Origin of the sequence: Variovorax flavidus (assembly GCF_030317145.1) — a bacterium.
Taxonomy (GTDB): domain Bacteria; phylum Pseudomonadota; class Gammaproteobacteria; order Burkholderiales; family Burkholderiaceae_C; genus Variovorax; species Variovorax flavidus.
Window position 1 is genome coordinate 1 of sequence record NZ_JASZYE010000016.1, and the last position, 55,891, is coordinate 55,891.

At 65.1% G+C, this 55,891-nt stretch carries 54 protein-coding genes (1 of these 54 cut by a window edge); 20 read left to right on the top strand and 34 right to left on the bottom strand.

Annotation, left to right across the window (positions count from 1 at the left end; genetic code table 11):
- Window positions 1–157: 157 nt before the first annotated feature.
- The 4 genes from QTH90_RS30270 to QTH90_RS30285 form a co-directional block, all read right to left on the bottom strand.
- Entirely contained in the window at window positions 158–643 is a 486-nt protein-coding gene (locus QTH90_RS30270) for a GNAT family N-acetyltransferase (protein ID WP_286668285.1), read from the bottom strand.
- Between the two features lie 1,040 nt (window positions 644–1,683).
- Window positions 1,684–2,352 (bottom strand): P-loop NTPase family protein, encoded by a 669-nt coding sequence (locus tag QTH90_RS30275; RefSeq protein ID WP_286668286.1) that lies wholly within the window; start codon window positions 2,350–2,352, stop codon window positions 1,684–1,686.
- A gap of 4 nt (window positions 2,353–2,356) precedes the next feature.
- A complete protein-coding gene (locus QTH90_RS30280) occupies window positions 2,357–3,190 on the bottom strand; it encodes a VOC family protein (RefSeq protein ID WP_286668287.1) in 834 nt (277 codons plus the stop codon).
- Between the two features lie 90 nt (window positions 3,191–3,280).
- Window positions 3,281–3,691, bottom strand: a complete 411-nt coding sequence (locus QTH90_RS30285; protein WP_286668288.1) for an Imm70 family immunity protein — start codon at window positions 3,689–3,691, stop codon at window positions 3,281–3,283.
- Window positions 3,692–3,992: 301 nt separating this feature from the next.
- On the opposite strand from QTH90_RS30285, the gene QTH90_RS30290 reads away from it, so the two are divergent.
- From QTH90_RS30290 to QTH90_RS30350, 13 genes are all read left to right on the top strand, one after another.
- The gene (locus tag QTH90_RS30290; RefSeq protein WP_286668289.1) at window positions 3,993–4,472 is read left to right on the top strand and encodes an RrF2 family transcriptional regulator; all 480 of its coding nucleotides are present in this window, start codon (window positions 3,993–3,995) and stop codon (window positions 4,470–4,472) included.
- A 46-nt stretch (window positions 4,473–4,518) separates the two neighbouring features.
- Entirely contained in the window at window positions 4,519–5,745 is a 1,227-nt protein-coding gene (locus QTH90_RS30295) for an MFS transporter (protein ID WP_286668290.1), read from the top strand.
- A 703-nt stretch (window positions 5,746–6,448) separates the two neighbouring features.
- Window positions 6,449–7,717 carry an urea ABC transporter substrate-binding protein gene (locus tag QTH90_RS30300; RefSeq protein WP_286668291.1) on the top strand — a complete coding sequence of 423 codons (1,269 nt, stop codon included), beginning with the start codon at window positions 6,449–6,451 and terminating at the stop codon, window positions 7,715–7,717.
- Between the two features lie 12 nt (window positions 7,718–7,729).
- Entirely contained in the window at window positions 7,730–8,596 is an 867-nt protein-coding gene (locus QTH90_RS30305) for a branched-chain amino acid ABC transporter permease (RefSeq protein WP_286668292.1), read from the top strand.
- 13 nt (window positions 8,597–8,609) lie between these two features.
- Window positions 8,610–10,481 (top strand): ABC transporter permease subunit, encoded by a 1,872-nt coding sequence (locus QTH90_RS30310; protein WP_286668293.1) that lies wholly within the window; start codon window positions 8,610–8,612, stop codon window positions 10,479–10,481.
- On the top strand, window positions 10,465–11,160 hold the full coding sequence (locus tag QTH90_RS30315) for an ABC transporter ATP-binding protein (protein ID WP_286668294.1): 696 nt from the start codon (window positions 10,465–10,467) through the stop codon (window positions 11,158–11,160). The genes QTH90_RS30310 and QTH90_RS30315 overlap by 17 nt, the downstream gene beginning before the upstream one ends.
- Window positions 11,161–11,220: 60 nt before the next feature.
- A complete protein-coding gene (locus QTH90_RS30320; protein WP_286668295.1) occupies window positions 11,221–12,231 on the top strand; it encodes an alpha/beta fold hydrolase in 1,011 nt (336 codons plus the stop codon).
- 2 nt (window positions 12,232–12,233) lie between these two features.
- Window positions 12,234–12,449: a hypothetical protein gene (locus QTH90_RS30325; protein WP_286668296.1), complete on the top strand. Its 216-nt coding sequence runs from the start codon at window positions 12,234–12,236 to the stop codon at window positions 12,447–12,449.
- Complete coding sequence (locus QTH90_RS30330; protein ID WP_286668297.1) at window positions 12,433–13,893, top strand: amidase; 1,461 nt, start codon at window positions 12,433–12,435, stop codon at window positions 13,891–13,893. Before QTH90_RS30325 ends, QTH90_RS30330 begins: the two co-directional genes overlap by 17 nt.
- Window positions 13,883–15,001: a transporter substrate-binding domain-containing protein gene (locus QTH90_RS30335; RefSeq protein ID WP_286668298.1), complete on the top strand. Its 1,119-nt coding sequence runs from the start codon at window positions 13,883–13,885 to the stop codon at window positions 14,999–15,001. The genes QTH90_RS30330 and QTH90_RS30335 overlap by 11 nt, the downstream gene beginning before the upstream one ends.
- Window positions 15,001–15,624 carry an ANTAR domain-containing response regulator gene (locus tag QTH90_RS30340; protein WP_286668299.1) on the top strand — a complete coding sequence of 208 codons (624 nt, stop codon included), beginning with the start codon at window positions 15,001–15,003 and terminating at the stop codon, window positions 15,622–15,624. Before QTH90_RS30335 ends, QTH90_RS30340 begins: the two co-directional genes overlap by 1 nt.
- Window positions 15,624–16,823 carry an amidase gene (locus QTH90_RS30345; protein ID WP_286668300.1) on the top strand — a complete coding sequence of 400 codons (1,200 nt, stop codon included), beginning with the start codon at window positions 15,624–15,626 and terminating at the stop codon, window positions 16,821–16,823. Before QTH90_RS30340 ends, QTH90_RS30345 begins: the two co-directional genes overlap by 1 nt.
- A 749-nt stretch (window positions 16,824–17,572) precedes the next feature.
- Window positions 17,573–19,873, top strand: a complete 2,301-nt coding sequence (locus QTH90_RS30350; protein ID WP_286668301.1) for a lactonase family protein — start codon at window positions 17,573–17,575, stop codon at window positions 19,871–19,873.
- A 751-nt stretch (window positions 19,874–20,624) separates the two neighbouring features.
- Here QTH90_RS30350 and QTH90_RS30355 read toward each other — a convergent pair.
- Genes QTH90_RS30355 through QTH90_RS30395 form a run of 9 tightly spaced genes read right to left on the bottom strand, consistent with a single transcriptional unit; the run spans window position 20,625 to window position 28,260 of the window.
- Window positions 20,625–21,200, bottom strand: coding sequence for a cupin domain-containing protein (locus QTH90_RS30355; protein WP_286668302.1), 576 nt, complete (start codon window positions 21,198–21,200; stop codon window positions 20,625–20,627).
- Between the two features lie 18 nt (window positions 21,201–21,218).
- Window positions 21,219–21,980, bottom strand: a complete 762-nt coding sequence (locus tag QTH90_RS30360; RefSeq protein WP_286668303.1) for an ABC transporter permease — start codon at window positions 21,978–21,980, stop codon at window positions 21,219–21,221.
- Window positions 21,977–22,741 carry an ABC transporter permease gene (locus QTH90_RS30365; protein WP_286668304.1) on the bottom strand — a complete coding sequence of 255 codons (765 nt, stop codon included), beginning with the start codon at window positions 22,739–22,741 and terminating at the stop codon, window positions 21,977–21,979. Before QTH90_RS30365 ends, QTH90_RS30360 begins: the two co-directional genes overlap by 4 nt.
- Window position 22,742: 1 nt before the next feature.
- Window positions 22,743–23,528 (bottom strand): ABC transporter ATP-binding protein, encoded by a 786-nt coding sequence (locus QTH90_RS30370; RefSeq protein ID WP_286668305.1) that lies wholly within the window; start codon window positions 23,526–23,528, stop codon window positions 22,743–22,745.
- On the bottom strand, window positions 23,525–24,484 hold the full coding sequence (locus QTH90_RS30375; RefSeq protein ID WP_286668306.1) for an ABC transporter substrate-binding protein: 960 nt from the start codon (window positions 24,482–24,484) through the stop codon (window positions 23,525–23,527). Before QTH90_RS30375 ends, QTH90_RS30370 begins: the two co-directional genes overlap by 4 nt.
- Before the next feature lie 20 nt (window positions 24,485–24,504).
- The gene (locus tag QTH90_RS30380) at window positions 24,505–25,446 is read right to left on the bottom strand and encodes an NAD-dependent epimerase/dehydratase family protein (RefSeq protein ID WP_286668307.1); all 942 of its coding nucleotides are present in this window, start codon (window positions 25,444–25,446) and stop codon (window positions 24,505–24,507) included.
- A 2-nt stretch (window positions 25,447–25,448) separates the two neighbouring features.
- Complete coding sequence (locus QTH90_RS30385; RefSeq protein WP_286668308.1) at window positions 25,449–26,234, bottom strand: cyclase family protein; 786 nt, start codon at window positions 26,232–26,234, stop codon at window positions 25,449–25,451.
- A 5-nt stretch (window positions 26,235–26,239) separates the two neighbouring features.
- On the bottom strand, window positions 26,240–27,226 hold the full coding sequence (locus QTH90_RS30390; protein WP_286668309.1) for a fumarylacetoacetate hydrolase family protein: 987 nt from the start codon (window positions 27,224–27,226) through the stop codon (window positions 26,240–26,242).
- Window positions 27,223–28,260 carry an SMP-30/gluconolactonase/LRE family protein gene (locus QTH90_RS30395; protein ID WP_286668310.1) on the bottom strand — a complete coding sequence of 346 codons (1,038 nt, stop codon included), beginning with the start codon at window positions 28,258–28,260 and terminating at the stop codon, window positions 27,223–27,225. The genes QTH90_RS30390 and QTH90_RS30395 overlap by 4 nt, the downstream gene beginning before the upstream one ends.
- A 72-nt stretch (window positions 28,261–28,332) precedes the next feature.
- Between QTH90_RS30395 and QTH90_RS30400 the strand changes: the two genes are divergently transcribed.
- Window positions 28,333–29,247, top strand: coding sequence for a LysR family transcriptional regulator (locus QTH90_RS30400; RefSeq protein ID WP_286668311.1), 915 nt, complete (start codon window positions 28,333–28,335; stop codon window positions 29,245–29,247).
- A gap of 2 nt (window positions 29,248–29,249) precedes the next feature.
- Here QTH90_RS30400 and QTH90_RS30405 read toward each other — a convergent pair whose 3' ends face one another.
- Window positions 29,250–30,221, bottom strand: a complete 972-nt coding sequence (locus tag QTH90_RS30405; RefSeq protein WP_286668313.1) for a Bug family tripartite tricarboxylate transporter substrate binding protein — start codon at window positions 30,219–30,221, stop codon at window positions 29,250–29,252.
- A 31-nt stretch (window positions 30,222–30,252) separates the two neighbouring features.
- The gene (locus QTH90_RS30410) at window positions 30,253–31,428 is read right to left on the bottom strand and encodes an alpha/beta hydrolase family protein (RefSeq protein WP_286668314.1); all 1,176 of its coding nucleotides are present in this window, start codon (window positions 31,426–31,428) and stop codon (window positions 30,253–30,255) included.
- A 177-nt stretch (window positions 31,429–31,605) separates the two neighbouring features.
- On the opposite strand from QTH90_RS30410, the gene QTH90_RS30415 reads away from it, so the two are divergent.
- From QTH90_RS30415 to QTH90_RS30430, 4 genes are all read left to right on the top strand, one after another.
- Window positions 31,606–33,369, top strand: coding sequence for a CocE/NonD family hydrolase (locus QTH90_RS30415; protein WP_353506654.1), 1,764 nt, complete (start codon window positions 31,606–31,608; stop codon window positions 33,367–33,369).
- Window positions 33,370–33,395: 26 nt separating this feature from the next.
- On the top strand, window positions 33,396–34,319 hold the full coding sequence (locus QTH90_RS30420; protein ID WP_286668315.1) for an ABC transporter substrate-binding protein: 924 nt from the start codon (window positions 33,396–33,398) through the stop codon (window positions 34,317–34,319).
- Between the two features lies 1 nt (window position 34,320).
- Window positions 34,321–35,421 (top strand): amidohydrolase family protein, encoded by a 1,101-nt coding sequence (locus tag QTH90_RS30425; RefSeq protein ID WP_286668317.1) that lies wholly within the window; start codon window positions 34,321–34,323, stop codon window positions 35,419–35,421.
- A 73-nt stretch (window positions 35,422–35,494) separates the two neighbouring features.
- A complete protein-coding gene (locus QTH90_RS30430) occupies window positions 35,495–36,406 on the top strand; it encodes a Bug family tripartite tricarboxylate transporter substrate binding protein (protein ID WP_286668318.1) in 912 nt (303 codons plus the stop codon).
- A gap of 239 nt (window positions 36,407–36,645) precedes the next feature.
- Here the strand turns inward: QTH90_RS30430 and QTH90_RS30435 are convergent, their stop codons facing one another.
- From QTH90_RS30435 to QTH90_RS30480, 10 genes are all read right to left on the bottom strand, one after another.
- Window positions 36,646–37,215 (bottom strand): MarR family winged helix-turn-helix transcriptional regulator, encoded by a 570-nt coding sequence (locus tag QTH90_RS30435; RefSeq protein WP_286668319.1) that lies wholly within the window; start codon window positions 37,213–37,215, stop codon window positions 36,646–36,648.
- Window positions 37,216–37,312: 97 nt separating this feature from the next.
- Window positions 37,313–38,509, bottom strand: coding sequence for a formaldehyde dehydrogenase, glutathione-independent (gene fdhA, locus QTH90_RS30440; RefSeq protein WP_286668320.1), 1,197 nt, complete (start codon window positions 38,507–38,509; stop codon window positions 37,313–37,315).
- Window positions 38,510–38,533: 24 nt separating this feature from the next.
- Window positions 38,534–39,631, bottom strand: coding sequence for a Rieske 2Fe-2S domain-containing protein (locus QTH90_RS30445; RefSeq protein ID WP_286668321.1), 1,098 nt, complete (start codon window positions 39,629–39,631; stop codon window positions 38,534–38,536).
- A gap of 30 nt (window positions 39,632–39,661) precedes the next feature.
- The gene (locus QTH90_RS30450) at window positions 39,662–40,618 is read right to left on the bottom strand and encodes a PDR/VanB family oxidoreductase (RefSeq protein WP_286668322.1); all 957 of its coding nucleotides are present in this window, start codon (window positions 40,616–40,618) and stop codon (window positions 39,662–39,664) included.
- On the bottom strand, window positions 40,615–41,124 hold the full coding sequence (locus QTH90_RS30455) for a MarR family winged helix-turn-helix transcriptional regulator (protein ID WP_286668323.1): 510 nt from the start codon (window positions 41,122–41,124) through the stop codon (window positions 40,615–40,617). The genes QTH90_RS30450 and QTH90_RS30455 overlap by 4 nt, the downstream gene beginning before the upstream one ends.
- Before the next feature lie 72 nt (window positions 41,125–41,196).
- On the bottom strand, window positions 41,197–41,910 hold the full coding sequence (locus QTH90_RS30460) for an ABC transporter ATP-binding protein (protein WP_286668324.1): 714 nt from the start codon (window positions 41,908–41,910) through the stop codon (window positions 41,197–41,199).
- Between the two features lies 1 nt (window position 41,911).
- Window positions 41,912–42,652, bottom strand: coding sequence for an ABC transporter ATP-binding protein (locus QTH90_RS30465; RefSeq protein WP_286668325.1), 741 nt, complete (start codon window positions 42,650–42,652; stop codon window positions 41,912–41,914).
- The gene (locus tag QTH90_RS30470) at window positions 42,649–43,641 is read right to left on the bottom strand and encodes a branched-chain amino acid ABC transporter permease (protein WP_286668326.1); all 993 of its coding nucleotides are present in this window, start codon (window positions 43,639–43,641) and stop codon (window positions 42,649–42,651) included. The genes QTH90_RS30465 and QTH90_RS30470 overlap by 4 nt, the downstream gene beginning before the upstream one ends.
- A gap of 5 nt (window positions 43,642–43,646) precedes the next feature.
- Complete coding sequence (locus tag QTH90_RS30475; RefSeq protein ID WP_286668327.1) at window positions 43,647–44,504, bottom strand: branched-chain amino acid ABC transporter permease; 858 nt, start codon at window positions 44,502–44,504, stop codon at window positions 43,647–43,649.
- Window positions 44,505–44,539: 35 nt separating this feature from the next.
- Entirely contained in the window at window positions 44,540–45,718 is a 1,179-nt protein-coding gene (locus tag QTH90_RS30480) for an ABC transporter substrate-binding protein (RefSeq protein WP_286668328.1), read from the bottom strand.
- A gap of 209 nt (window positions 45,719–45,927) precedes the next feature.
- On the opposite strand from QTH90_RS30480, the gene QTH90_RS30485 reads away from it, so the two are divergent.
- The gene (locus QTH90_RS30485) at window positions 45,928–46,191 is read left to right on the top strand and encodes a hypothetical protein (RefSeq protein WP_286668329.1); all 264 of its coding nucleotides are present in this window, start codon (window positions 45,928–45,930) and stop codon (window positions 46,189–46,191) included.
- Between the two features lie 246 nt (window positions 46,192–46,437).
- On the opposite strand, the gene QTH90_RS30490 is transcribed toward QTH90_RS30485, so the two are convergent.
- The 4 genes from QTH90_RS30490 to QTH90_RS30505 are packed head-to-tail and all read right to left on the bottom strand — an operon-like array spanning window position 46,438 to window position 49,952.
- A complete protein-coding gene (locus QTH90_RS30490; RefSeq protein WP_286668330.1) occupies window positions 46,438–47,415 on the bottom strand; it encodes a tripartite tricarboxylate transporter substrate binding protein in 978 nt (325 codons plus the stop codon).
- A 41-nt stretch (window positions 47,416–47,456) separates the two neighbouring features.
- Window positions 47,457–48,248 carry a class II aldolase/adducin family protein gene (locus QTH90_RS30495; protein ID WP_286668331.1) on the bottom strand — a complete coding sequence of 264 codons (792 nt, stop codon included), beginning with the start codon at window positions 48,246–48,248 and terminating at the stop codon, window positions 47,457–47,459.
- A 25-nt stretch (window positions 48,249–48,273) separates the two neighbouring features.
- Window positions 48,274–48,756 carry a MaoC family dehydratase gene (locus tag QTH90_RS30500; RefSeq protein WP_286616469.1) on the bottom strand — a complete coding sequence of 161 codons (483 nt, stop codon included), beginning with the start codon at window positions 48,754–48,756 and terminating at the stop codon, window positions 48,274–48,276.
- Window positions 48,753–49,952, bottom strand: a complete 1,200-nt coding sequence (locus tag QTH90_RS30505) for a CaiB/BaiF CoA transferase family protein (protein ID WP_286668332.1) — start codon at window positions 49,950–49,952, stop codon at window positions 48,753–48,755. Before QTH90_RS30505 ends, QTH90_RS30500 begins: the two co-directional genes overlap by 4 nt.
- Before the next feature lie 117 nt (window positions 49,953–50,069).
- On the opposite strand from QTH90_RS30505, the gene QTH90_RS30510 reads away from it, so the two are divergent.
- Window positions 50,070–50,999, top strand: coding sequence for a LysR family transcriptional regulator (locus QTH90_RS30510; RefSeq protein ID WP_286668333.1), 930 nt, complete (start codon window positions 50,070–50,072; stop codon window positions 50,997–50,999).
- Window positions 51,000–51,020: 21 nt separating this feature from the next.
- Here the strand turns inward: QTH90_RS30510 and QTH90_RS30515 are convergent, their stop codons facing one another.
- The 5 genes from QTH90_RS30515 to dgoD form a co-directional block, all read right to left on the bottom strand.
- Window positions 51,021–52,058 (bottom strand): L-idonate 5-dehydrogenase, encoded by a 1,038-nt coding sequence (locus tag QTH90_RS30515; protein WP_286668334.1) that lies wholly within the window; start codon window positions 52,056–52,058, stop codon window positions 51,021–51,023.
- Between the two features lie 9 nt (window positions 52,059–52,067).
- Window positions 52,068–53,348: a TRAP transporter large permease gene (locus QTH90_RS30520; protein WP_286668335.1), complete on the bottom strand. Its 1,281-nt coding sequence runs from the start codon at window positions 53,346–53,348 to the stop codon at window positions 52,068–52,070.
- On the bottom strand, window positions 53,345–53,932 hold the full coding sequence (locus QTH90_RS30525) for a TRAP transporter small permease (protein ID WP_286668336.1): 588 nt from the start codon (window positions 53,930–53,932) through the stop codon (window positions 53,345–53,347). Before QTH90_RS30525 ends, QTH90_RS30520 begins: the two co-directional genes overlap by 4 nt.
- A 91-nt stretch (window positions 53,933–54,023) precedes the next feature.
- Window positions 54,024–55,052, bottom strand: a complete 1,029-nt coding sequence (locus tag QTH90_RS30530; RefSeq protein ID WP_286668337.1) for a TRAP transporter substrate-binding protein — start codon at window positions 55,050–55,052, stop codon at window positions 54,024–54,026.
- A 52-nt stretch (window positions 55,053–55,104) separates the two neighbouring features.
- Window positions 55,105–55,891, bottom strand: the 3' portion of a protein-coding gene (gene dgoD / locus QTH90_RS30535; protein ID WP_286668338.1) for a galactonate dehydratase. It continues 362 nt past the right edge of the window; only the last 787 of its 1,149 coding nucleotides appear in the window; its start codon lies off the right edge, out of view — the gene reads right to left on this strand; the stop codon is at window positions 55,105–55,107.

Here is a 55,891-nt window from a genome sequence, read left to right on the forward strand (position 1 = left end):
GCGCCTTCTGGCTGTCCGTGTAGTAGGTCCGCGTTCGATACTTCATCTGCAACATCCTTCTGCCTACGGCAGTTTTCAGTGTGTTGCATCGACCGGTTGAATCCGCAGCCCGAAGCGGAATCTCGCCTTGCTCCGAAGCAGCCATTGAACTTGACTGCTAGAAGCGCTGATACATCACAAGCGCGTCGGTGTACCCCTGCGCTGGATGAAGAAAGGCCTCGGGAATCCGGCCGACTATCTGGAACCCCATACGCTGCCAGAGCGCGACCGCTCTATGGTTGCTTGCAAGCACAAAATTGAATTGCATCGCTCGGTACCCTGCAGCGCGTGCCTCTTCGAGCGAATGCGCGCACATCGCGCTTCCTACGCCGCGACCATAGGCATGGGTCGCGGTCATGTAGCCGCAGTTCGAGACGTGCGCACCGCCCCCTTTCCGATTGGGGTGCAGGACATAGGTCCCGACGAGTTCGCCGTCGTCCTGGGCGACGTAGCAGACGTTGGCAGGTGCAAGCCAGGCACGAAGCGCCTCGTCACGCGCGGTGTCCCGCGGAAAATCGTATGTATCGCCAGCACGAATGACCGGTTCGAGAATCGCCCAGAGGCCATCCTCATCGCCTGAAACCGCTTTTCTTATCTGAAGCATCGAAAGTTTTCTCCTCGGCCGAGAATCTTAAGCTCTTATCAACAGTGTCATCACCATAGCGGCGCCCACTGGCTGGCAGTAGCCTGTCGGCTACCAAGCCCTTCAGGTGCACACGTCACATTCGCGCCACTCTGAAGCGGTCGCTCAAAAGCCTTTCCACGGAGAGAGGCGGTGCCGTAGGCGACTTGCGAAAACTTGCACCGTTCGACGCCGCGGACTACTTGTGAGGGTGACCGTCCAAAGGCGACAAGCGTAGGCCACTTGACGTGTCCAGGGCCGGACAGGGACCTGCGGTTCCAAGCCGACTCGTAGCATTGAAGTCCACCGATACAAACTGGAGCGATTGCCCTTCATCGTATGCCCACTTTCCGTCTGGATTGCGGCCAACATACGAATACACATGCGAGCGAGGTATTCCGTAAAGTCCGAGAAATCCTGCGACGTATTGCGCACGTACTAGGGCCAAATGGTCCTGGCTCTTACGGTCGCCTTCGCTGTCATTGCTAAAGCCCGTGACGATTGCCGCACCAAACCAACAAAAATCTTGTTGGCGAAGCTCTGCAACGGCACGTTGGACTCGACTAAGTTGCTCTTGGGTCAGAGAAGTCGCATGCGGCAAAAATGTGACCTCAACTCCTCTGGCTCGAGCGGGACTAAGGGAATGCGTGGAAGATGCGGCCAGAATTGCCGCAACGGCTACCAGGAAGTTGAGTCGGCGGTTCATGCTTTCTTTCGGGCCTAGTCTAGCGTCCGCCCTTGGCCGTCAGCCACTTGGTGAAAGGGTCGGTCAGCCTGGTCGAAGCGAGAGCAAACTCTTCGCGCACTTTTTTCAATGACGGCTCCCAGCCCATGGCCGCTTCAACCTCGCCAACACACCCCCAGCAGTCGCCGCCGCAGTCTACCGACAACGGCATCGTCTCCGTCTAGCACACGTCCGAAATCTGGCATTTCATGGGCCGATTGTTGCCCGCCATGTCGTCAGTGCGCACGCGCTGCGAAGCCCGAGTGCGACCGTCCGGTTCTGGCCGAGTTCTGCCTTTTCAGGGAGACGAACGGTGGATGTGGCCGATGGTCTCGAGGAAGTCGATGCTGCGTCGAAACGCAGTATCGATGTCAGGCGGCCTGACCGCGATAGCAAGTTTCGGGATGGACATCTGTTCGAAGAGCCCATCGCAGAGCTCGGCGTAGTCGGACCAAAAGCGGTGCATGCCCTCTGTCTCGTGCAATTTCCGCGCGAGCGAGTAGCGCGTCTTCTCCAAGTAGCGGGAGACCTTGGTCGACCAGGCCGCCCCTCTGTGGGCAGCGATGCCGCGGGTGTGGGCGGCAGTGTCGGCGGGGCGCAGGTAGACGACCGCCGGGCAAACCGCTCGCACGAGATGCTCGAACTGTGCGACGTAGCCGTGCGCATCCTCGCTCTCCTGCTCCATCAGGAAGCGCACAGTGCTTTGAAATGCGCTGCCTTCGAGGATGCACAAGCCGCGGTTGGATTGAACCCGCTCCGCAAATGCGTTCCAGCTCTGCAAGCACCTCGATGCGAATCCCGGCTGTTCCCGAGTCATCGTCAGCGACGCGGGATGCACCGGATGGTCTCGGTCCTCCTCTCGATGCCATACAGCTTGGCGTCCCGAAGAGACAGCGAAGGCACAGAGGCGCTCGGCCAGCGTGGTCTTTCCAGTTCCCGGAAGGCCTTCAACCAGAACCAGATGCATCGCGCTAGCCAAGCTCGGCCAAGACTTCGACCAGGCGAAACGCCAGTCCGCCAGTGGCGCGCCGTGACAGCAGGACCTCACCGGCCGCATCCTCGTCCAGGAGCTCGCGACCGACAAGGAAACGTCGTGCGGCGCCGAGGTCGCGGACCGCAAGAGTCAGCGACTGAACGAGGTTTTGCTTGCCTGCCGCCAGTTGTAGCTCCACACCGTCCGCAATCGCGACGGGCCACGAGGTCGATTCAGCGAGCCTCTGCCATTTGTCCGCTGCGGCTGCAAGGTCTGGGCTCGACATCGCTATTTCCTTCAATCCGACCAAACCAAGGGGGCCTCCGCTGCAGGCAGCCAAAGCGCCTCGTTCCAAGTCTCTACGCTCCGGAGTACTCAGCCCTTTCCTCCACGGCACGATGGGGGCATCGGTCCCCCAGTCGCAGACGAATACGCAACACGACTCGCTGGAGAGGTCCAGGATGACTGAATTCGTGAAGTTGGTCCGCACCTCCCCGCGCTCGTCCTTCGAGGCATAAACCCGCGGAGCTTTGCAACTCAGCCCCACGGCACTGAAGCGAGCAAGAGTTTCCGAGAGCTCAGCAGGCGCGAGAGCAATCTGGTGAAACAGAGGGAGTGGGCAATCCGCCGGCAAGTCGGAGTTGTCCGCAGCTGCCCAGATTTCCAGGTTGGTATTGCCGACCCCAATCCAGCCATAGGTGGCAAATGGCGCGTGCTGAAGGGGCCAAGTTGCCGGGAGGCCGAGCTGTCTGTGCAGGAGGTCGAACAGTGCCTCTGCCGCGGCGGTACGAAGGACCACATGGTCGATTCCGAGATATGGGCGCGCTGCCACCTGTTCTCCATCATCCATGCCGCCGGATGGCGGCTTTCGGGCAAATTGTGCCCGGCCTGCGACCGTCCGCTCCTGGCCGGCAGAAGCCCGTCACTCAAGAACGGCGTCCCGCCGTTCCTCGGCAGAGGCCGCCAGAGCCTCCTCCAGGATGCTGAATACGTCGCGGCCGGTGCTCGATACGAAGTAGTTGCCAAGGCTCGTGATGTGCGGTGCGATGGTGTCGCCCCAAGGTGGTTTGGGCTGGCGGTTCTCGATGTCCCACACCACAGACGCCGGAGGCAAATTGCTCAGCGTCGCTTTGGCCTGCTGCAGCTCCGCGAGCGCGAGCAAGGCCTTCACGTGCGGCAAACGGCCTTGGTAGAGCTCGTTCATCAGGTGGGGGAAGCGGCTGCCCCAGCCAGTGGGTTCGCAATGCGCGCTGATGGTTGAGAAGAACGAATGCACGAAGGACGGCGCGCCGAGTTCGTCCGTAATTGAGCCCACCGTCACCCCGACTGCCATCACCGCTCCTTATGTGTTGGCGTCGACAGCTGCGCCGCCTGTGTATGACTGCTATCGAGCCGATTCTGCCTTGAAGCCGAACGACCGGTTCTGGCCGCAACCGGCTGTCTGCTCATTCTGGTCTCTGTCTGGAGAGTGCGCACGCGCTTCGACGTGGTGATCGAGCGCCATGCCCCATCCCGCCCCCCCATCCCGCCCCCGGCCGGAGCGAGCCGGGCTCCGTCTGCCATGGCACGTGAGGATGGCACAGTTCGTTAAATATGGATACGATATATCCAGATAATCAACCGGATCCGAACCGATGAAGATGAGCGAAGGCGTCGAATGGGCGCTGCATTGCTGCTTGACCCTGGCATGGCTCGCAAATGAAGGTCCCGTACCGACATCGACCCTGGCCGCGGCATTCGACGTGCCTCCCCACTATCTCAATAAGTTTCTGCAGGCGTTGGTACGTGCCGGCGTCCTCACCTCCGCGGCTGGTGCCAAAGGGGGCTTTCGCTTGGCGAGGAATTCAAGAGATATATCCCTGCTCGACATCGTCCTGGCCATCGAGGGCGACGACTGGGCGTTCCGCTGCACGGAGATCCGCCAGCAAGGCGCAGGGTGCGACGCGCACAAGCGAGAGTTCGCGCGTCCCTGCGGCATTGCGGCGGCAATGCGCAAGGCGGAGGAAGCCTGGAGAAACGAGCTTGCCATCCAGACCCTGGCGGACTTAGTGGAGACGGCTCCAGCGACTGGCGAACACCGAATGATGCGGTGGTATGCGGGGCGTGGGCGCTGACAAACAGGTGAGGGCTCGGCTCTCTTTTTTTGAAGATCAAATCTAGATGTCTAATATCCTGATTAAGGATGAGCAGTCGAGAGGCGACTGCACCGAGGTCGCTGCAACCGGCATGCGCTCTATCTGGGTTCTCGCGCTCGGTACCTTCGCGGTCGGCACGGATGCCTTCATCGTTTCGGCGTTCCTTCCACAGATGGCTCGGGAGTTGGCGATCCCTCTGGGCGTGGCCGGGCACTCCGTCACGGCATTCGCGCTTGCCTACGCTCTGCTCGCGCCCGTCATTGCGACCTTGACATCCACGATGGCCCGCCGACGGCTTCTGGTCTGCTCCCTGGTGCTACTTGGTATCGCCAACTTCGCTTCTGCGTTGTCCTGGAGTCTTGGCATTCTCGTTGTCACGCGCGTGGCGGCGGCGGCGTGTGCCGCCGCCTACACGCCCAATGCCGGGGCGGTGGCGGCCGCACTGGCAGGTCCCCAAACGCGCGCACGGGCACTTGCCGTGGTCATTGGTGGCCTGACCTTGGCGACCGCGCTGGGGGTCCCCATCGGACACGCCGTCAGCGCCGCGTTGAGTTGGCGCGCTTCCCTGGCGCTCGTGGGCGTCTTGTCGCTCGTGGCCGCGACAGGAGTGTTCTTCCTGATGCCATCCGTCCCAGGCGGAACCAAGGTCACGCTGCTCCAAAGGCTTGCGGCGCTCAGGCGCCCGCGGGTACTGCTGATCCTTCCGTTGACGGTTCTTGGAATGGCCGCTTGCTACACGCCGTATGCGTTTACGTTGGATCTCCTGGATGCCTTGCGGGTGCCCGATTCCGCGTTGACTTTCATGCTCTTTGCCTACGGCGTGGGCGCTTTCATTGGCAACTACCTGTCCGGTCGAGGGACGGACTGCGTCGGTCCCGTGCCAATCCTGGCCGGCACTTACGGGCTCATGACCGCCTCCCTGGGAATCCTGGCCTGGTTCGCCAGCGCGCAGCTTGCCGAAACCTCGCTTCTTCTCGCCTTCCTGATGGCGTGCTGGGGAGCCAGTAGCTGGGCGCAATCCCCGGCGCAGCAGCACCGGCTCATTTCTAGCGCGCCTGAGGAGGCGTCACTGGTCGTTGCACTGAACTCGTCCTGCATCTATCTTGGTATGTCGATCGGCACGGCCATCGGCGGCCAGCTTGTCGATCACGGCGCTGTCGTGCCGCTGGCGTGCGGCGCGGGCCTGGCTGCCTTGGCGTTAACATATCTCTTGGTCACGACTGCGCGTTTGCAAAAAGGCCTTTCAAACTAGAGAAAGGTCCCGCTTTCTCAGCGAATCAACAAGTTGCGCGCGTGCGCTTGGCCTCACAGCGGTGAAGCGCGAGAACGCATTGCTCCACGAACGAATCGACCGGCTCAGCGCAGTTATCGACGTGTTGAGCAAGCGGGTGGACGTGCTCAGCGAGCGCATCGATTTGCGAAGCTGAGCAAACGGCATCGAGCCGGTACGTCGGGGCCGACCGAAGTCGACACGGAATACAGTTTCAAGTAGACGCCGCACCGGGGCTATTTCGCGCGATGGCCTCCGTTCGTCCGCTTGGAGGAGGGTGGTCTCGCCTCCAAATTCGCAAGCGCTAGTGCGCCGGCCATCGGCCAGAACCGGCCGGTCAACCGCGCCCTGGAAATCTCAGAACAAGGGGGGCGCTCTTAGAAGACCCTGAGAGCCGAGCGCCATGCTGACGCCGGAGGACGAGGCGTCGAATCCCATTGACAGGCGAATTGGCCCTACGTTAATCTCCTGTCCTCCGGCAGCTCGGCCGGATTTCTCTCGGCGCCCTTGCGGCGCAACCGGCAGCTTCGCTGGTTTTCTCCTCGGCAGTTCTGCCGCCCTTCCCGTGTCCGCGGTCTCACCGCATTCGCCGACGCAGCGATTCGTCCGCATGGCTTTGCCGTGCGCGCGGCATCCCGGGGGCACGGGCACGTTCACCACCCAGGTATCCCAGGAGACAGCCATCGTGCAAAAGAAATACGGAATCCTTGCGCAGCGCGCAGCCACCCGATTGGCAGGACTTTTCATTGCGGGAGGCCTCATGGCCTTCGGGCCTTGCGCGCTCGCCGCCCCCGACCCGATCCGCATCGGCGCCATCTTCGACAAGACCGGCGGCCTCAACATCTATGGCATCCAGCAGAGCAGGGCGCTCCACCTCGCGGTCGACGAGGTCAATGCCGCGGGCGGTGTGGCCGGACGCCGCGTCGAGGTGGCCGAGGCTGATTCGCAGTCGGAGGACGCCAAGTACACGCAGTACGCGACCACGCTGATCCTGAAAGACCGGGTCTCGGCGCTCTTCGCGGGGCTCACCAGCTCGAGCCGCGAAGCGATCCGCCCGATCGTGCGGCGCTCGAAGATTCCGTACTTCTATTCGTCGCTCTACGAAGGCGGCGCCTGCGACAGGCAGACCTTCGTGACCGGGGCGACCGCATCGCAGCAACTGAGCGTGCTGGTGAAGTGGGCCATCAAGAAGTACGGGCCGAAGGTCTACATCATGGCGCCCGACTACAACTTCGGAACGATCTCGGCGCAGTGGGTGCGGCTCTTCGCCAAGGAGTTCGGCGGTGAGGTGGTAGGGGCCGACTTCCTGCCGCTCACGTTGACGGACTACTCGCCGACCATCAACAAGATTCAGCAGGTCAAGCCCGACTTCTTGGTGGCGCTGCCGGTGGGCGCGAACCAGACGGGGTTCCTGGAGCAGATGGCGGCAGCTGGCCTGAAAAGCCGCGTGGGCGTGGTGTCGACCAACTACGGCGGCGGCAACCAGCAGGTGGTGGTGTCGCCGCAGGCGGGCGAGGGCATCGTGGCCGCGCTGGAATACCTTGCATGGATAGACACGCCTCGCAACAAGGCCTTCAAGGCCGCTTGGGAGAAATCCTACGGCAACAAGGAGCCGGTGACGGCGGTCGCGGTTGACGTCTACAACGCCGTGCACCTGTGGGCCAAGGCGGCGAACAAGGCGCAGTCGGCTGAACCCGCCAAGGTGATCCAGGCCTTCGAGGAGGGCGACGGTGTGACCTTCGATTCGCCGGGCGGTCCGGTGACGATGCAGCCGAAGTCGCACCACGTGCGCCAGAACATCTACATCGGCGTGGGCACTAAGACGCAGAGCTTCGACATCGTGGAGACCTACGCGTCGGTGGCTCCGAAGTTCGAGGACCAGGTGTGCGATCTCATCGCCAGTCCGCAGACCGCGCAGCACTTCACGCCTGGCGCGTCGAGCGCCCCGAACTGAGCGAGGCACCCGATGGCATGGGATCAATTGCTGACCGGCGTGCTCTCGTCGGTTGCCAGCGGCTCGGTGCTGCTGATCGCGACGCTCGGCCTGGCCGTGGTGTTCGGACTCATGGGCGTGGTCAATCTCGCGCACGGAGAGTTCATCATGTTCGGCGCTTACGCGGCGCTCACCGCGGTGCATGCCGGGGTGCCGTTTCCGCTCGCGGTGGCGTTCGCGGCGCTGGCCGCCGCGGCCTTCGGTGCGCTGGTCGAGTGGCTGATCGTGCGGCGCCTTCACGGGCGGCCGTTCGACACGCTGCTGGCCATGTGGGGCTTGAGCCTGGCGCTCTACCAGAGCGCGGTGCTGATCTTCGGCACCGTCACCCCCGGCATCGGCATGCCGGCGTCAAACGTGCGCATCGGTGACTACACGATCTCGAGCTACCTGCTGTTCATGATCGTGGTGGCGGGGGTGCTGATCGCGGCGGTGTATGTACTGCTCACCCGGACGACCTACGGGCTGATGGCGCGCGCCGCAATCCAGGACCCGGTCACCGCTGCGGCCATGGGCGTGCGCACGGTGCGCATCAACACCTTCACCTTCGCGCTGGGTTGCGGGCTCGCGGGGCTGGCGGGCGCAATCCTCGTGCCGGCGGTGCCGGCCACTCCGAGCATGGGCTTCGCATTCGGCATCAAGGCCTTCCTGGCGGTGGTGGTGGCGGGTCCGGTGACGCTGGCGGGCACCATCGCCGCGGGCGGCCTCCTTGGCTCGGCCGCGAGCGCGGTGGCCAGCATGTGGTCCACCGTCGCGGGCGATGTGGTGTTCTTCGCGATGACGCTCGTTGCCTTACGCGCCTGGCCGCAGGGAATTTCTGAGCGCTGGCGCTTCAAGCTCTGAAGGGAGGCTGCATATGAATACAAGCAGAACCCTCGATACCGCGATCGCGGCAAGCGGTCCGGTGCAGACCGCCTCGCCGGCCGCTCGGCGCCGCGTACCATGGTGGTTTGCCACCGTGGCAGGCACCGCAGTGCTTGGCGTCGGCGCCTTCTTCGTCGACGAGTACCTCGCCTACCTGGCAAGCTCGTGGCTGATCTTCGGCCTGCTGGGCCTGAGCCTGGACATGGTATGGGGCCGCGGCGGCATGCTGAGCCTCGGGCAGACCGCCTTCTTCGGGCTCGGCGGCTATGCGGGCAGCGTGGTCGCGATTAATTTCGCGGGCATCACCGGCAACACGCTCGTGTGGTTGCTGCCGGTCGGTGCGCTGGTCGGCGCAGGAGCCGCGGGTGCGGTCGGCTGGCTGCTGTTCCACGGCAAGCTGGGCGCACTGCAGGCCACCATCCTCACCTACACCGTCACGCTGCTGCTGTGGACCGGCAGCGTCTCGTTCTCGGTAAGGGTGGGCGATGCGGTGGTGGGCGGCGACAACGGGTTGTCCAACATCCCCGGCATGGTGGCAGGCTTCGGTAGCGAGGCGCAGGCACTGGGGCCGCAGGGCACCTTCGTGTGCGTGCTGGTGCTGTCTGCGCTGGTACTGCTGGGCGTGCGGGCGCTGCTTCGTTCGCCGTTCGGCACGCTGGTCGACTGCGTGCGCCTGAACAGTGCCAAGACCGAGCTGCTGGGCTACGATGTCCGCCGTTGCCAGTTGGTGGTCTTCACGCTGGCAGGGGCCATCGCTGGCCTGGCCGGTGCCCTCTATGGGGCTTGGGCCAATTACCTCAACCCCTCGCTCTTCAGCGCGCAACAGGCGCTGCTGGTGCCGATCTACGTGCTGGTGGGCGGCCTTGGCACGCTGGCCGGGCCGTTCGTTGGCGCGGTGACCGTCGGCGGACTGTCGTACTGGTTGGGCGGCGGTGTGGTCGGAGGGCAGACCACGCTGATCATGGGCGTGGCGCTCATCCTGTTGGTGCTCTTCATGCGCGGCGGGCTGCTGGGCGGCATCGGCGCCGTCCATCGGAGACTGCGCCCTGCACCCAGGCCAGGTCCTACCCGGCAGGCGAAGACCGCGATGGACGTCGCGCTGGTGCGCAGGTTGCGCGACAGCGTGGCGATGCCGGCCCCCGTGCTGGACGTCCGCGATGCGGTCAAGCGCTTCGGCGGCGTGGTACCGGTGAACCGGGTGACCCAGACCTTCGCGCCGGGCCGCGTGCGATGCCTGATCGGCCCGAACGGCGCAGGCAAGAGCTCGCTGCTGCGCTGCCTCACCGGTACGCATCTGCTCGATGCGGGCACGGTCGCGCTCGACGGCAGCGCGGTCACCCGATGGATGCCGCATCGCCGGGTGCAGGCCGGCGTGGGCATCAAGATGCAGGTTGCCCAGGTGTTCGAGGAACTCAGCGTGCGCACCAACCTCTGGATCGCCGCCTACAGTCGCGACCGCAGCGCCGCTAACGCGGATCGCCTGAGCGCGCAGACCATGCGCGCGCTCGGTCTCGATGTGCTGGCCTCGCGCACAGCGGCCGATCTCTCGCACGGAGAGCAGCAGTGGCTGGACCTGGGCATGGTGCTGTGCCTGCAGCCCTCGGTGGTGCTGTTGGACGAGCCCGCCGCCGGCATGACCGGCGACGAGCGGCGCGAACTGTCTCAACTGGTGCGGGTCCTGGCCGAGACGTCGGTGGTCGTGGTGGTCGAGCACGACATGGCCTTCGTACGCACGCTCGATGCCGAAGTCACCGTGCTGCATCGCGGCGAAGTGTTCGCCCAGGGTGACCTGGACACCCTGCGCCAGGACGAACGCATCCTGGACATCTATCTCGGGAGACAACAGCATGTTCGAAGCGATTGAAATCAGCGGCGGCTATTACAAGACGCTGATCGTCGAGCGTGCGAGCCTGCATGTGGGCCGCGGTGAGATCGTGGCGCTGCTCGGGCGCAACGGCGTGGGCAAGTCCACGCTGATGCGCTGCTTCGTGGGCCAGGCCACGGCCATGGGCGGCAGCGCGCGCCTGGATGGACGGCCGCTGCCGAAGAACGCAGCCGACCGCGCGCGCAACGGCCTGGGCTACGTGCCGCAAGGCCGCTTCGTGTTCCCACGGCTGTCGGTCAGCGAGAACATCGCCGTCGCGGCCGTGGCCTGCGGCCATTCGAGTGCCGAGGCGATCGACTGGGCTTTCGTCAATTTCCCCGCGCTGGTGCCCAAGGCCCGCGAACTGGCGGGCCGACTGAGCGGGGGACAGCAACAGATCCTCGCCATGGCCCGGGCGCTTGCCACGCGGCCGAAGCTGCTGCTGCTCGACGAACCCACCGAAGGCGTGCAGCCGTCCATCGTCGACGAGATCGCGCAGGTGCTGCTGCGCTTGCGGCGCGACGGGCTCGCGGTGCTCGTGGCCGAGCAGGACCTGAACTTCTGCCTTTCGATCGCCGAGCGGGCGTACGTCATGGACCGGGGCCGCATCGTGCGCGAGACAAGCAAGGCCGAACTCCAAGGGGACAAGGCGCTGCTGCAGGAACTGCTCGGCGTCTGAGGCGCATCCGTTCCCATTCCATTTCCCATTTTTTTCATTTAAGAAAGAACCCCTCACACCATGGACCACCAGATCTTCGAAGCAGGCGACATCGTCCTGCAGTCGGGCCGCACGCTTCGCAATGCGAGGCTGGCCTACAAGACCTACGGGCAGCTCAACGCCGCGCGCGACAACGCGATCGTCTACCCGACCTGGTTCGCGAGCACGCACTCGGACAACGAATGGCTGATCGGACCGGGGAAGGCGCTCGATCCGTCGGAATACTTCATCGTCGTGCCCAACTCCTTCGGCAACGGCGTGTCCAGTTCGCCGAGCAACCAGCTGGCGCCCCACGACCGAGGCCGGTTCCCGGAAGTGACTGTGTACGACAACGTGTTGCAGCAGCACCGGCTGGTCACCGAACACCTGGGCATCGAGACATTGCGGCTCGTCACCGGCTGGTCGCTGGGCGCGGTGCACGCGTTCCACTGGGGCGCGCTCTATCCCGAAATGGTGCAGCGCCTGCTGCCGTTCCAGGGCGCGGCGCGCGCGTCGCGGCATTTCCAAGTTTTTTTCGGCGGCGTGAAGGCCGCGCTGCAGGCCGATGCAGCCTACCGCGACGGCTTCTACGAGCACCAACCCGAGCGCGGGCTGCGTGCCGCCGGGCGCGTTTACGCGGGCTGGGGCTTCTCGCAAAAATTCCTGCGTGATCGCATGGACGTCACGGCATTGGGCTTTTCGTCGCTGGAGGATTTCCTGATCGAGTTCTGGGAAGGCTGGCTGCTGTCGAAGGATGCCAACAACGTGCTCGCTTCGATCTGGACGGGACAGCATGGCGACATCGCCGACAACCCCCTCTACAAGGGCGACTTCGTGGCGGCGCTCGGGGCGATCAAGGCGCGCACCATCGTCATGCCTTCGTCGAGCGACCTGTACTTCCCGAAAGAGGATTCGGCCTTCGAGGTCGAGCACATGCCCAATGCGCGGTTGCGCGTGCTCCCTTCCGACTGGGGGCACCTGGCGGGCAAAGGACTGAACGAGGCGGACAACCGCTTCATCGACAACGCACTGCGCGAACTGCTGGCGGAATGAACATGGCCGCCACTCTCGAACCGATCGCCGCCTGGGACGCCGACAGCGTGAAGTCGCTGCGGCGCGCCCTCGGCCTGCCGGAGTTGGCCCCGGCGCTGTGTGCCGACGTCGCCTTGATCCTGCAGGACCTCCGCGAGGGCCTGCGCCAAATGCCCGTACGCCCCTGGTTCGCGCCGGTGGTTCGATGGAAGGAGGCTGCGGATGTCCAGCAACCCTGACTTCGGAAACGGGCACGGCATCGATATAGACGATGCGGGCGTGGCGCAACTTGCCGCGCTGATCCGCCGCGGCGAGCTTGGTGTGGTCGAGCTCGTCGAAAACCGCCTGGCAGATCTCGAGCGCCGCGGCGCGCGCACCAACGCCTTCGCGTCGGTGAACCACGAGCAGGCCCTGGCCCAGGCGCGCGAGGCCGACATCGCGCTGACGCGCGGCGCGTCCGTCGGCCCGCTGCACGGCGTGCCGATCGCGGTGAAGGACAACGTGCTCACGCCCGGCTTCGGCAGCAGCGCTGCCTCGGGCGTGCTGGCCGGTGCGCCGTTGCAGGGCGACGCGCCACTGGTGGCGCAGCTTCGTGCCGCCGGGGCAATCGTGGTCGCCAAGACGAACATGCATGAGTGGGCCTACGGCGCAACCAACACGAGCTCGCACCACGGACCGACGCGCAACCCGTGGGACCTGCGCGCGATCACCGGCGGCTCGAGCGGCGGCTCGGCCGCTTGCGTGGCCGAAGGGCTGCTTCCGATGGCCGTCGGCACCGACACTGGCGGCTCGATCCGCATCCCCAGCGCCGCGTGCGGCATCTCGGGCATCAAGCCCGGCACAGGGCGCGTCAACGGCGAGGGCGTCCTGCCGCTGGCGTGGAGCTTCGATGCAGCCGGCCCGATGGCGCGCAGCGCAGAAGACCTGTGGGTGGGGCTCGATGCAATGCTCCCCGCGGCGGCAGGCGCGTCCGCGCGGCATGCGGCGCAGTTCCGCGCCGCGCGCGCGCAGGCACGCGTGCGCATCGGCGTGCTCGTGGGCGAGGGCTTCGAGACCGCGCGCGACGTGGGCCACGCATTCGACGAGGCGCTGCAGGTTTTTCGCCAGCGCGGCGCAACGCTGGTTCCCGTTCCGGTGCGCGGCATGGGCGCGGTGTTCGCGGCCTGGAAGGCCATCATGTATGCCGAGGCCAGCACCTTCCACCGCCAGTTCATCGGAGCCGCTGCCGAGCGCTATACACCCGAGGTGCGCGCATTGCTGCATGCGGGCGAGAGCGTTTCCGCGGTCGACTACCTCGCGGCGCAGCAGTTTCGCGCTGCGTTCGGCGAGTCGTTCGCACGCGAAATGGCGGGCCTGGCGGCGCTGGCCCTGCCGACCTTGCCGGTGACCGCGCCGCCATTGGCAGAATCGCAGGTCGAATTCGCCGGCCGTACGACCACCACCCAAGACGCCATGACCGCTATGCCCTGCCTCGCCAACTTCACCGGCCTGCCGGCGGTAAGCGTGCCCAGCGGGCAAGGGGATTCGGGCCTGCCCGTGGGGCTCACGCTCATGGGCCATCCGGGGGGCGAGTTCGCGCTGCTGGGCTTGGCGGCCGCGTACCAAGACGACTCCACGTGGCACGCAATGCGCCCGAAGCGTTACGGGGCCGTCGCAACGGGGGAGGCCGCCCATGTCCGATGAGATCGGGGTCGGCGTGCTCTTCGCGCAGACCGGCAACATGGCCGTGACCGAGCAGGCGTTGCTGAGCGGAACGTTGGTCGCCATCGACGAGATCAACGCCGGTGGCGGGGTGGGCGGCCGCCCGATCGTGCCGATCATCCAGGACCCCGGTCCCGACGCCGCTAGCTATCGCGACATCGCGCGCCACATGGTGTTGCACCACCAGGTGCCGGCGATCTTCGGCTGCTGCTCGTCGGCCAGCCGCAAGGCGGTGCTTCCGGTGGTGGAGCGGCACGGCGCGGTGCTCTTCTATCCTTCCGTGTACGAGGGATTCGAGTACTCGCCGAACGTGATCTACACCGGCCCCACGCCCGCGCAGACCATCGTGCCGCTGATCAAGTACCTGTTTGCCCATCACGGGCGTCGCTTCTTCCTCGTCGGCTCCGAGTACGTGTTCGGGCGCGAGATCTCCCGCATCGCCAAGGAATTCCTGCTCGAGAGCTCCGGCAGCGTCGCGGGCGAGACCTACCTGCCCATGGGTGCGCCCGACAGCGCCTTCGCCGAAGTGGCCGAACGCATCAAGGCCGCGCGGCCCGACGTGGTGCTGTGCACGGTGGTCGGTGCCGACACCGCGCGCCTCTACGCGGCCTGCCATGCGGTGGGCGCGACCTCGGCCGCGCAGCCGATGGCGAGTCTGACGGCGAGCGAGGCCGAGATCGCGGCGTTGAGTCCCGCGGCGCGCGCCGGCCACCTGACGGTGGCGCCGTACTTCGCGGGTGTCGAGAGCGAGGCGAGCACGCATTTCACGGCCCTCTACGAAAAACGCTACGGTGCGGGCCACCTGCCCAACGTGTACGCCGAGGCGGGCTACCTGCAGGTGCACCTCTTTGCCCGCGCCTTGCCGCGACACGGCCCAGCCGATCCCGATGAGATCGTGCGCAATCTCGCTGGCACGCGCCACGCCTTCGCTCAAGGCGAGATCGAGATCGACGCCGAGACCAACCACACCGCGCTCAAGGCCCGCATCGGCCGCTCGCGGGAGGACGGCAGTTTCGAGTTGCTGTGGGAAGATGCCTCGATCATTCGACCCGACCCTTACCTGGTGGTCTACGAACGGAAGATCCTCTGATGTCGCCCGACCCGATCCAGCTGCGCTCACTGCGCGACACCATGGCCGTTGTCATCCATCCCGACGACGACGATTGCCGCGTGCTGTGCGAACAACTGCGCCGCATCGGCTGTCGAGTCACGGCGCTGTGGCCACAGCCGAGACATCTGCCGCAGGGCACGGAGGCGGTGTTCTTCAACATTCAGTCGGAGCGCGATGCCGCGCACCCCTGGCTCGGCGAGTCTTCCCACGCGGTGCTGATCGCGCTACTGGCGTACGAGAATCCAGCGGTCCTCGAGGTCGCGGCCGCCGCCAATGTGCACGGCGTGCTGCCCAAGCCCATCCGGCCCTTCGGCGTGCTCGCGACGCTGTATGTGGCGCGGCTCCTATTTCGCTATGAGGAGCGGCTTCTCAACCGCATCGCCAAGCTCGACGAGACGCTCAAGACGCGCCGCATCGTTGAGCGCGCGATGAAGATCCTGGCAACGCGGCAGGGCATCTCGGAGGACGAGGCCTACGCGATGATCCGGCGCGAGGCGATGCGCAAGCAGCTGCCGGTGTCGTCGATGGCGGAATCAATCGTCAATGCCGAGGCCATTTACGGCCTTGCGCCCGATAGCGGCCCTTCGGGCGCGGCCGGGTGATGCGGCGCGCGCCTTGTGACAGTCCGGCTCGCTTCGGACTCGATCCCGACGTTTGGCGGCCTCCCTCGGGGCGTGGGCCACTCGACGGCCTGCGGTTCGCGGCCAAGGAAGTTTTCGACATGGCGGGCCATGTCACGCGATCAGGCAATCCGGACTGGCAGCGCACGCATGCACCCGCCGTGGCGGACGCGCCGGCGATCACGCGGCTTCTCGCGGCCGGCGCCGAGCTCTGCGGGCGCACGCTGAGCGACGAACTCGCGTTTTCGCTGGCCGGGGAGAACCTTCACTTCGGAGCGCCGCACAACCCGCGTGCGCCGGGGCGCGTTTCCGGAGGCTCGTCCAGCGGCTCCGCGGCGGCGGTTGCGGGCGGCTGCGTCGATTTTTCGCTGGGCACGGACACCTCGGGTTCGGTGCGCATTCCGGCCAGTTATTGCGGGATCCATGGCATGCGGCCGACGCACGGCGCCATCAGCACGCAGGGCGTGACGCCGCTGGCACCGTCGTTCGATACGGTGGGCTGGTTCGCTCGGGACGCGTGTGTGTTGCAAGCCGTGGGCGATGTGCTCCTGCCGTCAGGCAAGGCGTCAGGTATAGGACAGATGACGGTGCTGGCTGATGCCTGGAGCGGTGCTACAAAGGGCGTCGCCGCGGCCCTGCGGCCTGCAATGGAGAAGCTGGCCGGACTTGCGGGTGTCGCGGTCCACGAGGTCGAAGGTCTTGCGCTCGCCGAGTGGGTGCGACCCTATCGCATCCTGCAAAGTGCCGAGGTCTGGCGTTCCCACGGCGACTGGTTCCTGCGCACCAGCCCGGCCATGGCGCCCGAGATCGCGGCGCGCCTCTTCGCCGGATCGCAACTCACAGCTGCGGAGATTGCCGAGGCTCATCTGAGGGCAGACGAAGTGCGCGCCGTAGTTGCGGCGTTCGTCAGCGACGGCGGCGTCATCTGCCTGCCCTCCGCACCCGGCGTGGCGCCGCCGTTGGGTGTTTCGCGCCTGCCGGATGACACGACGAGGATGCTCGTGCTAGTGCAAACTTGCATCGCCGGGCTTTGCGGACTGCCGCAAGTCAGCCTGCCGCTGGGGGAAGTCCATGGCATGCCCGTCGGCCTGGGGCTGATCGCCGGCAAGGGCCGTGACCGGGACTTGCTGGCGTTGGCCGTCGCAGTGGAGGCTCATAGGCGCCGGATCTCCGGGCCTTGAGGTGTGCAAGCATTTCATGTCCCACCTCGTGTCCAGCGCGCAGGAACTGCATTGCTTTGGGTGGGGCTTGCCCTTCCGATGGCAGTCTATGCAGTTGTGGTCTTACTGGCCCCCCAGGACGTGTTGGACCAATTCAGCTTGCTCAGGCGGCTCTCCGAAGGTGTAAGGCAGGCTTTGTTGTCCCTTTGAACGAGTCTGGACATCCACTCGCACGCGAGGACCACGGCATTTCCGCAAGTCGCCATGCTTGCAAGTGCCCGGGGCTCATCGCAGCGCTGTATTCGTTGAGAACGTTGCTGCACTACAGAAATGTCCGCCATCTGTTTCTGCCTATCGTCCGGCGGCACAACGCGTTTCTGCTGTTGGTCGTCGCCCCGATGCTTGCATTGTTCTACTTGTGGGCGGTCTACTGCGTCGGTGGTGCCTGGAGCATGGCTCAAGGCCTCACGACAAGTTCGCGCCTTGGCGACCTATTGATTTCTTTCGGAGCCGTTGCAATGGCCGGGACCCTCATCGGAACATGGCCCACTCGGTTAAGAGCCGCGTTATTTGACCGGCCGACGGCATCGACATGACGGCGGTGGCCCGTTGCAGAAGTAGCGGCGCCGGGAAAGCCGACGTTCGACGTGGGCCGTCTGTAATTGCAATGAGGAAGAGGTCGGCCGCTCCCGGCTTTGCAGGCCCGCGCCAGTCCGTGATTGAAGAATGAAGCCTCATCGTTGATTTCATTTGGTTACACTTGATAACCAATGAACTTCCTCCATGAGCGTCGTACGCACGCATGCACCTTTGGCGCCGGTGCGAGTCAGGCTACCACCCAAACCACGGCCAAGCTCTTCATTGCAGCGCGTGACATTTCTTCAAGTAGCACTCGCGGTGTGGCGCCAGCCGCTTTGCTTCGTGTGAAAGCCGGCAGATGCCTTTCGGCTTTGGCTGCATTCAGCCTTGCTGTTTCTTTGACCGCCTGTGGCGGCGGTAGTCTCGAACCTGCAGCAACTGCGCCTCACACCATTGGCGGCAAAGTCGCTGGCTTGGAAGGCTCGGGCCTTGTCCTGCAAAACAACGCCGGCGACGACCTGCCGGTTGGCAGCACTCACGTTGTCGCCAAATCGGGCCCTGCCAGCTACACCTTCGCATTCGCCGGTAAGGTCGAGGAAGGCAAGCCCTACGCGGTCACAGTCAAGACCCAACCGACGAACCCGACGCAGACCTGCTCTGTCAGCAACGGTGCCGGCACGGTGGGCCAGGCTGACGTCACGGACGTTTCGCTTGTGTGCTCGACTCAAAGCTTTGCCGTTGGCGGCCTCGTCAGTGGCCTGCAGGGCACGGTGGTCCTGCGCAACAACGCGGGCGACGACCTGAGCGTCTCCGCTGATGGCAGCTTCGTCTTTGGCTCGCAGGTGGCCAGCGGTGCTGGCTATCAGGTGACGGTGGCGGCGCAGCCGCCGAATCAGACTTGCTCGGTGAACCAGGGCGCAGGCACCATCAACGGCGCTGCCGTGAGCAACGTGGCGGTTGTGTGCGCAACGACGGCATACACCGTCCACGGGACCTTGTCGGGGTACCAGGGCTCCGACCCCTTGGTGTTGCACAACAACAGCGGTGACCCCATCAGTTTGCAAGCCAACGGCGTCTTCCAGTTCCCGGTGCCGGTCGCTGTGGGCGCAGGCTACGCCGTGACGGTCTACACCCAGCCAGGTACGCCGCTGCAGACCTGCAGTGTGGTCAACGGCACGGGTGTCATGGGCAACCAGAACGTCAGCAATGTAGCGGTCATTTGCTCGTCCAGCGCGTTGACCATCGGCGGTACCATTTCCGGGCTGCAGGGCTCGGGCTTCACGCTGCAGAACAACGGCGGGGACAACCTTTCGGTCACCTACAACGGCTCTTTCACGTTCCCAGCCGGCGTCGTCTCCGGGGCGACCTATAACGTGACAGTGAGCGCTGCCCCCTCAATGCCCGCCCAAACCTGCACTGTGACCAATGGCACAGGCACGGCGGGACTGTCGAATGTGACCAACGTCAGCGTGAACTGCTCGGCTGATTTCGCGATGTCGATGTACCTCGCAAGTGCTGCTGGCGCTTCGAATCCCGGCCTGCTTGGCTTTGAGAACGGTCCGAGCGGATACCCCGATCCGATTCACAGCTCCTCACCGACCTCCTTCACCACGTCCAGCGGCAGCACCTCGCTGGTGCTGAACGCAGCGACGGGCACGGTTTACGAGGCGGTGGATGGCGCTGTCAAGTCGTACACCATCAACTCAGGTTCCCCCGGTAACTTGACGCTGACGTCAACGGCCAACTTCTCCTTTCCTGGCTCCGACGGCAACGTGCTTGCCTTGGCGCCGTCTGGACGAAAACTGTTTGCAGTCTCCAAGGCAGGCAACCGGCTCAGCTCGTTCGACTTGAACGTAGACGGCACGCTGGCGGGAGACTCCAGTGACCACTGGACGTTTTCGCTGATGAGCCCCGTGGACTTGGTTGTCGACCCGTCGGGCAAGTTCTTGTATGTGGCCAATGAGGGTTCGAACGATATTTCTCGGTTCCCCATCGATTCGTTCACAGGCAATGCAACGAGTCCGACCAGCGTTCCTGGCATAGGGGGCCCGTTAAAGTCTCTGGCCATTGACCCGACTGGCCGCTTCCTTTATGCCGCGGACCCTGTGTTCGGCGAGATTTACCTCTACGCTATCGGCCAGTCCGATGGTTCGTTAACGCAGGTGGGAGGCATGTCTGTCGCCAACGTTTCCCAGGTGAAGATGGACCCTTACGGAACCTTCCTCGTGGCCCTGTCCGGCGCGGCCCCAGCTGGGTTCACCCTTGTTCGACTGAACAAGGCGAGCGGCCTTTCCGTGTCGTTCAGTTCGGTCCTCACAGGAGGCACGCAGCTCACCGCTGCTGCTATTGATGCAACTGGCAGCAAACTTGTTGTAGCCGACGACGATACTGTCCGTTCGTATTCAGTGACCCCGACCAACATCCTCATGGGAAGTTCCATGCCCGTCTTCACCTCGGTCGGTAGCCGCTCGGCAATCGTGCTGGCGCGATGACCCTGCCAGATACTCACTGCCCAGTTCGGCGTTAGTGACATGCAAGGCCCGACCCGATGGACGGGCTTTCCCGTTTGGCACTTTGAACCTCGCGAATGCCGGCTTCCAACCAGTAAATGTGGTCTTGGACTGAACGTCGAGCTCGTGTCGACGCGCCGATGGCAGGCGAACTGAGGTGCTGACGAATGTCCCTGATTTCGCGTATGTAGCGAGCCTATGACATTGAGCACCAGTCGCAACGCGAGTCGCGCCGAGCGCACTTTGGCGAGGTTTTCGTTCATTTCACGGTCATTGACCGTTTGAATGCCTGCTTTCAGGCAAATCATTCCTAACCGTCGAAGCTGGCCACCGCTGCCGGCGCGACTTTGAAAACCCGACCGGCGTAAATTTGAAAACCGCGCGCGTAAGTTGTTGATTTTCCTAGGTTTGAAAGTGCGACAACTTTGGAGGAACTCAGCTCGTGAGTTCGTTCAAAGTTAGACCGGAATTCCATCAAATTTACGGCCTAACTTTGACGACAGCGCACGCAAGTAGTTGATTCGATGAGGAATCGGCCCCGCTAGTTGCTTGAGAGCCGATCTGGATTCGCCGGCAAGAACAGGGGACAGGGTAGGGCGCTCGACATGCGCGTAGAGCTCGCCGTGTCCGCCTTAAATTCGGATGAGGCTGTCGCGGCGTTCATATCGCTGGACTCGGCATTGACGGACCCCGGACACGGCCCGACGCCGGAGCTCCCGCGAAGCGAACTTACTCAAACAGCTAGCAGCTTGCCCAGTCCCGGCCCGAACTCACCATCGATAAGGATGAAGAGAATCCGGCAAATCTTGCCCGACCGGTTAGCCCACGCATGGTTGGTACCGCGCTGGATGACCACGCTGCCGGGCCCGACGATGACTTCGCCCTCGTCGACGATCAGCGTCAGTTCGCCCTCGATCACGATGCCGTAGTCGACCGACTGTGTGCGATGCATCAGCGGATGCGGTGCGCCCTTGTGGATCGTCGATGCGCCTGCGTCTCCGATCTCTGAAAAACCAGCGCGCACCTGTTCGGCGCTGCGCGCCAGCAGTTCCGCGTCGTCCGGCGGAATGTCGACGAAGCGGATGCGCGTGCCGTGCTTGGGCGGAGGCAGCGTGATGGGCCCGAGCGTCGGGTCGGCGCCGTTGTCGATCCGCGCCGGCGTGGCGGCGGTGTTCCACACCTCGTGGAACACCACGCCTTGCAGCGTCTTGAGTTCAGTCACGACCGGCAGCGGCCCGTTGCTTGAGATGATGGCCTTGCCTTGGGCATCGTGGCCGGTGACCACGCGTTGGATGGTGGGAAGCGTCATGTCATGTCTCCTAAATTTTCAGGGTTGTTGCCAGCGCAGGAGTTTGCGCTCGGCGCCCGCGAGCAGCGCGTTGGCGGCAAAGCCGATAACGCCGAGCAGCACGATGCCGGCAAACAGTTCGCTGGCGCGGAAGGAACGGGCCGCCAGCAGGATCGCCTGCCCCAGCCCGGATTGCGAGGCGATCATCTCGCCGACCACGGCGACGATGAGCGACACCGTCATCGACAGCCGCATGCCGGCCAGGATGTCAGGCATGGCGCTGGGCAGGCCGATCTTCCAGACGAATTCATGACGCGGAATCTGCAGGGCGGCGGCCACCTCGCTCAGCCGTGGATCCACGCTGGCAAAGCCGTGCAGCGTGGCCAGCAGCACCGGCCACATCGCGCCGAAGGCGACCACGAACAGCACCATGTTCGGGCCCAGGCCAAAGATGGAGATCGCCAGCGGCATGATGGCCGAGGCCGGCAAGGGACGCACGAATTCCAGCAGCGGTTGAAGCCAGGTGCGCGCCGCCGCCGACGTGCCGATCAGCGCACCGAGCACGATGCCGGCCAGGCAGGCCAGCAGCCAGCCTTCGAACATGCGCAGCAGCGTCTGAAGGCTCTGTTCGAGCAGCATGCCGCCCGCTTGCAGGCCTTCGGCCAAGGCCGCCAACGTGGCCTCGGGCGTCGGCAGGAAGACCTTGCTGACCCATTGGAAGTGACTGGCCGACCACCACAGTGCGAGCACGGCGGCCAGCACTGCGATAGAGCCGATCCAGTCGGTAGCTCGCCCCTTCATGTTGCATCTCCCATGACGGCGGCCACGCGGCGCTGCAAGTGCAAGGCCGCAGCGTTGATCGCATAGCCGACCATCGCGATCCAGAACAACCAAGCCAGCATCAGCGCCGGGTCAAGGCTTTGCTGCGCAATCATGATGGCGTAGCCCATGCCGTGCGGATTGGCGGCGATCTCCACCGTGACCGCAACGACGAGCGCGATCGCCACGCCCAGCCGCAAGGCCACGAACAGGCGAGGCACCATCGAAGGCAGCACGATCTTTGTCAGGCGCGCCAGTGGCGACAGCCCCAGTGCATTTGCCACCTCCAGCAAGCGCGCATCCACCAGGCGGGCCGCAGCTTGCGCCAGCACCAGCACCGGCCAGAAGGTGGCAAAGGCGACCACACTGCTTTCCATTCGCAGGCCGAAGCCGAAGACCAGCATCGACAGCGGAATCAGGGCCACCGAAGGCACGGGTCGCAGCACCTCCACCGTGAGAAAGCCGTAGCGTCCCGCACGGCGCGAAAGGCCAAGCCATGTGCCCAGCAAGCCGCCGCCGACGAACCCGATGAGCAGCCCCACGGCGGCGCTGGCCAGCGTGAACCCGGTGGCCTGCAGCAGGCTGCCGTCACCCAGAGCGCTGAAGAAGGCGAGGGCTGCTGCGCTCGGCGGCGCCAGTGCATCGCTGCCCTTGCCGGGCCCGCGTGCGTACACCTCCAGCAGCGTCAGCAACAGTAACGGCGCAGCGGCACCTTTGGCAATCTGGGGCCAGCGCTTTGCCATCTCAGTGATGCCCCAGGTATTGGTACAGCTCGCGCCGCAGTCGCAGGTAGTCCGGGTGCTCCTTGGTCTCCAACTGGTTGCGCGGATGCGCGATGGGAACCTGCACGATGGCCGCCAGGCTCGGCTTGTCGCGCGTGGGGTTGGCGCGCAGTGCGATCACCCGGTCGCCCAGGTAGATGGCCTCGTCGAGGTCGTGCGTGACGAACAGCACCGTCAGGCCGCTGTCCCGGACCAGGCGGGCCACCTCGTCCTGCAGCGATTCGCGCGTCATCGCGTCCAGCGCGCCGAAGGGCTCGTCCATCATCATCAGAGCGGGCTCTTGCGCAAGGCAGCGGGCGATCTGCGCGCGCTGCTGCATGCCGCCCGACAACTGCAGCGGGAACTTGTCGGCATGCACTGCCAGCCCGACGGTCTGCAGCACGCGCGCGATGCGCGCCGGGCGCTCGGGCGAGGGCACGCCCGCGGCCTCCAAAGCCAGGCTCACGTTGCCGGCCACGGTGCGCCAGGGCAGCAGGGCGCGGCCGTAGTCCTGGAAGACGAAGGCGGCCTCTCGCGAAGGTCCGCGTACTTCCTTGCCGGCGCGCACGACGCGGCCGCTGCTGGGCTGCACGAAGCCGGCCGCGGCGCGCAGCAGGGTCGTCTTGCCACAACCCGATGGCCCGACGATGCAGACGAACTCGCCTCGGCCCACCTCGACATGGGTGGGCGACAGAATTTCGCGCCCGCCAAGGTGGATGGCGACGCCGTCGAAGGCGAGCAGCGGCGCGCCGGGTGCGGCCGCGCTCACTTGACGATCAGGCTGGCCATCGCGGGCTTGGCCTTCAACAGCTTCTGCTCCAGCATCTGGTCGGCCCACCAGCCCAGTTGCGGTTCCTGCACCACGGGCAGCGGAGGGCTCAGTTGCGCAGTCGCCAACACCTCCGGCGGCAGCTTGATGTACTTGCCGATGTGCTCGCGCACCTTGGCGTTGTTCTTGGGGTTGTTGATGAAGGCCGCGGCCTCGGCGATGCCGCCCTGGAAGGCCTTGGCCGCCGCCGGGTTCTTCTGGACCCAGTCGCGCCGTGCGGTGAACACCAGCGTAGGCAGGCCGTCGGGCAGGAAGGTGGAGTAGTACGAAGCCACGTAACCTGCGCCGCTGGCGATGATGCGCGCCATGAACGGGTCGGCCGTCACGACCGCGTCGAGCGATCCGCCGCGCAGCAGGTCGCCGTGCTGCGGGAAGGCGGCCTCGACGAAAGTCACCTTGGTGTAGTCCACGCCCTGGCTCTTGAGCCAGGCCCGGAAGCCCACGTGCAGGAAGGCGCCCAGCCCCGGCACGCCGATCTTCTTGCCCACGCAATCTTGCGCGGTCTTGATGTTGCTGCCGGCCTTGGCCACCAGACCGATGCCGGTCATCGACTTCGACGTGGCGCCGCCGCCCGTCAGCACCACATGGTCGAGCCCACCTTCGACGCCCTGCAGGTAGACCGATGGCGTGGGGCCGCCCAGTTGCAGCGAGTCGGACTCGATGGCGGGCGGGATGGAGGGGTTCAGCGGGATCTGCTTGGGCTCGACTTCGATGCCGCGCTTGGTGAAATATCCCTCCTCGCGCGCCACGAACACGGTGGCGAAATCGGTCACCGCCGTGTAGCCGAACACGGCCTTTACGGGCGCCTGTGAGAACGCCGGCAAGGCCAGCGCGCCGGCACAGGCAGCAAGGCCTTGCAGGGCGGTACGGCGCGTCATGCGCGTTGCAATGGACATCTTGTCTCCTTCGTTGGTTTTCATTGAGTCTCGTCGAGCGCACGGCGCACCAGGGCGTCGGCCGATCCGTCGTCGCGCAGGCCCAGCGCGCGCGACGACGCATCGTCCAGCCGAGGGTAGCGGCCAAACACGGCTTCCACATCGGGGATGGGCCTGAAGCCGACAAGTTCGTGGCGATCGGCGCCGTACAGCCTGGCGCAGGTGTTGATCACCTCGCGCATGGAAAGCCGCAGCACCGGCAGCGGCCAGGTGCGCGCCGTGTCGGCCTCCGGCACATCCATCATGGCCGCGTGCAGCAGGTTGTCGGCGCAGCGCCGAGCCGACATCCACCACGCAGTCGCTTCAGGGCCGACCGGGCAGGTGAAGGCTTCGCCGCGGCGCAGCGCATGCAGGGCGTCGCTCATGAAAGCGGACGTGAGGCCGGCGCCGCTCCTCGGGCGCGCGACGATGCCGGGCAGCCGCACGGCGCGGCCGTCGAGCAGGCCACGCCGGCTGAAGTCCGCCAGCAGAACTTCGCAGGCAAGCTTGTGCGCGCCGTAGGTCAGGGGCGGGCGCAGCGGCGTCGATGGCGTCACCGGGTCGGGCAACTGCGTTCCGTAGACGGCGATGCTGCTCGCGTAGACCACGACCGGGCGCCGGCCGCTTTGCGCTAGCGTTTCGAACAGGGCGAGCGTGGCATCGAGGTTGACGCGACGGCCAAGCACGTAGTTCGCCTCGGAAGCGCCACCGGGCACTGCCGCCAGGTGAAACACCACGTCGGGCTTGAACTCGGCCACTTGCTGCAAGGTGGCCGCTTCAGTCAGGTCGCCAGTGATGGCTGTTTCGCCCTGTACAACGTCGAGCGAGCGGTCGGCCAGGGCCAATGTCTCGATGCGCCGCCCTCCCAGTTCGGGGCGCGCGCGCATCGCGTCGACAAGCGTGGCGCCCACATAGCCGGCGGCGCCGGTGACGAGCACGCGCATGGTCATTCCTGGAAGATCGCCACGGCACGGGTCCAGCCAGCCGAGGCACCGCGGATCTTGTGCGGAAAGCAGCAGATGGTGTAGCCGTGCGGCGGCAGCGCTTCCAGGTTGTGCAGCTTCTCGAGATGGCAATAGCCGATGTCGCGGCCGGCTTTGTGGCCTTCCCAGATCAGCGACTTATCGCCGGTCTCCGCGATCTTCTTGGCGGTGTACGAGAAGGGCGCGTCCCAGCTCCAGGCGTCGGTGCCGGTCAGGCGCACGCCGCGCTCTAGCAGGTACATGGTGGCGGCATAGCCCATGCCGCAGCCTGCCGAGACGAAGTCGTTGTAACCGTAGCGCGTTCCGGCGCGCGTGTTCACGACCACGATGTCCATCGGCTGCAGTTCGTGCCCGATGCGGCGCAGTTCGGCCTCGACGTCTTCGGCCGTGGCCACGTAGCCATCGGGGAAGTGCCTGAAATCCAGTTTCACGCCTGGGCGAAAGCACCAGTCGAGCGGCACCTCGTCGATGGTCATCGACGGGCGGCTGCCGCCGAGCTTGCGGTCCTGCGTCGAATGGAAATGGTAGGGCGCGTCCAGGTGCGTGCCGTTGTGGGTGGTGAGCGTCACCCATTCGGCCGCAGCAGCCTCGCCGTCGGGATAGTCCTCGGCGGTGGTGCCGGGGATCATCTGCATGAACTCGGGCAGCGTCTCTGCGTGTTTCTGGTATGTGATCTTCGGCGCGAGCGGCGGCGGATCGGACAGTACGTCGTTTTCCAGGTAGATCGACAAGTCGACGATGCGGGTCATGGTGTTCACTCCTGCGGCTTGGGCGATTGCACGACGCGCTGCTCGATGCTGCCGAACAGCGGCTGGCCGGCGAGCCTTGCCTCCATCCGCACGCGGTCACCGAACTTCATGAAGGGCGTCTTGGGTGCTCCGCTTGCGATCTGTTCGATGGCGCGCCGCTCGGCGATGCAGGCCGAGCCCTTCTTGCCGCCAGCGTTGGAGACGGTGCCGCTGCCGATGATGGTGCCGGCCGACAGCCGCCGGGTCTTGGCAGCGTGCGCGATGAGCTGGTCGAAGCCGAAGTTCATCTCGCGGCCGTTCGGGTCGCCGAACCATTTGCCGTTCCACTCGATGTGCAGATCGAGGTGGATGCGCGCGTCCTGCCAGGCTTCTCCCAGTTCGTCTGGCGTGACCGCCACAGGCGCGAAGCTCGAGGAGGGCTTGGCCTGGAAGAAGCCGAAGCCGGTGCGCATCTCGCGCGGGCCGAAGCCGCGCAGGCTGACGTCGTTGATCTGAACCAGCAGGCGGATGTGGTCACGTGCCGCGACCGGGCTGCAGCCCAGCGGAACCGCGTCCACGATCGCGCCGTATTCGCCTTCGAAGTCGATGCCGTGCGCCTCGTCCGGCAGTGCCAGGTCGTCGTGCGGGCCGAGCAGGTCGTCGGAGCCGCCTTGGTACATCAGAGGCACCGTCTCGACGTCGGGAATCGGCGGCATGTTGAAGGCGGTTTCCATCAATCGGCCGTGGTTGAGGAAGGCCGAGCCGTCGCACCACTGCGGCGCGCGTGGCAGCGGCGCCGCGGCCTGCTGCGGGTCGAATGGGAAAGCGTCTTCAGCGGTGCCGGCGCTGAGTTGGTCGTACAGCGCTTGCAGGCGCGGCTCGCACTCGGACCATCGGTCCAGTGCGTCGAGCAGATCGGGTGCGATGCCGTGCGCGGCGACCGCATGCTGCAGGTCGCGCGAGACCACGACCAGCCGGCCGTATCTGCCGCCCTTGAGCGAAGCGAGTTTCATGGGGTGTGTCTCCTGTGTTCGTTCCAATGCGTCAGGGGCAATCCGGCGACCGGCGCACGAAAGCTCGGCAAGGTGCTGCCGCGCAGGCTGCCGAGGTAGACCGTGCGCAGGTCGGCCCCGCCGAAGGTAAGACTGGCCATCCACGGGGCGAGCGTGCCGGCGGCCGCGGCCATGATCTCGGGCGTGAGCGTTCGCGCGGCGTAGTGTTCGTCGAGGCGGCGCGTCGCCTCGGGGTTGCTGTCGTCCAGCAGCGTGAGCACATCGCCCTGCGGCGTGAGCGCGATCAGCTTGTCGGTCATTACCAGCGTGACCCACAGATTGCCAAAGGCATCGAAGGCGAAGCCGTCCGGAAAGCCCGGCAGCGCGGACGGCCCGAACACCTCGCGGCCGGTGAGCGTGCCGTCGTCCTGCACGCGCAGGCGCGAGATCCGGCGCGCATTGCTTTCCACCACGTAGAGCCATTGCTCGCTGGCGTCCATGCGCACTTCGTTCGTGCCCTCGAAACCGTCCGCAACGATGCGCACGCCGTGCTCGTCGATGAGCGCGATGTAGCCGTCTTTCGCGCGGGCGTTGATGGAGTCGGTCCACGGCCGCATGCGCGTCGTGATGGTGAGCCACATGCGCCCGCGCCGGTCGCGCATGACGAAGTTGGCCTTGCCCAACGGGCGGCCGTCGATGCTGTCGAACAGGCGCCGCACCTGGCCGTCGCGCGTCATCACCTCGACGCTGTCGCTGCCCCAGTTCGCGATGATGAAGTCGCCATTCGCAAGGAAGGCCATGCCGTTGGGCAGCGAGCCCTGGCTTTGCCCGTAGCGGGTTTCGAAATCAGCGCTGGCGGCCGCATCGCCGGCGGGAGTGATGAGCGATTGCATGCCGTCGGCATCGATGCGCATCACGCCGCCGCGCGCGTCGGCGGCCCACAGGGTGCCGTCGGGTTCGGCCAGAACGCACTCGGGGCGCTGCAGGTCGCGGCCGACGTGGCGGATGGTGGCGCGGTCGACTTGCCAGCCGCGCAGGGGGTTGTTCTTGTCCATGTTATGGGCCGCAGGATAGGCGGGCACACCCCATGCGGACAAACCGTTTGTGGCGATACCTATCATTGCCGGATGCGATACCAGCGAATCGACCTCAACCTTCTTGTCGCGCTCGACGTGCTTCTGGCCGAGCGCAGCGTCACCCGTGCGGCCGAGCGGATGCACATTACGCAGTCGGCCATGAGCGGCGTGCTGGCGCGGCTGCGCGACCACTTCGGCGATCCGCTTCTGGTGCCGGTGGGCCGCAGCATGCAGTTGACGCCGCGCGCGCAATCGCTGGTCGAACCGGTGCGCGACATCGTGCTACGCGTAGACACCACGCTGGGTACGCAACCCGAATTCGACGCTGCATCGGCCCAGCGGCACTTCGTCATCATCGCTTCGGACTATGTGTCGCGCATCATGCTGGCCGACGTGGTGCGTCGCATTGCGTTGCTGGCGCCTGGTTTGACATTCGACGTTCGTCCCACTTCGGAAGTGATGCTGGCGGAGCTTGAACAGGGCCGCGTGGACTTTGTCATCATGCCTGCGCACCTGGTGGCCAGCGAGCATCCGCAGGAGATCCTGTTCGAGGACAGCTACCAGGTGCTGGCCTGCCTGCAGCACCCGGACCTGCAAGGCAGCATCACGCTCAACCAGTACCAGGCGCTGGGCCATGTCGTCTATCAGAACGAGCGCGGGACCAACCCTTGGTTCGAGCAGTGGTATGCCAACCAGCACGGGCCTTCGCGCCGCATCGAGGTGATCACGCACAGCTTCACGCTGATACCGCGTTTCATCGTGGGCACGCACCGCATCACCACCATCCAGACGCGGCTGGCCAACCAGTTCGCGCAATCGCTGGCCGTACAGCTGATGGACCCGCCAATGGAAACGCCGCGCCTGACGGAGGTGCTGCAATGGCACCGCCTGCGCGACGACGACCCTGCCATGCAATGGGTGCGCGAGCAGATCGTCGACGCGGCGCGGGAGATGCCCGCGATCTGAACTCAGCCCGCCCTGAGGTCGAGCTTCTTGATGATGGCTGGGAAGTCGGCCATGTCCGCCGCCACCGTATCGCCCAGTACCTTCGGCGCGCCGCCGACCACTTCCCAACCGTTGGCCTGCGCGTAGGCCTTGAAACCGGTGCGGGACAAGGCGTCGTTCAAGGCCGCGTTTAGCTTGCGCACAACGTCCGGCGCGGTCTTCACCGGCACGGCCAGCCCGACCCAGAATGATGGGTCGAAATCCTTGAAGCCGCCCTCAGCCAGGGTCGGCACGTTGGGCACGGCGGGCAGGCGTTTGGCGCCTGTCTGCATCAACGGCACGATGGAACCGGACTTGGTGCCGACCTGGGCTGAAGCAAAGTCCAGCAGCGCAAACTGAACCTCGTTGCCCATCACGCCGGTGATAAGCGGGCCGCTGCCTTTGTACGGCACGTGCGTGATGTCGATGCCGGCCAGTGCCTTGAACTGCTCGACCGCGATGTGGTTGGTCGCACCGATGCCCGCGCTGCCGAAGTTCAGCTTCCCGGGGTTGGCCTTGGCAAAGGCGATTAGGTCCTTCATGCTGCGCAGGCCGGTCTGGCTGTTGGTCACGAACATGCCGACTGCGCGCACCGCCAGGCCGACAGGGGCGAGGTCGCGCACCGGATCGACCTGGGTGGACTTCTGCACCAGCGGCGCCATCGTGTGATTGGAGCGCGAAGTCACCAACACCGTGTAGCCATCGGCAGGCGCGCTGGCGACGAAGGCGGTTCCGATCAAGCCTGACGCACCGGGCCGGTTGTCGACGATCAGCAACTGGCCGAGCGAATCGCGCATGTGTTCGGAAAGCAGGCGCGCAACGATGTCCGAAGGACCGCCAGGCGGGTTTGGGACGATGAGGCGCACGGGGCGATCCGGGTAGGGCGTCTGCGCGATGGAAGTGCCTGCTGCCAATGCTGCAGCGGCGGCGACGAGGAAGTCGCGGCGATGGGTCATGTTATTGTCTCCTGATTTCTTTTCGGTGGCTTCAAGCGCCGGTGGCGATGGCGGTGCGGCCGCCGAGCACTTCGGCCACCCAGTCGGCGATGTAGGCGCCTGCGTTGGCAGAGTTGTCGAAGCTCGAGTGCTGCAGGCCGCCTGTGCGCGCGTCGAACACCTGGAGTTCGCGCTTCGGGCTGTTCACCAGTTGCTCATAAGTGCGGTGCGCCCACGCGAGCGGAATCTGCGAATCCTTTTCGCCATGCGTGACCAGGAATGGAACGCGGATGCGATCGAGCACGCCGTCGAGATGCACGTTCTCGGCGATGCGCATGAAGTCGTCCATGTCGGTGGCGCCCCATACCCAGCGAACGTGTTCCCAGTAGTGCGGCACGGGAAAGCTGCCTTCCTTGGCCAGGCGCTTCTTCTGCACGTCGCGCCAGTCATGGTTCGCGCCCCAAGCCACGCCGCAGGCGAAGCGCGGCTCGAAGGCCACCGCGCGCGGGCAGTAATAGCCGCCCAGGGAGACGCCTTCCAGCCCGATCCGCTGGGCATCGACGTCATCGCGCGTCTCCAGCCAATCGACGATGCGGCTAGCCCAGTGCTCGCTGTCGTAGCGGGCGGTCATGCCGTGCAGGCGCAACGCTTCGCCGGAGCCCGGCTGGTCCACCACCAGTGAAGACACGCCGCGCTGCGCTAGCCAGCGCGGCAAGCCAATGCGGTACTTCATCTCCTTGGTCGAATCGAGGCCGTTGACCTGCACGAGCATGGGTGCACAGGCATTGCCAGCGTTTTCGGCGCGCACCAGCAAGGCAGACAGGTGCCCGCCTTCGTAAGGGATCTCGACACGCTCGCAGTTCTCACCGGCCAGCGCGATGCCCTTGCCAAAGACTTCGAGATAGCGCGCGTACAAGGCGTGCCGGCCGAGCGCACCGTGGGCCTGCAGGCGTTCAGCAGTCAGGTAGTAGGAGGCGGCGCGCCCGTACTTGTCGCCCGCCGATATGAGGCGACCGCGCGCCTCGTCCTCTGCAGCGAGCTCGCACAGCTTGTCGGCCATGCGGGTCCATGTCTCGCGGAACGCAAGCGTGCCGGCCGCATCGGGTGCCTTGGCAGCCTCCTGCAAGGGCGCGCACATCTCTTCGATCTCGCCGATCCTGGCGCCCATCTCGATCGCAAGGTCGACCGAGAGGTTCCAGACGTAGTTGGTGGGGAAATATTTGAACATCGGGGCCGGATGCTAGGCATCAGGCGGCCAGAGGGCCAATCGATTTGGGTGATGGGTGGTATGGGTGGCGGTAATGCGAGGCATCGCCTGCGCCGATGCCTCCAATCGCCAAAGTCGATTGGCAACGCTTGCCTCTGCTCCCTAGCATCCGGTGAAACAGGAATCATTGGAGACAGCGTGCAGGATACTCAACACCGCATCGAAGAGCGCGACGGCATGATCATTGAATGGGACGTGCCGATCACGATGGATGACGGCCTCGTCCTGCGGGCTGACGTCTATCGCCCTGTGCAAGAGAATCGGCATCCCGTGCTGATGACGCACGGGCCCTATGCGAAGGGGTTGTCGTTCCAGGAAGGCTTTGCCTTTGCCTGGATGCAATTGGAGCGCGACCATCCCGAAGCCCTGGAAGGTTCGTCCAACAAGTACCAGGCTTGGGAGACGCCCGACCCGGAGATATGGACGCGCGACTGGGGCTACGTCTGCGTGCGCGTGGACTCGCGTGGCGCAGGCCGGTCGCCCGGCGTGCTCGACTGCTTCAGCGCGAGGGAGACGCGCGACTACGCACAGTGTGTCGAGTGGGCAGGGGAGCAGGGCTGGAGCAATGGCAAGGTCGGACTGACAGGCATCTCGTACTACGCCATGAACCAGTGGCAGGTGGCGGCGCTCAAGCCGAAGCACCTGGCTGCGATCTGTCCTTTCGAAGGTGCGGCCGATCTGTACCGCGACGGCGTGCGTCACGGGGGCATCCTCACCAGTTTCTGGATCCGCTGGTATCCCGCGCAGGTGTCCTCGGTACAGAACGGGCTGGGCACGCGGGGGCGCATCAATCACAACACGGGCGAACCCATCGCCGGTCCGCAGACAGATTCGCCTGCTTCGATGGCGAGTCGCCTGGCTGACCTGCCGCGAGAGCAGCGTGAGCACACCTTGTTGGACGAGTACTTCAAGGAACGCACGCCCACGCTCGAAGACATCGAGGTGCCGGTGCTTTCGCGCGGCAACTGGGGCGGTATCGGCTTGCACCTGCGAGGCAACACTGAGGGCTTCATGCGCTGCGGCTCTCGGCAGAAATGGCTGGAAATGCATGGCGATACGCACTGGACGGAGTACTACACGCCCGCCGGCCGCAATCTGATGAGGCGCTTCTACGATCATTTCCTCAAGGGCGAGGACAACGGCTGGGATCGGGAGCCGGCGGTGCTGCTGAACGTCCGGCACCCGGGCGAGAAGTTCGTCGCGCGCGTAGAGAGCGAGTGGCCGCTGGCGCGCACGCAATGGACGCGGCTCTTTCTCGATGTGGCGCAGAACACATTGGCTCCCGCACCCGGCGCCGAGGCCAGCCAGTCGTTTCGCGGGTTCTCGCAGGGCATCACCTTCGTCGGTGCGCCGGTGCGGCAGTCCACCGAGATCACCGGGCCGGTGATGGCAAGGCTCTTCATGTCGTCGAGCACGCGCGATGCCGACCTGTTCCTGAGCTTGCGCGCGTACGCACCCAATGGACGAGAAGCGCTGTTCCACGGGGCGTCCGAACCCAACGTGCCGCTGGCCTTCGGCTGGCTGCGTGCCTCGCATCGCAAGCTCGATGCGAACAAGAGCCTGCCGTACCGCCCATGGCATCCGCACGACGAGGTGCAACCCCTTGAACCAGGCGAGATCTACGAACTCGACATCGAGATCTGGCCGACTTCCATTGTGCTTCCCGCCGGCTGGCGCATCGCGCTGACAGTGGCGGGCGAAGACTACGACCACCAGCTGCCGGGCCCATTGGTTCCCAAGGCCCCGCCGCAGTACGGCGCCATCCGTCAGACCGGCTGCGCGATCCATGTTCACGACGAGGCCGCTGACCGGCCGGCCGACGTGTTCGACGGCACGACGACCGTGTTCAGCGGGGGCGGGCACGGCTCGTTCCTCCTGTTGCCCGTCATTCCGGCCGCATAGAGAAATTCACAAGAAGGAGACAGCGAATGCGATCGATCATGAAGCGCGCGCTAGTGGCATTGCTCACCACTGCTGCGTTTGGCGTGCAGGCCCAGACCAAGATTACGCTGGGCCACACCGGCGTCGCGGACTACCTCGCCGCCTTCGTTGCTCAGGAAGAGGGCATGTTCCGCAAGCACGGCCTGGACATGACTTTCCAGCAGGTGGCGGGTGGCGCGCTGGCTCCGGGGCTGCAAGGCGGCTCACTGCAGATCGCCACGCTGCCGCCCACCAACCTGCTGCTCGCCAACGAAGGGGGACTGGACCTGCTCGCCGTGGCGGGAACCAGTGTCATAGAGAAGGGCGACCAGACCACTGGCCTGTTGGTGGGGACGGCATCGGGCATCGAAAGCCCGAAGGACCTCGCGGGCAAGAAGCTGGGCGTGCCCTCGATCGGCGGCTTTCTTTATGTGATGGCGCGCAAGTGGGTGAGCGACCAGGGCGTGGACCCCAAGCAGGTGAACTTCGTCGAGGTGAATTTCCCGCAGACGGGCGACTTGCTGAAATCCGGGAGCATCCAGGCCGGGGTGAGTGCCGAGCCCTTCCTCAAGCGCGCGGTTGCCACGGGCGCGGCCAAGCCGCTGGCCTACTTCGCGGACACGCTGCCGCCGCAGACGACCGGCGTTCTCTACGCCAGTACCCGCCAGTGGGCCACGGCCAATCCGGCGGCGATCAAGGGCTTTCGTGCGGCCATCGCCGAAGCCGTTGCCTTCGCCGCCAGCAATCCGCAGGCCGCCCGTGCGCACCTGGGCAAGTACATAAAGCTGCCGCCTGAAGTGCTCGCGTCGATTCCTATGCCGCGCCTCTATGCGCAGGTCACTGAACCGCAGATGCGCTTCTGGGTCGACACCATGCACAACATGGGACTGGTCAAGACCAAGGCGAACGCAGCCCCGCTGATCGCGCCCTGACATGCTTGTCTATCGTTGCGCCGCTCGCGGCTGCTGTGCGCCGGCAAAGGACAACGGGGCCGGCGGCGCGGATCGCCGCCGCTTCTTCACTGTCGACATGCATTGCCATGCACTGAGCCCGGAGGTGGAGCGGCTCGTGGCCGACGCGCCGCAACGCCGCGCCGAGCCGCAGATGATGGTGCGCACGCTGGGCGAGGCTTCGGCGCGTCACAACGCCGTGCAGATGCTGCCGGCCGCGCTGCCCAAGCTCACGCAACTCGACTTGCGGCTGTCCGACATGAACGCGATGGGGGTGGACGTGCAGGTCGTCAGCCCGTCGCCCAACCAGTACTACTACTGGGCCGACGAAGCGCTAGCGCGAGAGATCGTGCGCGTGCAGAACGAGCACATCGCCGCGTTGTGCGCGCAGCATCCAGACCGGCTGCTCGGGTTGGGAACCGTGGCCCTGCAGCATCCGGCGCTGGCGGCCGAGCAACTGCACGACGCGGTCGAGCGGTTGGGGCTGAAGGGTGTTGAGATCTCCACATCGGTCGGTGAGCGCGAGCTGGCCGACCCTTCGCTGGAGGCCTTCTGGGCCGCAGCCGACCGGCTGCAATGCGTCGTCTTCATTCATCCGCTGGGCACCTCTGCGTTCGAGCGGCTAAATGCCTACTACTTGACCAACGTGATCGGCCAGCCGCTCGAAACCACGATCGCCCTGTCTCACCTGATCTTCAGCGGCTTGCTCGACCGGCATCCGAAGCTCCGCCTGCTGGCGGCGCATGGCGGCGGCTATCTGCCTGCCTACCTGGGGCGCTCGGAGCATGCACATCGGGTGCGGCCAGAAGCCCAGGGCATCGAGCGCTCGCCACGTGACTACCTCAAGCGCATCTGGTTCGACACCGTGGTGTACGACCCGCAGGCCTTGCGCCACCTCATCGACACGGTGGGCGTACAGCAGGTGGTGGGCGGCACCGACTATCCCTTCGACATGGGCAGCTACGACCTGGCGCAGTTGCTCTCGCGCGTTCCCGGCCTTGACGAGCCGGGCCAGCGCGCCATTTTGGGCGGCAACGCCCGCCATTTGCTGCGCCTCCAAGATCCGGCGGCCGCACCTTCCTAATTTCCCTGAATCCAAGATGTTCCGTTCGCTTTTTGCATCCGTCTCTCTCCTGTGCGCTTCGGCGGCCGTTCCAATGGCTCACGCTGCATACCCCGACAAACCCATCAGGCTCGTCGTCCCCTATGTCGCTGGTTCGCCAGCCGACACCGTCGCGCGCGCGCTCGGAGAGGGGCTGTCGCAGCGGTTGAAACAGCCGGTGGTGGTGGACAACAAGCCAGGTGCCAATGCACTCATCGGAACCCAGTTCGCCGCACGCGCCGTGCCCGACGGCTACACGATTGCCATCGGCAACCTCGACACCCATTCGCTCAATCCACTGCTGTACAAGAACGCCGGCTACGACCCCGTACGTGACTTCGAACCGGTGGTGCTGGTGACTCGGCCGACCTTGATGCTGGTGGCCAGTCCCGCACTGGCGGCGAAGAACGGCCCCGAACTGATCGCGCTGGCCAAGGCCGAACCGGGGAAGCTCACGTACGGCAGCTGGGGGCTGGGCAGCGTCGCGCACCTGTGGGGCATGCAGCTGGAACAGGCCGCTGGCATCCACATGCTGCACGTGCCGTTCCAGGGGTCACCGGCGGCCGCGACTGCGCTCATGGGCAATCAGATCGACCTGATGTTCATGTCGCCGGCGCAGGCTTTGCCGGCAGAGAAGGGCGGCAAGATCAAGATCATCGGCAACACCGCTGCCAAGCGAGTGGCGGCCTGGCAGCAGGTGCCCACGCTTGCGGAGCAGGGCTTCCCGGGCTACGAAGGTGCGACTTGGTTCGGCATCTTCGCGCCTGCACAGACGCCTTCGGACGTGCTGGAGACGCTCAACCGCGAGCTCAACGCCGTTCTGCAATCGCCGCAGACCGTCGAGAAGTTGGGCGCCATGGCGATGAGCCCCGAGGGTGGTACGAGGCAGCAGCTGTCGCAAGCCATGGCCGACAGTCGCGCTCGCTGGGCGAAGGTGATTGCCGACAAGAAGATCCAGCTGGATTAGTAAGCCGCGGGATCTGCGGACGCTATTGCTCGTCTGCTACCCCGGTGACGCGGCCTTGCCTTGCCGCGATGTCGGGGAAGCGGTCCTCGACGTACCGCTGTGTCGCCAGCCCCAGCGGGACCAGAGCGGGCAAGCCTTAGGCGGCCAACGCGTATGCTGGTACGGCCGTTTCGCGAACTTGGGTCTCCAGCATCGCCAAATAGTGGCAGGCGTGCGTGCTGCGGCGGTTGACAAGACAATCAGGAATTCGAATCCTTGGATCCTCGTCGATGCAACGCATGGGGGTGGTGCCGGCTGAGATGGTCGCGGGTGGCGGCCTCGACCGCCGGCAGGTTTTCATGTAAGCGACGCAGCAGGTCAAGAAGTACCTTGCGCTCCGCCGCCGAGAGCACCGACATAAAGGCGCGCTCGCGCTCCATTGCGATGTCCCGGATCTGATCGTGCACGGCGCGGCCGGACGGCGTCAGCGTCGCGATGCGGGCGCGGCCGTCCTGGGGGTCCAGGGCAAGTTCGATGAAGCCGCGAGCCTGCATGCTCTTGAAACATCGACTCATCGAGGCCTTGTCCATGCCGATCACGCCACAAGCCTTCTGTGCGGAGATCGAGCCTTCGATGGCCAGCAGCACCAGCACGCGCCAGCTTTCGATGCCGACGTCGAAAGCGGCGAGATAAGCCTGGGAGGCGCCGCTCGACAGTTTGTTGGCGATCCAAGTGAGGTAGGCAGGGGCGTAGTTGTCGAGGTCGATCACGTCACCCGCCGCCGCCTTCGAGACGGTTTTGCGCGCGGATTGGGTCTTGGTACGAGGCATCGGGGAAGAACTGGAGTTGCGGCCGCCACTGTATCTTCCCCGGGATCCCCAATGCCTCGCGAGTACGCACAGGCGTGCACGTTCGGCGGTCCCAGTCTTATCTCTTGAGCTGACCGTGAGGATCAATGACGAACTTGGTGGGTGCGCCGGCGTCGAACTCTGCGTAGCCAGATGGCGCCTCGTCCAGCGAGATGAGCCTGACACCGACTACGGTGGCGATGTCGATGCGGTTCCACAGGATGGCCTGCATCAACGCCCGGTTGTATTGCATGACCGGCGTCTGTCCCGTCATGAAACTGTGCGACTTGGCCCAGCCCAATCCCAAACGGATGCTGAGGGATCCTTTCTTGGCGGCCTTGTCGACTCCACCCGGGTCGTCTGTCACGTATAGGCCCGGAATGCCGATCTTGCCAGCCGCCCGGGTCACTTCCATGAGCGAATTCAGGACGGTCGCCGGCGCTTCATGCTGCGCACCCTCGTGGCCATGACCGCGTGCCTCGAAGCCCACGGCATCCACTGCGCTGTCGACTTCCGGAGCGCCAAGGATGGCGGCGATCTGTTCGCCCAGCGGCGTGTCGGTGGAAAGGTCGGCGGTCTCAAAGCCGACCGCCCTGGCATGTTCGAGACGGGCAGGGTTGACGTCGCCGACGATGACAACGGCGGCGCCAAGGAGGCGGGCGGACGCCGCAGCAGCCAAGCCCACCGGCCCTGCGCCGGCTACGTACACGGTGCTGCCCGGACCCACGCCCGCGGTGACCGCGCCGTGGTAACCCGTGGGCAGGATGTCCGAGAGGCAGGTGAGGTCGCGGATCTTCTCGATCGCCTGTTCACGGTCCGGGAACTTCAACAGGTTGAAGTCGGCGTAGGGCACCATCACGTATTCGGCCTGTCCGCCGACCCAGCCGCCCATGTCGACGTAGCCATAGGCACCGCCCGGACGCGTTTCGTTGACGGTCAGGCACACGCCGGTCTGGCGCTCCTTGCAGAGTCGGCAGCGTCCGCAGGCGACGTTGAATGGCACCGAGACGATGTCGCCCACGGCGAGCGTCTCGACGTCCTTGCCCGCCTCGATCACCTCGCCGGTGATCTCGTGGCCAAGCACGAGGCCGGCCGGCGCGGTGGTGCGTCCGCGCACCATGTGCTGGTCGGAGCCGCAGATGTTGGTGGTCAGCACCTTGAGGATCACGCCGTGATTGGCCGTGCGACCCTGGGGATTCAGCAGCTTGGGATAGTCGATGGGACGCACCTCGACTTTGCCCTGCGATACGTAGACGACGCCTCTGTTCGTGGCCATGCTTTGTCTCCTCGTTGTTCGGATCTAGCAATCGCTTAGTTCCGCAGGTGCCTGCTTCTTGAGCAGTTCTGCCACGATGCGCCTGGCGCGGTTGGCGCCAGCATCGACGTGAATGTCGATCCAGCTCGCCTTGTCGCCGAACTCCAGCATGTTTCGGTACTGCGCCTCGATGATGGTGCGGTCCTCGTCGAAGGTGAACGCGGTCTGCTGGATGACGGCGTCGATGTTTTCGGGCATGTCGGGATGCTTGGTGCTCGACATGCTCCAGAAGTAGTGGCAAGTTTCTTCGGTCTCAGGCGTGATGCCGTGAAAGCCGCGCATGTGGAAGCCGCCGCGCTCAGGGTCGTCGATCGCATCCGTGCCAGGTTCCACGGCGCCGGTCCAGATCCGCAGGTGGGTCACGTCGAACTCGATCTCCTGCCAACGCTCGCATTTGTCGCCGAAGGGCCACGCGGCACGATAGGTCGGAGGCGGGGACGAGTTGGGCATCAGGCGCACGACCTTGACCCGGTCGCCTTCGGAAGTCACCTTCATCGGGGCGTTCATGTGCAACTTGGCGTCACCACCGATGGTGTGCAAATGGACGTAGCCCAGATGACTCAGGTCCAGTAAGTTGTCGTGGATCAGTTGCCACGGCGACTGATAGTGATAGTTGCCACTGCCGAACTTATAGCGGGGGTCGTCATGGAACGGGTAGTCCGGAGCCGACCGGGTCGGCTCGGCGGCCTCGTCCCTAGCCATCCATATCCAGATGATCTGGTTCTTTTCCATGACGTGGTACGCCTTGACCTTGGCTTTGGACGGGATGCGCTCCTGCCCAGGAATCTCAATGCATTGCCCATTCGGCGCGTAGAGCAGGCCGTGGTAGCCGCAGCGCACCCCAGTGCCTTCAACCGTCCCGCACGACAGTGGCAGGGACCGATGGCAGCAACGGTCCTCCAACGCCGCCACCTGCCCTTCGCCAGTGCGAAACAGCACGACCTTTTGATTGAGGAAGGTACGTGCGATGGGCTTGTCCGTAAGTTCGGACGAGAAGCCGGCCACGTACCACTGGTCAAGCGGAAAGCGGCTGGCGGCGGCGGTGTCGGTGACGTTCTTGATGGGAATGCAGGTCGCGGTCATGGGGGATCTCCTTGAAGGGAAAAGGACGAATCAGAGGTCGAGCACCAGCAGCGGGGACGACGCGCGCGAGCAGCACGGCGTGAACTGGTCGTTGGCGGCGCGCTCGGCATCGGTGAGGAAACTGTCGCGGTGGTCGGGCTTGCCTTCGAGGACGCGGGTCAGGCAGGTGCCGCAGACGCCCGCCTCGCAAGAGGTCGGGATTTCCACGCCATGCGCCGCCAGGACTTCGATCACCGTCTTGCCGGCCGGGATCTGACAGCTCAGACCCGTGCTAGCTACGCGAACCTCGAAGCTGCCGTCAGATGCCAGTGCAGTCGTTACGCCCGCGAAGTACTCGCGATGCAGGTTCGCGTCCCGCCAGCCGAGACGCTTCGCGGTACCGAGCACGTGCTCCATGAAACCGTTCGGCCCGCACACATAGAGGTGCGTATCGCTGTCGGGGCGGGCCAGCACATGCTCGGCATCGAACATCTGTGCCGGTACGTCGTCGACATGGACAACAACGCTGCCTGCGAATCCGGCCGATGCGAGTTCCTCGAGGAACGCCATCCGGCTCGCCGAGCGGCCGCAATAGTGCATCTCGAAGTCGCGGGCTTGCGAGTGCAGGGCGCGCGCCATGGCCAGGATGGGTGTCACGCCGATGCCACCCGCCAGCAGGAGGCTCCGCGGCGCGTCGACCAGTGGAAAATGATTGCGAGGTTCACTCACGCGCAGCAGGTCGCCCGGTCGCACAGCATCGTGCATGCCGGCCGATCCGCCGCGGGACGTCGTTTCGCGAAGGACCGCGATACGGTACCGATGGCGTTCGGCCGGATCGTTGCTGAGCGAGTATTGGCGGATCAGGCCCGGCGCCACGTGGACGTCAATGTGCGCGCCGGCCGAGAAGGCGGGCAGGGCGCTGCTGTCTTCCGCCACGAGTTCGAAGCTGCACACGCCGTCCGCTTCCTCGATGCGTGCCGCGACTCGGACCTTCATTTCATTCGTCATGGTGTTTCATCGGCTTTGGATTGCAGCGACGCGGCGGCATGAGGAAAGCGCTCGCGCACATAGGCCTGCGTCGAAGCTTCGACTGCGGGCAGGTTGGCGTGCAGACGCCGCATCAGTCCCAGCAGGACTTCCACTTCATCGGCATCGAGCACGGACAGGAAAGCGCGCTCGCGCTCCAGTGCCATACCCATGATCTGGTCATGCAGACGACGGCCCTTGGGCGTCAACACGGCCATGCGAAGACGACCGTCGGAGCCGTCGAGCTCGGTGCGTATCAGGCTTCGCTCCTGCATGCCCTTGAAGCAGCGGCTGACCGAACCCTTGTCCATGCCAATCACGGTCGACACCTGCTGCGCCGAGGTGGCGCCTTCGACCGCGAGCAGGACAAGGCAGCGCCAGGTTTCGATGCCTACGTCGAAGGTGCTCAGGTAGTGCTGCGAGGCGCCTCGCGAAAGCTTGTTCGCGATCCAGGTCAGATAGGCCGGAACATAGCGATCCAGATCCACGGTGTGGGGTGCATCACCACTTTTCGGGTCGGCGGCAGTGTGAAGTCGGCGAGAGGCCATTGCTTTGCTCACTCAGTTCACGGCCATGCCGACCCAGCGCTCCAGCGTCTCGGGGTCGTCGAGCAGCGCCGAGGCTCTGCCGCTGTGGACCACCGTACCGTGGTCGAGGACGAGCGCGCGTTCCGCGTAGCCGAGTGCCTCGTCGACCTGCTGTTCGACAATCACTACGGCGATACCCGTCTGCTGACTCAAATTGCGGAAGGCGTGCAGCAGCTCCAGGCGGATCAGCGGCGCAAGCCCTTCAAGTGGCTCGTCGAGCAAGAGCAGCGAGGGTTGGCCGAGCAACGCCCGCGCGACCGACAGCATCTGTTGCTCCCCGCCCGAGAGTTGGGCGCCGCCATTGCGGCGTCGCTCGGCGAGTCTCGGAAACAGGGCATAGGCCTCGTCCAGCGCTTCGCGCGACCGACGCTTGAGCCCGGCCAACAGGTTCTCCTCGACGGTGAGCGAAGGAAAGATGTCGCGGGTCTGCGGCACGTAGCCCAGGCCGAGCGCTGCGCGCTGGTGCGGCGCGAGCGCCGAGACGTCCTGGCCTTTGAACCGCACACGACCGCTGCGTAGCGGCACGAGACCCATGATGGCCCGCAGCGCGGTGGTCTTGCCGACGCCGTTGCGTCCGACCATGGCCAACCGCTCCTGGGCGGCCATCTCGAACGTGAGACCGTTGAGCACGGTGGTCGGGCCATAGCCGGCAACCACGGCCTCGAGCTGGAGAATGGGTTCTGCCATGTCAGTTTCCCAGGTAGGCGGCGCGAACCTTGGGGTCGCGGCGGATGTCGTCAGGAGAGCCGTCGGCGAGCACGGTGCCTTCCGCCAGCACCACGATCCGGTTGGCGAAGCGGAACACGAGGTCCATGTCGTGCTCGATGATCAGGACGGCCAGGTCGCTGGGCAGTGCGTCCAGCGCGTCCAGCAGACGCTGGCCATCGCCCTTGGGCACACCGGCCATGGGCTCGTCGAGCAGCAGAACCTTCGGGCGCAGCGCGAGTGCCAATGCCATCTCGATCAGGCGCTGTTCGCCATAGGCGAGGTCCTGCGTGGGAGTGGCTGCATGTGCCCGCAACCCGAAGCGGGTCAGGATGCCCTGGGCTTCCGTCTGCAGGACCGGGTACGCATCGACGTTGCGCCACATCCTGCCTGTCAGGCCTTCGCGCTCGAAGAGTGCAAGCTCAATCTGTCTTTGCACCGCGAAGTGGGGCGCCAGCGTCGTGATCTGGAAGGTTCGGGCCAGGCCGGCGCGCACGCGCTTGGCCTGGCTGAGTTGCGTGACGTTCTCACCGCGCAGCCAGATTTCGCCGGTATCGGATGCGAGCACGCCGCTGACTTGGTTGACGAGCGTCGTTTTGCCAGCGCCGTTCGGGCCGATCAACGCCAGCCGGTCGCCGGCGCGCAACGCAAACGACACCGCGCGAGTGACATGCAGGCCACCGAAGCGCTTGTCGAGCGACCTGAGTTCGAGCAGGGCACTCATCGCACACCTCCGGCACGGCGGCGCAACCAGGCCCAAGCTTTGGCCGGGGACACGAGAACGACCAGCATCAGCAGGGTCCCCACCACGAATAGCCAGTGATACGGATTGATGGAGGCGGCCGTGTGATGCAGGATCGTGAACACGGTCGCGCCGACCAGGGCGCCAGTCAGTCTGCCTGCGCCGCCCAGGATCAGCATGACCAGGGCTTCGGCCGACAGCGCGAACGACAGGCTGTCCATGCCGACCACCGCGTTCGTCTGCGCCGAGAGCGCGCCCGCGGCACCTGCCAGCGCCCCCGCCGCCGTGTAGACCATCCACAGTCGCGCGAAGACCGGCGTCCCGAGTGCAGCCATACGGGCCCGGTTCTCGTGAATGCCGCGCACGGCGAAGCCGAAGGGCGAGTCGACGACGCGTCGCGCGACGTAGAACAGCACAACCAGCACAGCCAGCGCATACAGCGCGGCAACGCGGCCTTCGAGATCGAACTCGAAGCGACCGAGGAGTGGTCCCATCACGAAGCCGGAAAGGCCGTCGTCGCCGCCCGTCCAACGGCGTGCCTTCTGGGCCAGGCTCAGCAGGATCTGCGAGATGGCGATGGTCAGCATCAGGAAGGTGAAGCCCTGGAAGCGCAGCAGGAAGGCTCCCGACAATGCGGCCAGTCCAGCGCCGGCGGCAATGCCGACTGCCAGGCCAACCAGCGGGTCGGGGTACACCTGCAGCGCGAAGATGCCTGCCGCATAGGCGCCCATGCCGAACAAGGCGGCATGGCCCAGCGTCGCGAGACCGGCGATGCCCACCACCAAATCGAGCGAGAGCACGAACAGCGCGGTGATGAAAATCCGTGTCATCAGACCCAGCTGGTCCGGCAGGAGGCCGCAGGCCGCAACGCCGATCAGCAGCAGGACGGCGGGCGCCCGCCAGGCCGGTGCGCAGCGCGGCGCGGCCGCGAGAACGGGTGCCACAGCGAGCACCGAAGTGTTGGAGGCCATCGTGTTCATCGTTTCAGCACACCGTTGGGACGCCAGGCCAGCAAAAGGGCCATCGCGACAAAGAAGAACAGGCTTCCCCATTCCGAGGCGAGGTACTTGCTTGCGGTCTCGATGACGCCAAGCAGGACAGCGGCCACCAGCGAGCCGGTGATAGAACCCATGCCGCCGACGGACACGACCACCAGCACCAGCACGAGGTACTTGAGTGCGTAGTACGGCTCCAGCGGCATCAGCTCGGCGCCGAGGATGCCGCCCAGGCCGGCCAGCGCCGCGCCCGCGGCAAAGCTCGCGCATTGCACCGTGCGGATCGGGATGCCGAGCGCCGAAGCGGTGCCGCTGTGATCGACCGCCGCACGCAGCCAGATGCCGAAACGGGTACGCGTGACCGTCCACGCGGCCAGCGCCGCCACCGCGCAACCGGCGCCGATCACCAGCAGGCGTTGGGCGGGCAGGGTGCGAAAGCCCAGGTCGACCGAGCCTGCAAGGAGCGGCGGCAGCGGAATCAATTGCACCTGCGGACCGACCAGCGCGTTGGTGGCAGCGATCAGCACAAAGCTGAGCCCGATCGTGAACAGCACCTGCTCGAGTTCCTTACGGCGATAGAGGTGCCGCAGCACCAGCGCCTCGAGCACGCCGCCCAGCAGGGCCGTCGCCAGGATCGCGGCAGGCACGGCGAGCCAGAAGCTCCACCGGGCCTCGCGCGTCAGAAGGGCCGCACAGTAGCCCCCGACCATGGCGAAAGCGCCGTGACTCAGATTCACGAAGCGCATCAGGCCCAGCGTCACCGAGAGCCCGACGGCGATGACGAACAGCACCATGCCGTAGGCCAGCCCGTCGATGAGGATGTTGAGAAAGGTGTTCACGGCGAGACTTCAGGCGTGGCGGTGACCGCGCTTGCTTACTTCTCAAGCCCGAAGTCGGTCTGCGGGCCGAAGCTCTGCAGTTCCTTGTTAACCAGTTGGTCGCCGGACTTCTCCACCTTGCGCAGGTACACGTTCTGCGTGATGTGGCGCGTCTTCGGGTCGATGCTGACCGGCCCGCGCGGGCTTTCCCACTTGAGCGCGCGGCCGGCGGCCAAGGCCTTGGGGCCGTCCTTCTTACCGTCCGTGGCCTCGATCATCTTCTGGATCACGTACATGCCGTCCCAGGCGCCGACCGATGCGTAGTTGGCGACCGCACTGGGGTCCTGCTTCTTAAGGGCGGCGACGAACTTCCTGTTCTCGGGCGAGTCGTGCGCGCCCGAGTAGTGGAAGGCGGTCGTCAGGCCCAGCGCGGCGTCGCCGAACTTCTGCAGGTCGTATTCGTCGGTCTCGGCCGAGCCGAGGAACTGCACGCCGGCCTTGGCCAGGCCGTTCTCGTTGTACGCCTTCACGAAGCCCAGGTTCGGCGGGCCGCCCGGCAGGAAGGTGTAGACGGCCTGCGCGCCGCTCGCCTTGATGCGCTGCACGAAGGGTCCGAAATCGGTGGTGGCGATCGGCATGCGGATGCTCTCGACCACGGTACCGCCTTGCTTGGTGAATTCGCTCTTGAAGGCGGATTCGGCGTCGATGCCGGGGCCGTAGTCGGTGACGGCAGTCACCACCTTCTTCATGCCGTTCTTGGCAGCCCATTGCGCGACCGGTACGGTGACCTGCCACAAGGTGTAGCTGGTGCGCAGAAAGTATTCGGACTTCTCGGTGATGGCCGACGTCGCGGCGTTGAAGATGACGGTGGGCGTCTGCGACTGCTGGATCAGCGGCGCTACGGCCATGGCATTCGGGGTAAAGACGAAGCCGCCGAGGTAGTCGATCTTGTCCTTGACCAACAATTCCTGAACCAAGGTCTTGGTCAATGCGGGGTTGGGACCGCCGGTGTCGCGGTAGATGAATTCGATGTCCTTGCCGGCCAGCTTGCCGCCCTGGCTTGCGACATAGCCTTCCGCCGCGGCCTTGAAGAGCGTGCCGTAGTGCGCGAACGGGCCCGAGAAAGGACCAACGATGCCGACCTTGACGGCTTGCGCCATGGCCTGGGGGGAGGCGAGCGACAGCGTGGCCGAGGCGAAGAGCGCACATGCAATTGCGCGACGGTGGAATTTCATCGTGAGTCTCCAGTAGTGGTTCGTGCCCGAAATGCCACCGCTGTGGACTGCTCCGGTTGGCGTATTTTGATTGGCATACCAACTAGTTGCAATCCCAACCGGTTGGTGTTTACCCGCATCAGGCAAACACGCGGCTCGGGCATCCACCCTGTTGATTTCGGTGCGGCCTGCCTTCGTTCTGCGGCCGCGATGCCGGATGTGATGCAAAGATGGCCGAACGCGGCCTCGAGATGCTGAACACCACGCCGGAGCAGATCAACCAGAGCTACAGGCGCGATCTCGAGGTGATCACGAAACGGATGCAAGAGTTCGGGATCGAGGCGCAATGCGGCTCTTTCAGCACTGCGCTCGTCGTCCCGAATGGCGTGTGCGACTACAACAAGCCGGGCTTGCAAGAGCAACCGCTCGCGGGCACCTGGATTCAGATCACCGGGGTCAATGAGATGAAGATCGGTCACCCGCTGAGCGAGTAGAGGCGCGTCGCAACTTCGACGACGCATTGGCCAGCGCGCCTTTGTCAGGCCGATTGCTCTTGCTTGAATTGAGGTTCTCGACGCGCAAGGGTCAGTTCGCTGTGCCCCTGCGTGTTGTGATCGACGCTGGAACGCAGGTTGAGGCGACCGACTTCGGTGCTTGCCTGATCAATGCAATTCAAGCGGGCTTCCGGTTTGATGTCTGACTTGCCGAGTCGCCCAGGGTCGTGCGCTCGGCCCGGAATATCAGTCGACCTTGACGTTCGCGCTTTTCACGATGGCACCCCACTTGGGCACTTCCTTGGCCAGGTAGCTGCCGAAGTCAGCCGGCTTCATCCACTCGGCGGCAAAACCCTGCGCCGCCAGCTTGTCCTTGATTTCCGGCATCGCGAGAATCTTCTGCATGTCCGCGTTGATCTTGTCGATGATCGGCTTGGGTGTCGCGGCCGGCGCCATCATGCCGATGAACGCGACCGCTTCGAAGTTGGGGTAGCCCTGTTCGGCCACAGTCGGCACGTTGGGTAGAACAGGCGAGCGTTTCTTGCCCGTGACAGCCAGCGCCTTGAGCTTGCCCGACGTCACGACGGGCGTGGCCGAGATCATGGTGTCGAGCATGTAGGTGGTCTGGCCGCCCATCACGTCGGTGAGGCCCGGGCCGCTGCCTTTGTAGGGCACGTGAATGGTCTTGATGCCGGCTGCGCTGTTGAGCATTTCGCCACCGAGATGCGTCGACGAACCGTTGCCCGAAGAGGCGAACGACAACTCACCGGGCTTTGCTTTGGCCGCTGCGACGAGTTCTTTCAGGTTGCTGGCCGGGAAGTCAGGCCGCGTCACCAACACCAGCGGCCCGGTCATGATCATCGAGACCGGCGCGAGGTCCTTCAGCAGGTCGTACTTCAGCTGCTCCTTCGGGAACAACGTCATGTTGATGGCATGCGAGGTCGCAGCGATCAGGAAGGTGTAGCCGTCGGCCGGCGCCTTAGCGACGAAATCGGCGCCGATGTTAGAACCGCCGCCCGGCTTGTTCTCGACAATAAAGGATTGCTTCTCGATCTCACCGAGCTTGGCTGCGAGCAACCGGGCCACGATGTCGTTCGGACCGCCCGGCGCATAGGGTACGACGATCTTCACCGCCTTGGACGGGTATTTGTCTTCGGCATGCGAAAGCAGAGGCGTGGCGAAAACGGCCGTGGCGGCAAGGGCGAGGGCGAGGGGCTTGAACATGGTTGTCTCCGGTTTATTGAATGGGGTGAGCGTTCAGCCGCTCAGGTCTTGTACGAAGGGTCTTCGCGATCGAGCTGGCGCAGCAGCGCAGGCCATTCCATCGGAGAAAAGTTGACCTTGCCTTGCGGGCCGTAGCGCTTCGCCATCTGGGCGGCCAGTTCGGCGCTGGGCATGCTGACTTCGGCGCCACTGGCCAGCACGTCGACCTGCACCTGGCACGCGGTCTCCAGCCAGTACATCAGGTTCCAGGTGTCCTGCACGCTCGGGCCGCAGGCCACCAGTCCGTGGTTGCGCAGGATCAGCGTGCTGTGCGGGCCGAGGTCGTGCGCGATGCGGTCGCGCTCGCTCATGTCAACCGTGGGCTGCTCGTAGTCATGGAACCCTATCGCGCCGTAGAAGCGCATGGCCGATTGCGTGAGCGGCAGCAAACCTTGCTTCATCGCGGAGACCGCCATGCCGGCACGAGTGTGGGTGTGCATGACGCACTTCAGGTCGGGCCGTGCGCCATGCACGGCGCTGTGAATCATGAAGCCCGCGCGGTTCACGGGGAACTCGCCGAACTCGCCGTCGGGCTTGTCGACGACGTTGCCGTCGAGGTCCAGCGTGTAGAAGCACGAGGCCGTGATCTCCGTGTAGAGCAAGCCGAACGGGTTGATCAGGAAGTGCTTCGCATCGCCCGGCACCTTGGCCGTGATGTGGTTGTAGATGAGGTCGCTCATGCCGTACTTGGCCACCAAGCGGTAGCAGGCGGCAAGGTCGGTGCGAACCTTCCATTCCGCGTCGCTCACGCGATCACGAACGGAGGCAGGGCGGGTCTGGACAGCAGCGGTCATGGTGAGTGGGCCTTGCATTGAAAGGTCAGTGGGATTCGGGGCGGCCAGCGAGCATGCGGCGCGCCGTGTAGCGCAGCACTGCTTCGCCGCGCTGGTTGAAGACGTCGATGTTCGAGTCAACGATCGCGCGGTTGCCCTTGGACGTGGGCTTGACGCCGGCGACCTCGACCACCGCGTGGATGGTGTCGTTGACGCGCACCGGGCCTAGCACCTTTTGCGTGCATTCGAGCATCGCCATGCCTGTGCCCTGGATCATCGTTTGCAGGATGAAGCCTTCGATGAGTGAGTAAGTGAGTGCGGCCGGCACCGGGCGTCCGCCGATGGCGCTGGCGGCTCCTTCGGCATCGATGAAGATGATCTCCAGCATGCCGGTGCACGAGATGAAGTTGACCAGGTCGGTCTCGGTCACGGTGCGGTTGAAGGTCTGGAATTTCTGGCCGACCTCGAGGTCTTGCCAGAAGAAGCCGTGGCCTAGCAGCGGGTACTTGGCTGTTGTGGGTGCGCTCATATCGGTGCTCCTTGCAATGCGGGTTGTTCGGTGCCAATGGGTGCGATGCCGGCTTCGCTCAATACCTGATGGGTGTGTTCGCCCAGTCGAGGTGCCATGCGCACCGGCAGTTGTTGTCGATCGATGCGCACCGGCGCACCGGGGAAATTCAGCTTGCCCATCTTGGGGTCATCGATGGTCTTAAAGAAACCGGTTGCCTGGAGGTGTGCGTCGCCGGGCAGGTCTTCGAGGCGGTTCATGCGCGAGGCCGGCACTTCGAGGCGCGCGAACACGTCGAGCCATTCATCTGTGCTACGCGTCTCGATGACTTGCGCGGCCAGCGTGTAGAGCGCATCGATGTTGCGCGTGCGTTCGGTGATGTTGGCAAAGCGCGGATCGGCCGCGGCTTCGGGCATGCCGCCTTCGGTGAAGAAGTGCTTCCAGTGCGCGTCGGTGTAAGGCATGGCGCAGAGATAGCCGTCGGCGGTGCGGTAAGGCCGGCGATGCTTGGCGAACAGGCGCGGATAGCCAGTGTCCGCAAGGGGCGGCGAGAAGTGATGGCCGTAGAAGTGCTCGACGAGGTTGAAAGACACCATCGATTCGAGCATCGGCACCTCGACATAGCCGCCCTTGCCGGTGCGCTCACGCCGGAACAGCGCGGCCAGGATCGCATGGGTGGCCACGAGGCCAGAGGTCTTGTCGGCCGCGATCGTCGGGAAATACTGCGGCGCGCCGGACTGCCGCTCCATCAGCGCCGCGCAGCCCGACAGGCCCTGGATGATGTCGTCGTATGCCGGCATGCCGCCGTAGGGGCCGTCCGCAGCGAAGCCGTGCAGGCCGACGTAGACCAGGCGCGCGTTGCGTGCCAACAGCGTTTCGGGATCGAGGCCGATGGCCGCGAGCTTTTGCGGTCGAATGCTGTGCATCAGCACGTCAGCGGTGTCGACCAGCGTGAGGAGTGCGGCGCGGGCATCGGCGCGCTTGAGGTCCAGCACCACGCTGCGCTTGCCGCGGTTGACGCCCAGGAAGATGGCGCCCATGCCGGGTTCGGTGCTCGGGCCGGTGCGCCGGGTGGAGTCGCCTTCGGGCGGCTCGATCTTGATGACGTCTGCGCCGTACTCGGCTAGGTTCTGGCTGGCGTAGGGGCCGAGCACGACCGCGCTCAGGTCGAGGATTCGGACGCCTTCGAGTGGCAGGCTCGACGCAGGAGTGGTCATGGTGGCTGGCGGTGTCTCGGGCCGCTCGTCTGTTGGGGTATGCACGAATCGTAGAACCGGAGCATTAACGCGTCCAATACCATTCATGTCATTTGCCATACATGCAGAGTAAGCCTCATGGAACTGCGCCAGTTGCACCAGTTCATTGCCGTGGCCGAGACGCTCAACTTCGGCCGTGCCGCCCAGCGCTTGCACATGGCTCAGCCTCCGCTCTCAGTGGCGATCCGCAAGCTGGAGGAGGAGGTGGGCGCCGCACTGTTCGAGCGCCAGGCGCGCGGCGTCGCGCTGACGGCTGCTGGCACCGCCGCACTGGCCTTGGCCCGGCGTTGCGTCAGCGACGCGAGAGCCTTGCGTGACGCCGCGATCGCCGCGGCCGGTGGCGAGCGAGGGACGCTACGCGTGGGCTTTGTCGGATCGGCCACCTATGCGCTGCTGCCGAGCCTGCTGCCCACATTTCGCGCCCGCTATCCTCAAGTCGAACTGGTGCTGCGCGAGTCCGCCAACCTGGAACTGCTGGCCATGGTTGACAGCGGTGAGCTGGACGTGGGCCTGGTCCGCTATCCGACGGGATCGGCCAGCACCTTGCTGTTCGAGATTGTCGAGCGCGACGTGTTTTGCGCGGTCCTGCCGTCGGCGCATGCGCTGGCCAGGAAGAAGAGCCTGAGCCTGAAGGAACTGTCGCGCGAGCCCTTCGTGGACTACGCCTCGACGCACGTCCCCGGCTTGCACGCCATGGTGATGCTGGCTTTCCAGCAAGCCGGGCTGACACCGCGCATCTCGCAGGAAGCGACCCAGGTGCAAACCGTGATCAGCCTGGTCCAAAGCGGCATGGGGGTGGCGCTGGTTCCCTCGGTCAGTGCGCGATTGGCAGCGCGCGACGTGGTGTTCCGCCCAGTTTCGGGGCTCCCGGCATCAGCAGGCATTTCATTGGCGATGGCCACGCGCGACGACACGCACAATCCGGCGGTGCTTCGGTTTCGGGAACTGGCATTGCGTCAAGCCTCGCCAAGGCGAAGTGCGCCATCCGACCCGCGGGCGGCGGGTTGATTGGTCGAGCTACCTTGCCCCTCAATCGAAACTCAACAGCACCTTCATCGCCTGTGAGCGGTCCGCCGCCAGCGCAAAGGCGCGGGCGGAGTCGCGGTAGGAAACGGTGGCCGAAATCAGCGGCTTCACGTCGACCAGGCGCTTGTTGAGCAGCTCCACCGCCGTGGCGAATTCCTGGTGGAAGCGGAACACGCCACGCAGGTCAAACTCCTTGGCCACGATGGCATTGATCGGCAGCGTCATCTCGCCCCCCGACAGGCCCAGCTGCACGATGATGCCGCGCGGTCGCAGCACTTCGAAGGCGCCGCGCAATGCGCGCTCGTTGCCGCTGGCTTCGAACAGGACGTCGAACTGACCCTTGTCCACCGCAAAACGCGCTAACCCATCCGGTTCTTCGGCAATGTTGACGACCTCGTCGGCGCCGACCTTGAGTGCCTTGCTCAAGGGATGCGCGCCCATGTCGGTCGCCACGATATGCCCTGCGCCGGCGCGTCGTGCCGCAATGATGGCAAGCGCACCGATTGGTCCGCACCCAGTGACCAGCACCTTCTTGCCCAGCAGTGGCCCAGCGCGGTTGATGCCGTGCAGCGCCACCGAGAGCGGCTCGGCCATCGCGCCTTGCTGGTCGGTAAGGTGGTCGGCCAGCCGGTGCGCCTGGTAGGCGTCCACCACTATCTGTTGGCGGAAGGCGCCCTGCACGTGCGGGTTACGCATGGCGCTGCCGTAGTAGCGCATGTCTAGGCAGTGGTTCTGCAGACCTTCCTGGCAGAAGCGGCACAGGCCACAGGGCCGGCTGGGGCTCACCGCGATGCGCTCGCCGGGCGCATAGGCCGTGACGCCTTCGCCCACGGCTTCGATGACGCCGGCCACCTCGTGGCCAAGCACCATCGGTTGCTGGATGCGAACGGTGCCGAAGCCGCCGTGCTGGTAGTAGTGCAGGTCGGATCCGCAGATGCCGCCACAGCGCACGCGCACGCGCAACTGTCCGGGGCCGAGTTCGTCCGTGGGAAATTCCTCGACGCGCAGGTCGCCGGGGGCGTGGATTACAAGGGCTTCCATCTCAACTCCTCATCGGGTCATCATTCGAAGCGGCCACATCACGATCTCCGGGAACACCACAAGCAGCAGCATCACCAACGTCTGCGCGATCATGAAGGGCATCACCCCCTTGATCGCGCCGCTCATCGGGATCTTGGCGATCCCGCACACCACGTTCAGCACCGTGCCCACCGGCGGCGTCACCAGGCCGATGGCGTTGTTCATGATGAACAGTACGCCGAAGTACACCGGGTCGATGCCGGCCTGCTTGAGCACCGGCATCAGCACCGGCGTCATGATCAGCACCGTGGGCGTGAAGTCCAGCGCGGTGCCCACCAGCAGCACCAGCATCATCAGCGCGAAGGTGAGCAGCATCTTGTTGCCCATGAGCGGCTCGACCAGGTCGGCCAGTTGCTGCGGGATGTTCGCAGTGGTGATCAGCCAGGCCGAAACGCCCGCGGCCGACACCAGGAACATGATCACCGCCGTGGTCTCGGCCGCCCGGTAGAACAGGTGGAAGAGCTGGCTTGGCTTGATCTCGCGATACACCACCAGCCCGACGATGAGCGAGTACACGGCCGCGATCACCGCAGCCTCGGTCGGCGTGAACCAGCCGAGCTTGAGGCCGCCGACGATGACGATCGGCAGCACCAGCGCCCACAAGGAGTCGCGCGTGGCGGTGCGCCGCTCAGCCATGCTTCGCTTGGGTTCGCCCTTGACCTTGTCGCGCTGGATCGACCAGCGCCATGCCACCATGATCGCCAGGCCCATCATCACGCCCGGCACGATGCCAGCAATGAAGAGCTTGGTGATCGACACCCCGCCTGTCACGCCGTACAGGATCATGCCGATCGAGGGCGGGATCACCGGCGCGATGATGCCGCCGCAGGCGATCAGGCCGCAGGAGCGGTTCACGTCGTAGCCGGCGTTGCGCATCATCGGCACCAGCACCGCGGCGAGCGCGGCCGTGTCGGCCACCGCCGAGCCGGAGAGCGAGGCCATGATGACGGCCGCCACCACCGCCACGTAGCCCAGGCCGCCGCGGATGTGACCGACCCAGGACATCGCCATGTTGATGATGCGGCGCGTCATGCCACCGGCGTTCATGAACTCGCCGGCCAGCATGAAGAAGGGCACCGCCAGCAGCGGAAAGCTGTTGGCGCCGTCCCACATGTTCTGAATCACGATCTGCGGGTCGGTGACGCCCAGGTAGAACATCATCGAGAGGCCACAGCCGATCAGGGCGAAAGCGACCGGCATGCCCAGGGCCATGAGGGCCAGCAAGGATCCAACGAAAACGAAGATGGTCATGGCTTGCGCCCTCCTTCGATACGGGCGCGTTGTTCTTCCATCTCGTGCTCGGTCTCGAGTGCCTCGGCCATGCCCTCTTCATGCACATCGATCAGCTCGTCGTCAGACACCTTGCCGGCGAACAGGCGGACGAGATTGGACAGGCAGATCAGGCCGATCGCCGTGCCGGTGAGGTAGCTCACGCCGAACACCCACAGCGTGCTGATCTGGGCCACCGGCGATGCGGTCTCCTTGATGATGTCGTGCTGCAACCAGGTGCCGTAGACGATGTAGATGCAGCACACCAGCATGATGGCCTGGCTGATGCCCCAGCACACGCGCCGGCCGAACACCGGCAGCGCCTGCACCAGCATGTCCACCCCCAGGTGCGCCCGGCGCCGCATGCCGACGATGGCCCCCAGGAAGGTCATCCACACGAAGGCGTAGCGCGGTATCTCTTCGGACAGGTCGATGCCGGTGTTGAAGAACAGCCGGAGCACGACATTGCCGAACACCATCACGAGCATCACGAGCATGCACAGGACCATGACGACCTCCAGCGCGCGCGTCATTGCGTCTGCCAAGGCTTTGAAGGGCTTAGTCATAGGAACACCAATGGGGGGTGAAGAACGGGTGGCTGGCGGGCGAGGCAGTCGCAGCCGCCGGCAATATGCAGGCGCGTGTCAGGCGGCCGGACTACTTGCTCGCCGTGCGCGCCTTGGCAATCTCGTCGTAGAAGCCCTTGACGAACTCGTCGCCGATGATGGGCGAGAACTTCGCGACCACCGGCTTGACCTTGTCCTGGATGCGCGCGAGTTCGGCCGGGCTCACGGTGTTGACCGTCACGCCGTCGGCCTTGAACTTGGCTATGACGTCTGCGTTGCCCTGGTCCAGCAACTGGCGCTGGTAGAGGCCGGCTTCGACGGCCGCCTTTTGCACGCCGGCCTTGTCGGCGGGCGAGAGTGTGTCCCAGAACTTCTTGGACGCCACCAGGGCCGACGGCGTGTAGACGTGGTTGGTCACCGAGATGTACTTCTGCACTTCCTGCATCTTGTTGGCGTACATGTGCAGCAGCGGGTTCTCCTGGCCGTCGAGGGCCTTGATTTCAAGGGCCGGGAAGACCTCGGCAAAGGCCATCGGCACGGCGTTGGCGCCAATGGTCTTCCAGGTGTCCAGTGCGACGGGGTTGGCCATCACGCGGATCTTCAGGCCGTTGACGTCTTCCAGCTTGGCGACGCTGTGCTTGCTGTTGGACAGGTTGCGAAAACCCATGCCGGTCCAGGTCAGGCCCACCAGCCCGGTCGGTTCGAGCTTCTGGAAGATCTTCTTGGACGAAGCGCCGTCGAGCAGGGCGTACACCTCGCGTTCGTTCTGGAACATGAAGGGCAAGTCCCAGATTTGCACTTCCTTGACACGTGTGGACAGCGGCGCGAGCGTGCCGATGTAGAACTCCTGCGTGCCGGCCTGTACCGCCTGCAGTTCCTTCTCGTCACTGCCGAGCACGCCGCTGGAGTAGGTCTGGATCTTGACGTTGCCATTGGTGTAGGTGCTCGCGAGTTCGGCGAACTTCTTCATCGCGACCGATTGCGGATGGCTGTCGGGCATGGCCTGGCCGAGCTTGGCCTTGACCTCGGCGAAGGCGCCGGTGGCACCCATCGCCAATGCAGCGACGGCGGTGATGGCGAGGCGGCGCGCGGCCTTGAAAGAATTGCGCTGGATGTTCATGGTATGTCTCGGCTTGGGTTGGGTGGGGTTTGAGGTTGGGGGCGAAGAGGGCTCACCACTCGGCGACGCTGCCATCGGCGTGGCGCCAGACCGGGTTGTGCCAATCGGGCGGGTTCTGGCTGGCGTGGATCACCCGCTCCTCGTCGATCTCCACGCCAAGCCCCGGCTTGGGAAGTGCGCGGATGTGGCCTTCGTCGATGCGGAAGTCGTCCTTGTTGATGACGTAGTCCAGCAGTTCGGCGCCGCGGTTGTAGTGGATGCCCATGCTCTGTTCCTGCAGCACCGCGTTGTGCGCCACGAAGTCGATCTGCAGGCAGGCGGCGAGGGCGACCGGGCCGAGTGGGCAGTGCGGTGCAAACGCCACGTCGTAGGCTTCCGCCATCGAAGCGATCTTGTGGCACTCCGTGATGCCGCCGGCGTGCGAGAGATCGGGCTGCAGGATGGCAATGCCGCCTTCCTGCAGCACGCGCTTGAACTCGAAGCGCGAATACATGCGCTCGCCGGCCGCCAAGGGGATAGAAGTTGCGGCCGCGAGGCGGGGGTAGTGCTCGGCCTGTTCGGCCAGCACCGGCTCTTCTACAAAGAGCGGCCGATAGGGCTCCAGAGCTGCGAGCAAAGTCTTGGCCATCGGAGCGGACACGCGTCCATGAAAATCCAGCCCGAAGCTCACGCTCATGCCGAGCGCATCGCGCACGGCGGCAATCTTTGCCACGGCTTCATCGACCGCACGCGGCGAGTCGAGCAAGCCCATCTCTTCACAGCCATTGAGCTTGAAGGTGTCGATGCCTCCTTCGAGTAGGCGCTGCATGTCGTTGACGATGTCGCCTGGGCGGTCGCCG

Excerpts from the sequence above, each read along its gene's own strand:
- QTH90_RS30270 (WP_286668285.1), bottom strand. The coding sequence starts at position 643 with ATGCTTCAGATAAGAAAAGCGGTTTCAGGCGATGAGGATGGCCTCTGG.
- QTH90_RS30275 (WP_286668286.1), bottom strand. The coding sequence starts at position 2,352 with ATGCATCTGGTTCTGGTTGAAGGCCTTCCGGGAACTGGAAAGACCACG.
- QTH90_RS30285 (WP_286668288.1), bottom strand. The coding sequence starts at position 3,691 with ATGGCAGTCGGGGTGACGGTGGGCTCAATTACGGACGAACTCGGCGCG.
- QTH90_RS30290 (WP_286668289.1), top strand. The coding sequence starts at position 3,993 with ATGAAGATGAGCGAAGGCGTCGAATGGGCGCTGCATTGCTGCTTGACC.
- QTH90_RS30295 (WP_286668290.1), top strand. The coding sequence starts at position 4,519 with ATGTCTAATATCCTGATTAAGGATGAGCAGTCGAGAGGCGACTGCACC.
- QTH90_RS30305 (WP_286668292.1), top strand. The coding sequence starts at position 7,730 with ATGGCATGGGATCAATTGCTGACCGGCGTGCTCTCGTCGGTTGCCAGC.
- QTH90_RS30310 (WP_286668293.1), top strand. The coding sequence starts at position 8,610 with ATGAATACAAGCAGAACCCTCGATACCGCGATCGCGGCAAGCGGTCCG.
- QTH90_RS30315 (WP_286668294.1), top strand. The coding sequence starts at position 10,465 with ATGTTCGAAGCGATTGAAATCAGCGGCGGCTATTACAAGACGCTGATC.
- QTH90_RS30320 (WP_286668295.1), top strand. The coding sequence starts at position 11,221 with ATGGACCACCAGATCTTCGAAGCAGGCGACATCGTCCTGCAGTCGGGC.
- QTH90_RS30325 (WP_286668296.1), top strand. The coding sequence starts at position 12,234 with ATGGCCGCCACTCTCGAACCGATCGCCGCCTGGGACGCCGACAGCGTG.
- QTH90_RS30330 (WP_286668297.1), top strand. The coding sequence starts at position 12,433 with ATGTCCAGCAACCCTGACTTCGGAAACGGGCACGGCATCGATATAGAC.
- QTH90_RS30335 (WP_286668298.1), top strand. The coding sequence starts at position 13,883 with ATGTCCGATGAGATCGGGGTCGGCGTGCTCTTCGCGCAGACCGGCAAC.
- QTH90_RS30340 (WP_286668299.1), top strand. The coding sequence starts at position 15,001 with ATGTCGCCCGACCCGATCCAGCTGCGCTCACTGCGCGACACCATGGCC.
- QTH90_RS30345 (WP_286668300.1), top strand. The coding sequence starts at position 15,624 with ATGCGGCGCGCGCCTTGTGACAGTCCGGCTCGCTTCGGACTCGATCCC.
- QTH90_RS30350 (WP_286668301.1), top strand. The coding sequence starts at position 17,573 with ATGAACTTCCTCCATGAGCGTCGTACGCACGCATGCACCTTTGGCGCC.
- QTH90_RS30355 (WP_286668302.1), bottom strand. The coding sequence starts at position 21,200 with ATGACGCTTCCCACCATCCAACGCGTGGTCACCGGCCACGATGCCCAA.
- QTH90_RS30360 (WP_286668303.1), bottom strand. The coding sequence starts at position 21,980 with ATGAAGGGGCGAGCTACCGACTGGATCGGCTCTATCGCAGTGCTGGCC.
- QTH90_RS30365 (WP_286668304.1), bottom strand. The coding sequence starts at position 22,741 with ATGGCAAAGCGCTGGCCCCAGATTGCCAAAGGTGCCGCTGCGCCGTTA.
- QTH90_RS30375 (WP_286668306.1), bottom strand. The coding sequence starts at position 24,484 with ATGTCCATTGCAACGCGCATGACGCGCCGTACCGCCCTGCAAGGCCTT.
- QTH90_RS30380 (WP_286668307.1), bottom strand. The coding sequence starts at position 25,446 with ATGCGCGTGCTCGTCACCGGCGCCGCCGGCTATGTGGGCGCCACGCTT.
- QTH90_RS30385 (WP_286668308.1), bottom strand. The coding sequence starts at position 26,234 with ATGACCCGCATCGTCGACTTGTCGATCTACCTGGAAAACGACGTACTG.
- QTH90_RS30390 (WP_286668309.1), bottom strand. The coding sequence starts at position 27,226 with ATGAAACTCGCTTCGCTCAAGGGCGGCAGATACGGCCGGCTGGTCGTG.
- QTH90_RS30395 (WP_286668310.1), bottom strand. The coding sequence starts at position 28,260 with ATGGACAAGAACAACCCCCTGCGCGGCTGGCAAGTCGACCGCGCCACC.
- QTH90_RS30400 (WP_286668311.1), top strand. The coding sequence starts at position 28,333 with ATGCGATACCAGCGAATCGACCTCAACCTTCTTGTCGCGCTCGACGTG.
- QTH90_RS30405 (WP_286668313.1), bottom strand. The coding sequence starts at position 30,221 with ATGACCCATCGCCGCGACTTCCTCGTCGCCGCCGCTGCAGCATTGGCA.
- QTH90_RS30410 (WP_286668314.1), bottom strand. The coding sequence starts at position 31,428 with ATGTTCAAATATTTCCCCACCAACTACGTCTGGAACCTCTCGGTCGAC.
- QTH90_RS30420 (WP_286668315.1), top strand. The coding sequence starts at position 33,396 with ATGCGATCGATCATGAAGCGCGCGCTAGTGGCATTGCTCACCACTGCT.
- QTH90_RS30425 (WP_286668317.1), top strand. The coding sequence starts at position 34,321 with ATGCTTGTCTATCGTTGCGCCGCTCGCGGCTGCTGTGCGCCGGCAAAG.
- QTH90_RS30430 (WP_286668318.1), top strand. The coding sequence starts at position 35,495 with ATGGCTCACGCTGCATACCCCGACAAACCCATCAGGCTCGTCGTCCCC.
- QTH90_RS30435 (WP_286668319.1), bottom strand. The coding sequence starts at position 37,215 with ATGCCTCGTACCAAGACCCAATCCGCGCGCAAAACCGTCTCGAAGGCG.
- fdhA (WP_286668320.1), bottom strand. The coding sequence starts at position 38,509 with ATGGCCACGAACAGAGGCGTCGTCTACGTATCGCAGGGCAAAGTCGAG.
- QTH90_RS30445 (WP_286668321.1), bottom strand. The coding sequence starts at position 39,631 with ATGACCGCGACCTGCATTCCCATCAAGAACGTCACCGACACCGCCGCC.
- QTH90_RS30450 (WP_286668322.1), bottom strand. The coding sequence starts at position 40,618 with ATGACGAATGAAATGAAGGTCCGAGTCGCGGCACGCATCGAGGAAGCG.
- QTH90_RS30460 (WP_286668324.1), bottom strand. The coding sequence starts at position 41,910 with ATGGCAGAACCCATTCTCCAGCTCGAGGCCGTGGTTGCCGGCTATGGC.
- QTH90_RS30465 (WP_286668325.1), bottom strand. The coding sequence starts at position 42,652 with ATGAGTGCCCTGCTCGAACTCAGGTCGCTCGACAAGCGCTTCGGTGGC.
- QTH90_RS30470 (WP_286668326.1), bottom strand. The coding sequence starts at position 43,641 with ATGGCCTCCAACACTTCGGTGCTCGCTGTGGCACCCGTTCTCGCGGCC.
- QTH90_RS30480 (WP_286668328.1), bottom strand. The coding sequence starts at position 45,718 with ATGAAATTCCACCGTCGCGCAATTGCATGTGCGCTCTTCGCCTCGGCC.
- QTH90_RS30485 (WP_286668329.1), top strand. The coding sequence starts at position 45,928 with ATGGCCGAACGCGGCCTCGAGATGCTGAACACCACGCCGGAGCAGATC.
- QTH90_RS30490 (WP_286668330.1), bottom strand. The coding sequence starts at position 47,415 with ATGTTCAAGCCCCTCGCCCTCGCCCTTGCCGCCACGGCCGTTTTCGCC.
- QTH90_RS30495 (WP_286668331.1), bottom strand. The coding sequence starts at position 48,248 with ATGACCGCTGCTGTCCAGACCCGCCCTGCCTCCGTTCGTGATCGCGTG.
- QTH90_RS30500 (WP_286616469.1), bottom strand. The coding sequence starts at position 48,756 with ATGAGCGCACCCACAACAGCCAAGTACCCGCTGCTAGGCCACGGCTTC.
- QTH90_RS30505 (WP_286668332.1), bottom strand. The coding sequence starts at position 49,952 with ATGACCACTCCTGCGTCGAGCCTGCCACTCGAAGGCGTCCGAATCCTC.
- QTH90_RS30510 (WP_286668333.1), top strand. The coding sequence starts at position 50,070 with ATGGAACTGCGCCAGTTGCACCAGTTCATTGCCGTGGCCGAGACGCTC.
- QTH90_RS30515 (WP_286668334.1), bottom strand. The coding sequence starts at position 52,058 with ATGGAAGCCCTTGTAATCCACGCCCCCGGCGACCTGCGCGTCGAGGAA.
- QTH90_RS30520 (WP_286668335.1), bottom strand. The coding sequence starts at position 53,348 with ATGACCATCTTCGTTTTCGTTGGATCCTTGCTGGCCCTCATGGCCCTG.
- QTH90_RS30525 (WP_286668336.1), bottom strand. The coding sequence starts at position 53,932 with ATGACTAAGCCCTTCAAAGCCTTGGCAGACGCAATGACGCGCGCGCTG.
- QTH90_RS30530 (WP_286668337.1), bottom strand. The coding sequence starts at position 55,052 with ATGAACATCCAGCGCAATTCTTTCAAGGCCGCGCGCCGCCTCGCCATC.